The organism is Pseudomonas sp. UTLPPB19802 (assembly GCF_059730225.1).
The window spans coordinates 3,180,001-3,237,671 of the sequence record NZ_AP048545.1 but is presented as its reverse complement, the minus strand read 5'-3'; the positions used below and the strand labels follow the sequence as shown (position 1 = coordinate 3,237,671).

The window sequence follows — 57,671 nt, the reverse complement described above, 5'->3', positions numbered from 1 at the left end:
GCGCCCCTGGGCGACTGGGCGCCACAACTGCAACGGATGATCGACCTGCGCAACACCCTCGGCCTGCGCTCGCCGATCCACTCCCTGGCCCGTATCCTCAATCCGCTGGGCGCGCGCTGTGGCCTGCAGAGTATCTTCCACCCCGGCTACCAGGCCGTGCATCGCGAGGCCAGCCGCCTGCTGGGCGATACCGCCATCGTGATCAAGGGCGATGGCGGCGAGATCGAGGTCAATCCCGACAGCGCCAGCCACCTGTACGGCACGGCCAACGGCGAAAACTGGGATGAGGAATGGCCGGCACTGTCCGAGCAGCGCCATGTGAAGCCGGCATCGCTGGAGCCCGACCATCTCAAGGCCATCTGGCGTGGTGAGGTCGAGGACAGCTATCCGCAATTGGCCCTGCTGTCCACCATCGCCCTGGCCCTGCGTGGCCTGGGCATGCCACGCGAGCAGGCATTCGAACAAGCGCGGGTTTACTGGGCCGCACGCGATAGATCGATTTAGTAGATCATTTCACCCGAGGATTTGCGCTATTTATTCGAACGATTCTCTTTAGACTGGGCTCCAACGCATCACTGCCAAGGAGTTTTTTCAAATGGGTCTCTTGATCGAAGGCCGCTGGCACGACCAGTGGTATGAAAGCAGCAAAGACGGCGCCTTCCAGCGCGAGCAGGCGCAGCGCCGTAACTGGGTGACCGCCAATGGCGAAGCGGGCCCCAGCGGCGAAGGCGGCTTCGTCGCCGAGGCCGGCCGCTACCACCTGTATGTTTCCCTGGCCTGCCCCTGGGCCCACCGCACGCTGATCCTGCGCAAGCTCAAGGGCCTGGAAAGCCTGATCGACGTCTCGGTGGTCAGTTGGCTGATGGTCGAGAACGGCTGGACCTTCGACAAGAGCCACGGCTCCACGGGCGATCATCTCGATGGCCTGGAGTTCATGCACCAGCGCTATACCGCCGACACCGCCGACTACACCGGCCGTGTGACCGTGCCGGTGCTGTGGGACAAGAAGCTGAAGCGTATCGTCAGCAACGAATCGGCGGAAATCATCCGCATGTTCAACAGTGCGTTCAACGGCCTGACCGGCAACCAGCTGGACTTCTACCCCGAAGCCTTGCGCCCGGTGATCGACGAGTGGAACGAGCGGATCTATCCGGCCGTGAACAACGGCGTCTACCGGGCCGGCTTCGCCACTTCCCAGTCGGCGTATGAAACGGCGTTCGACGGGCTGTTCGCCGAACTGGACCACCTGGAGCAGCACCTGTCGCAGCATCGCTACCTGGCCGGTGAATACCTGACCGAAGCGGATGTGCGACTGTTCACCACGATGATTCGCTTCGACGCGGTGTACCACGGCCACTTCAAGTGCAACCTGCGGCGGATTGCCGATTATCCAAACCTGTCGAATTGGCTGCGGGAAATGTATCAGTGGCCGGGCGTGGCCGAGACGGTGGACTTTACCCATATCAAGGGGCATTACTACGCCAGCCATCGGACTATCAACCCGACAGGGGTTGTGCCGAAAGGGCCAGAACAGGATTTCAGCGGCAGCCATGACCGCGAGCGGTTGGCAGGACGTGGGGTGCTGGGCAAGTAAGTGGTGAACGGGCTTGCCTGCGCTGGGGCGCGCAGCGGTCCTAAAATCCAGGACCGCACTCCAGCCAAGGGAATGCGGTCACCGGGTTTACGGCTGCTGCGCAGCCGAACGCAGGCAAGCCTGCTCGCCACAAGCGCCTGATCAATACTGAGACTGGGCGCCTTCGAACCAGGCCAGTTTCTCGCGAAGCTGGACCACTTCCCCGACGATCACCAGCGTCGGCGCATGAACCTCATGCTCCGCCACCAGTTGCGGCAGGTTGGCCAGGGTGCCGGTAAACACCCGCTGGTTCACCGTGGTGCCCTGCTGGATCAGCGCCGCTGGCGTGTCCGCCGAACGGCCATGCTTGATCATCTGCTCACAGATCACCGGCAAGCCGACCAGGCCCATGTAGAACACCACGGTCTGTGCCGGCGCCACCAGGTCGACCCACGGCAGGTCGGTGCTGCCATCCTTCAGGTGCCCGGTAACGAAACGCACCGATTGCGCGTAGTCACGGTGAGTCAGCGGAATCCCGGCATAGGCCGAGCAGCCACTGGCCGCGGTGATACCCGGAACCACCTGGAACGGAATGCCCTGGGCCGCCAGTTCCTCGATTTCCTCGCCACCACGACCGAAAATGAACGGATCGCCGCCCTTCAGGCGCAGCACCCGCTTGCCCTGCTTGGCCAGTTCCACCAGTTGCTGGTTGATCTGGTCCTGGGGCACGGCGTGATCGGCACGGCGCTTGCCAACGTAGATGCGGTCGGCATCGCGACGGCAGAGTTCGAGAATCGCCGGTGCCACCAGGCGGTCGTAGAGCACCACGTCCGCCTGCTGCATCAGGCGCAGGGCCCGGAAGGTCAGCAGGTCGGGATCACCCGGCCCCGCCCCCACCAGGTAAACCTCACCCGGTGCATGCGGCGGCGCGCCGTTGATCTTCTCCACCAGCAGCCGCTCGGCCTCGGCGCCCTGGCCGGCCAGTTGCCGATCGGCGATCGGCCCCTGGAACACTTCTTCCCAGAACGCACGACGCTGCTGCACCGCCGGAAACAGCGCCTTGACCTGATGCCGGAAGCGCGCCGCCAGCCCGGCCAGTTGGCCATAGGTCGACGGAATCCAGGTTTCCATCTTGGCCCGGATCAACCGCGCCAGCACCGGTGCATCACCGCCACTGGAGACCGCGATCACCAGCGGCGAGCGGTCGACGATGGCCGGGAAAATCACGCTGCACAAGGCTGGCGCATCGACCACGTTGACTGGCACGCAACGCTGGCGGGCATCGGCAGACACCTGGGCATTGAGTGCTTCGTCATCGGTCGCGGCAATGATCAGCACACAACCGTCCAGGTCGGACTCGACATAACCACGCAACAGCATTTCGCCGCCGCTGCCGTCGATCAGTTCGCGCAGCTGGCTTTCAATCTCGGGAGCAACCACCCGCAACACCGCACCGGCATCAGCCAGCAGGCGAGACTTGCGCAAGGCAATCTCGCCGCCGCCAACCACCAGGACACGGCTGCCGCGCAGCTTGTGAAACAGCGGCAGAAATTCCATTTAGCCGATGACCTCGATGCCGCCCATGTAAGGCTTGAGCACCTCTGGCACGCGAATCGAACCGTCGGCCTGCTGGTAGTTCTCCAGCACCGCCACCAAGGTACGGCCCACTGCCAGGCCGGAGCCGTTCAGGGTGTGTACCAGTTCCGGCTTGCCGGTTTCCGCGCTACGGAAACGCGCCTGCATGCGACGGGCCTGGAAGTCGCCACAGTTGGAGCACGAGGAAATCTCGCGGTACTTGTCCTGGCTCGGCACCCACACTTCGAGGTCGTAGGTCTTCACGGCGCTGAAGCCCATGTCACCGGTGCACAGCGCCAGTACGCGATACGGCAGTTGCAGCAGTTGCAGGACCTTCTCGGCGTTGGCAGTCAGGCCCTCCAGCGCTTCCATCGACTTCGACGGCTCGACCACCTGGACCATTTCGACCTTGTCGAACTGGTGCTGGCGAATCATGCCGCGGGTATCGCGACCCGATGCACCGGCTTCACTGCGGAAGCACGGTGTATGGGCGACGAACTTCAGCGGCAGTTGCTTCGGATCGAGGATCTCGCCAGAGACGATGTTGGTCAGCGACACTTCCGCGGTCGGGATCAGGTACAGGTCGGCCTCGCCCTCGCGCGTGATCTTGAACAGGTCTTCCTCGAACTTCGGCAACTGGCTGGTGCCCATCAGTGCCGGAGCCTGTACCAGGTAAGGCGTGTAGGCTTCTTCGTAGCCGTGCTCGCTGGTGTGCAGGTTGATCATGAACTGCGCCAGGGCGCGGTGCAGGCGTGCGATCGGGCCGCGCAGCAGGGCGAAACGGGCGCCGGACAGCTTGGCGGCGGTTTCGAAATCCAGCCAGCCGAACTTCTCGCCCAGGGCAACGTGGTCCTGGATCGGGAAGTCGAAGGCGGTCGGCGTGCCCCAGCGGCGCACTTCGACGTTGCCGTCTTCGTCGGCACCGACCGGCACCGATTCGTGGGGCAGGTTCGGGATACCCAGCAGGATCTGGTCCAGCTCGGACTGGATGGCGTCCAGCGCAGCCTTGCCTTCAGTCAGCTCGGTGCCCATGTTTTCGACGCTGGCCATCAGCGGCGCGATGTCTTCACCGCGCTGTTTGGCCTGGCCGATACTCTTGGAAACCGCATTGCGCTCGGCCTGCAATTGTTCGGTGCGGGTCTGCACCACCTTGCGCTGGCTTTCCAGATCTTCGATGCGGGCAACATCGAGGCTGAAGCCACGGGAGGCCAGACGATCCGCTACGTCCTGGAGGTTGCTACGTAACAGTTTGGAATCGAGCATGTCGGTTTCTCGTTATTCAGAGTTTTGTCAAGGACAGGCCAGCCCAGGTTGCGAGCAGCCCGCCGAATACGCTCAGGGCCGCATAGCCCAGGGCCACAAGCCCCTGCCCGCTTTCCAGCAGGCGAATCGTATCCAGTGAAAAGGATGAAAATGTGGTCAGGCCGCCAACGAACCCCACGATCAGGCCGGCGCGGATTTCCACCGGGACCTCGGGACGCAGCAAAAACAGGCCGTAGAGCACGCCAATCACCAGGCAGCCCACGATATTAACGGCCAACGTCGCGGTATAGAAGTGCTTCGGCCAATTGGCGTTGATCAGGTTGCCCGTGGCAAAGCGCACCAGGGTGCCGATGATGCCGGCGACGGATACGGCGAGTACGGTACGGATCACGGTTTTCTCCGCTGCCGCGGGCTCTGGCGATCCAGCGCGGCGAGGTGGCTGAGTTTCTCGCCGATCTTCAGTTCCAGGCCGCGTGGCACCGGCTGGTAGAAGGATTGCGGCTCCAGTTGTTCGGGGAAGTAGTCTTCGCCGGCGGCGTAGGCATCGGGCTCGTCGTGGGCATACCGGTATTCCTCGCCGTAACCCAACTGCTTCATCAGCTTGGTCGGCGCATTGCGCAGGTGCAGCGGGACTTCCAGCGAACCGTGTTCGGCGGCGCTGATCATCGCGGCCTTGAAGCCCATGTATACCGCGTTGCTCTTCGGCGCACAGGCCAGGTAGGTGATCGCCTGGGCCACCGCCAGCTCGCCCTCGGGGCTGCCCAGGCGCTCCTGCACGTCCCAGGCCGCCAGGCACAGGCTCAGGGCCCGCGGGTCGGCGTTGCCGATATCCTCGCTGGCCATGCGCACCACCCGCCGCGCCAGGTACAACGGATCGCAACCGCCGTCGAGCATGCGCGCGAACCAGTACAGCGCGGCATCCGGATTGGAACCACGAATCGATTTGTGCAGCGCGGAGATCTGGTCGTAGAACGCTTCGCCGCCCTTGTCGAAACGCCGACGGGTGTCACCGAGCAGGCTCTGCAGCAGGTCGACGCCGATTTCGCCGCCGTCCTCGGCCAGGTCCGAGGCGTTCTCCAGCAGGTTGAGCAGGCGCCGGCCATCACCGTCCGCCGCTGCCAGCAGCATCTGGAAGCCCTCGTCGCCCAGGCTCAACTGGCGCTTGCCCAAGCCGCGCTCCTCGTTCAGGGCGCGCTGTACCAGTTTGCGCAGCGCCGTCTCGTCGAGGCTCTTGAGCACGTAGACCCGCGCCCGCGACAGCAGTGCGTTGTTCAATTCGAACGAAGGGTTCTCGGTGGTCGCGCCGATGAAGATCAGCGTGCCGTCTTCCACGTAGGGCAGGAACGCATCCTGCTGGGACTTGTTGAAGCGATGGACTTCGTCGACGAACAGGATGGTCCGGCGGCCGTATTGCCCAGCGTGCTGCTTGGCGATCTCCACCGCCTGGCGGATCTCCTTGACCCCGGCCAGCACGGCCGACACGGTTTCGAAGTGGGCATCCGAGACCTCTGCCAGCAAGCGCGCCAGGGTGGTCTTGCCCACCCCTGGCGGCCCCCAGAAGATCATCGAATGCAGCGCGCCCTGCTCCAGGGCTTCGCGCAACGGCTTGCCCCGGGCCAGCAAATGTTCCTGGCCAACGTACTCATCCAGGTTGGTCGCCCGCAGACGGGCAGCCAGGGGCTGGGCGATCGGGGCACGGCTAAACAGATCCATGGGCTGCGTTTGAAACCTCTTTATTCCTGGATGACGTCAGCACCCTTGGGGATGTCGAACTTGAAGCGCGCGGCGTCGATCGGCTCGTTGGCCTTGACCGCGGTAAACAGCAGATTGGTACGCTGGCCAACGCTGTCGATCAACTGCATGTCGTTGACCAGGCCGTTGCGGAACGACAGGCGCAGGCTGTCGAACAGGGTGTCCTTGGTTTTCGGCTTGAGCACGAAGTCGATCACGCCGCCGGCTTCCTTGGCGCTGATGTCGAAGCTTTCGCTGATCTTCGACACGTCACCGGACAACAGCAGGGCCGGAGTCTGGGTCAGGCGCAGATCGAGCTTCTTGATGGTCACCTGTTCAAGATCCGGGTCCCACAGGGTGACCTTCTGGCCATCGGAGACCATGGTCTGCTCCTGCGGAGCATCGGTGTGCCAGTAGAACAGGCCCGGACGCTTGAGGGACATCTCGCCAGCAGTTTCCTGCAACTGGGTACCGCTGCCATCCAGGGTCAGCTGCGAGAAGCGCGCGGTCAGGGTCTGGGATTTTTCGAGCAACTGCGTCAGGCGCGCCACATCCTTCTGATCGGCGTGGGCCGACAAGGTGGTCAGGGCCAGAACCGGCAACAACAGCATGCGAATAACACGCATGGGAGTCCTCATGGAATTCGTTTGAAGGAGATGCCGCATGATCTCATGCGGCACAGGATCAGTCGCGCATCGGTCCGGGCGCAATCACTTCACGCGAACCGTTGGTGTTCATGGCGGTTACCACGCCGGCCATTTCCATCGCCTCGATCATCCGGGCAGCCCGGTTGTAGCCGATCTTCAGCTTGCGCTGGACCGCGGAAATCGAGGCCCGGCGGCTTTCCAGGACGAACTGGACCGCTTCGTCATAGAGCGCATCGGTCTCGGCGTCATCTTCACCACCGCCACCGCCGCCATTCTCGAAGCCACTGCCGGCCTCTTCGACACCGTTGAGGATGTCGTCGTTGTACTCCGGCGCGCCGCGCAGCTTCCAGGCCTCGACCACCCGATGCACCTCGTCGTCGGAAACGAAGGCGCCGTGGACACGAATCGGCAGGCTGGTGCCCGGCGGCATGTAGAGCATGTCACCGTGGCCCAGCAACTGCTCGGCGCCGCCCTGGTCGATGATGGTCCGCGAGTCGATCTTGCTCGACACCTGGAACGCCATGCGGGTCGGGATGTTGGCCTTGATCAGGCCGGTGATCACGTCCACCGACGGCCGCTGGGTCGCCAGGATCAGGTGGATACCGGCAGCCCGAGCCTTCTGGGCGATACGGGCGATCAGTTCCTCGACCTTCTTGCCGACGATCATCATCATGTCGGCGAATTCGTCGACCACCACCACGATGGTCGGCAGCTTGGTCAGCAACGGCGCTTCGTCGTGGATGCTTTCGCGGTTGTACAACGGGTCCGGAATCGGCTCGCCGCGGTCCTGGGCTTCCTTGATCTTGGCGTTGAAACCCGACAGGTTGCGCACGCCCATCTTCGCCATCAGCTTGTAGCGTCGCTCCATCTCGGCGACGCTCCAGCGCAGGGCGTTGGCGGCATCCTTCATGTCGGTGACCACCGGGCACAGCAGGTGCGGAATGCCTTCGTAAATCGACAGTTCGAGCATCTTCGGGTCGATCATGATCAGCTTGGCATCATCCGGACCGGACTTGAACAGGATCGACAGGATCATGGCGTTGACCCCCACCGACTTACCGGAACCGGTGGTACCGGCCACCAGCAGGTGCGGCATCTTCGCCAGGTCGGTGATGACCGGCCGGCCACCGATGTCATGCCCCAGGGCCAGGGTGACCGGCGACTTGAAGTTGTCGTACTCGGGCGTCGACAGCACTTCGGAGAAACGCACGATCTGGCGGTCTTCGTTGGGAATCTCGATACCGACAGTGGTCTTGCCAGGGATGACTTCCACCACCCGCACGCTGGTCACTGCCAGCGAACGCGCCAGGTCCTTGGCCAGGTTGGCGATACGGCTGACCTTCACGCCGGCTGCCGGCTGGATTTCGTAACGGGTAATGACCGGCCCCGGATGGATCGAATCCACCGACACCTCGACCCCGAACTCCTTGAGCTTGATTTCCAGGAGATGGCCGACGGCCGCCAGGGACTCCGGAGAGTGATTGAGCTGCTTTTTCTCCGCGGCATCGAGGATGGAGATGGGCGGCAAGGTACCTTCGATCGCACTGTCGACGAACAGCGGCGCCTGCTTCTCTTTCTCCACCCGCTTGCTCGGCTGCGGCGGCTTGACCGGCGCCGGCATGATGACCGGCGGCACCTGTTTCTCGCGCTCGGACATGTGCTTGCTCAGGGCCTGCTCACGCTCGATCAGGCGCTCCTTGACCTTGGCCTGCTCGCGTTTGTCGGGCACCGCCGGGGCAACCACTTCGTGGACTCGGTCATCGACCTCACGCAGTTGCGCCACCAGTTGCTTGCGCTCGGTGCGCGCCGCCCACCAGCGGTTCAGCGCGCCCTGGAACAGCTCGAACAGGTCGAGGGTGATCTTGCCGGTGACATCCATCACCTTGAACCACGACAGGTCGGTGAATACCGTGAGCCCGAACAGGAACAGAGCAATGAACAGCAGTGTGCTGCCCTGGATATTCAAGGCGTTGCGCGCCAGGTCACCGAGGCTTTCGCCTAGCGCACCGCCAGCGCCGGCGGGCAGGCCGGTCGGCGAATGAAAGTGGATATGCGCCAGCGCGGCGCCGGACAACACCAGGAACACCAGGCCGATCAGGCGCCAGGAAAACAGCCAGCCGCTCCACTGCCAGGGTTCATGGCGCTGGCGGAAGATCTGATAGGTCTTGATCGCCAACAGCAATGGAAATACATAGGCGAAGTAGCCCAACACCATGAACAGGATATCGGCGCTGTAGGAACCGGCGGGCCCGCCGAAGTTCTGCACGTCATCGATCTTGCTGTTATGACTCCAGCCCGGATCATCCTTGCCATAAGTCAGCAAGGCCATCATCAGGAACAGGCACAAAGCGCCGATGGCAATCAGCGCGCCCTCCTTGAGGCGATAATGCAGTTGCTGGCGCCAGAGCGGCACGACTGCTTTAGGCGGTGTTGCGGTGGATTTCTTCAAAACGCGTCTTTTCCTGCGCCCGAGGCGCGCCCAGCTGTTGATTGACGACAAAATACTGCCCATTCAGGGCAAGTGAACAGTTATCCGGCAAAACCGCGGCTATTTTGAATATCAGCCTCTTGTTCTCGGTAGTTGCCAACCCGGAAACCATCATCGTTACATGATGAACATTGTACGGGTTTGCGCGCTTGAAGCCACGCCGTTACCGCTTGGGTGTAGCATAACCGGCAGCACTGCTCATACTGTTCAATTTGAGCATGCATTCTCTTGTGTGACAAAGGCTTATGAGGTGTTCACACGAACATTCGTACCCGATCTGAAACACGTTGAACGTTTCGAGAGCGAGATCGTCTACGACCACATTCACAGCGCGGAGTTGCAACAGCGGCCATTGATTGATAACCAATACCGCCCTCCCCTCTTCTCTTCAAGCCAAGAATTGCCATGCTGACCTGGTTACAACGCGACAACCTGAGCTTCCCCCCGCTGGCCAAGGCCATGCGCGAACCCAACGGCCTGCTGGCAGCCGGTGGTGACCTCAGCGCCGAGCGCCTGGTCCAGGCCTACCGTCACGGCTGCTTCCCGTGGTTTTCCGAAGGCCAGCCGATCCTCTGGTGGTCGCCGGACCCGCGCACCGTGCTGTTCCCCGAAGAACTGCATGTTTCCCGCAGCCTGGCCAAGGTGCTGCGCCAGCAACGCTACCAGGTGACCTTCGATCGCGACTTCGCCGCCGTGATCCACGCCTGCGCGGCACCTCGCGCCTATGCCGACGGCACCTGGATCACCGAGGCCATGCAGTCCGCCTACCTGCGACTGCACGAGCGCGGCTTTGCCCATTCGGTCGAAGTCTGGGACCAGGGCGAACTGGTCGGCGGCCTCTATGGCCTGGCGATGGGCCAGTTGTTTTTCGGTGAATCCATGTTCAGCCGCGCCGACAATGCCTCGAAAGTCGGTTTCGCCACTCTGGTCGACCACCTCAAGCACGCGGGTTTCGTCCTGATCGATTGCCAGATGCCCACCGTTCACCTGCACAGCCTCGGCGCCCGGGCCATCCCCCGCAGCGAATTCGCCCGATACCTGGAGGAACACCTGGACCAACCCAACAGCGCTTCGTGGCAAGCCACGCCGTAGAGATGGCAAGCCGGAAAATCACACGATGATCAAGTAACCTTCATACAGCGCCTAGGCGTGTTTTCCCAGGCTGGCTTACACTTGATTCAATGCAATTCAAAGATTATCCCGAGGGTTGATCATGACCGAGCTGGCGCGTTTGAAGTTTTATGCCACTCAACCCCACTCTTGCAGCTATCTGCCCGAGGAGCAGGCGACCACGCTGTTCCTCGATCCTAGCCAGCCCATGGACGTGCATGTCTACGCAGACCTGTCGGAAATGGGTTTTCGTCGTAGTGGCGATCATCTCTACCGGCCTCATTGCCAGAACTGCAACGCCTGCGTGCCGGCGCGCATCCCTGCGGCGCAGTTCATGCCCAATCGCCAGCAGAAACGCATTCTCAAGCGCAACATGGACCTTGAGGTACGGGCGACCAAACCGCACTTCAGCGAAGAGTATTTCGAGCTGTACCGGCGCTACATCGAACTGCGCCACGCCGATGGCGACATGTACCCGCCCAGCCGGGACCAGTTCTCGACCTTCCTGGTGCGCGACCTGCCGTTCTCGCGCTTCTACGAATTTCGCCTGCAGGGCCGACTGGTGGCCGTGGCGGTAACCGACCTGCTGCCAAACGGCCTCTCGGCGGTGTACACTTTCTACGAGCCGGAGGAAGAACGGCGCAGCCTGGGACGTTATGCCATTCTCTGGCAGATCGGCGAAACCCTGCGCCTGGGCCTGGACGCCGTCTATCTGGGATACTGGATCAAGAACTGCAAGAAGATGAACTACAAGACCCAGTACCGACCAATCGAACTGCTGATCAATCAACGCTGGGTCACGCTCAACTGAGCCCTTCCTCGACCCGCAACACCTCTATTCCAGCGACAAAGCGCGCTGGAATCAGATAGTTATTTTCGCCGCAAGGCACTAACCACTTGGCGTGAAGGTGCTTTTTCGGGCACAATGCACGCCGCTTTTGCCTGGCGCAGTTGCACCGGGCCATTCACTGGACACCGAGGGCTTTACTGCATGTCGAAAGAAGACAGCTTCGAAATGGAAGGCACTGTCGTCGACACCCTGCCAAACACCATGTTTCGCGTGGAATTGGAAAATGGGCACGTCGTAACCGCGCACATCTCCGGCAAGATGCGCAAGAACTACATCCGTATTCTTACCGGTGACAAAGTGCGCGTCGAGCTGACGCCCTACGACTTGAGCAAAGGGCGCATCACCTACCGCGCTCGCTAATCAGGTCGATACAAGACGCCCGGCACTGCCGGGCGTTTTTGTTTGTGTGGATCGGGATAGTGGCCAACCCTTGAAACCAATGTCGATGCCACTGGCGTCTTCGCGGGCAAGCCCGGCTCCTACAGTCATCGTCGTGCCCGCACTCGCGTACGGCACATTCCTGTAGGAGCCGGACTTGTCCGCGAAGAGGCCGACACAAGCAACACCCGACAAACACCCAACACAAACGAAAATGCCCGGCATCGCCGGGCATTTTTGTATCACTGCCTTACCTCAAGCCATTTCAGCCGTGGTCTCGAAATCGAAGGTCAGCTCGCCATCCTTGATGTCGATGTGTACCACACCGCCGTGCTCGGACAACTCGCCAAACAGGATCTCCTCGGCCAGCGGACGCTTGATCTTGTCCTGGATCAGGCGCGCCATTGGACGTGCACCCATGGCCGAATCGTAACCGCCCTCGGCCAGCCAACTGCGGGCCGCATCGGTGACTTCCAGCTGTACGCGCTTGTCTTCCAGCTGCGCCTGCAGTTCGGTGAGGAACTTGTCCACCACGCTCTTGATCACCTCGTGACTGAGGCGACCGAACTGGATGATGGTGTCCAGGCGGTTGCGGAACTCCGGCGTGAAGCTCTTCTTGATCACTTCCATGGCATCGGAAGAGTGGTCCTGATGCGTGAAGCCAATCGACGCCCGCGCTGCGGTTTCGGCACCGGCGTTGGTGGTCATGATCAGGATCACGTTGCGGAAGTCGGCCTTGCGCCCGTTGTTGTCGGTCAGGGTACCGTGGTCCATGACCTGCAGCAGCAGGTTGAAGACTTCCGGGTGAGCCTTCTCGATTTCATCGAGCAGCAGGACGCAGTGCGGCTGCTTGGTGATGGCCTCGGTCAGCAGGCCGCCCTGGTCGAAACCGACATAACCCGGAGGCGCACCGATCAGGCGCGACACGGTATGGCGCTCCATGTATTCGGACATGTCGAAACGCACCAGCTCGATACCCATCGCCTTGGCCAACTGCCGTGCCGCTTCGGTCTTGCCGACACCGGTGGGACCAGCGAACAGGAACGAACCGACCGGCTTGTCCGGCGACTTCAGCCCGGCGCGGGACAGCTTGATGGCAGTCGACAGCGAGTCGATGGCCGCATCCTGGCCGAACACGGTGAGCTTGAGGTCACGCTCGAGGTTACGCAGCAGCTCCTTGTCGGAACTGGTGACGTGTTTCGGCGGAATTCGCGCGATTTTCGCAACGATGTCCTCGACCTGCGGCACGTCGATACGCTTGACGCGCTTGTCGGCCGGCTGCAGGCGCTGGAAGGCACCCGCCTCGTCAATGACATCGATGGCCTTGTCCGGCATATGCCGGTCATTGATGTAGCGCGAGGCCAATTCGGCCGCCGCACGCAACGCTTCATCGCTGTATTCGATGTTGTGATGCTGCTCGAAACGCCCCTTCAGGCCGCGCAGGATACCAATGGTGTCCTCGACCGACGGCTCGGTCACGTCGACCTTCTGGAAGCGCCGGGCCAAGGCCCGATCCTTCTCGAAAATACCGCGGAATTCCTGGAAGGTGGTCGAGCCGATGCAACGGATATCACCCGACGACAGCAGCGGCTTGAGCAGGTTGGAGGCATCCATGACACCACCGGACGCGGCACCGGCGCCAATGATGGTGTGGATCTCGTCGATGAACAGGATCGCCTGCGGACGCTTCTTCAGCTCGCCGAGCAGCGCCTTGAAGCGCTTCTCGAAGTCGCCACGGTACTTGGTACCGGCCAACAGGGCACCCAGGTCGAGGGAGTAGACCACGCTGCTGGCCAGCAGGTCCGGCACCTGGTTGTCGACGATGCGCTTGGCCAGGCCTTCGGCGATGGCGGTCTTGCCGACACCCGCCTCACCCACCAGCAACGGGTTGTTCTTGCGCCGACGCGCGAGGATCTGGGCCACGCGCTCGACTTCCTGCTCGCGCCCGACCAGCGGATCGATACGCCCCTGGCGGGCCAGCTCGTTGAGGTTGCTGGCATACGCGTCCAGCGGGTTGCCTGAAGATGAAGACTCACCACCCTCTTCGTCCTGCATTTCCTGCTCGCCCTCGGAATGATCGCCATGCCCCGGCACCTTGGAGATGCCATGGGCGATGTAGTTGACGACATCGATACGCGCAACGCTTTGCTGCTTGAGCAGGAACACCGCCTGGCTCTCCTGCTCGCTGAAGATCGCGACGAGCACGTTGGCCCCGGTCACTTCACGCTTGCCGGAGCTCTGCACATGGAACACCGCGCGCTGCAGGACGCGCTGGAAACCCAGGGTCGGCTGCGTTTCACGGTCTTCGTCATGCACGGGGATCAGGGGTGTGGTGGAGTCGATGAACTCCTGCAGATCATGCTTGAGTTTGTCGAGGTTCGCACCGCAAGCCCGTAGAACGGTAGCGGCGGCCTCGTTATCCAAAAGGGCCAGCAGGAGATGCTCGACGGTCATGAATTCATGACGCTTCGAACGGGCCTCCTTGAAGGCAAGATTGAGGGTGACTTCGAGCTCGCGGTTTAACATAGTTCACCTCATACCCAACTGGTCGGCGTTAACCGTCCTTCTCGATTTCACAGAGTAGCGGATGCTGGCTTTCCCTGGCGTACTGGTTGACCTGCATGGCCTTGGTCTCGGCGATGTCGCGGGTAAACACTCCACATACTGCCCGTCCTTCAGTGTGAACCGCCAGCATGACCTTGGTGGCCAGCTCCCGATTCAAGTTAAAAAACACCTCGAGCACTTCGACGACGAAATCCATCGGTGTGTAGTCATCGTTGAACAAAACCACCTTGTACATCGGTGGCGCCTGCAGCGCTGGCTTCGCCTCCTGCATGGCAACGCCCGAATCGTCGTCGTGGAACTCCGGGCGGTCCTGATTGAATGTTAGTCGAATCTGGCTGATTGCATGCATGGAAAGAAAGGTTCGTCAGTTGAGCAGTTACAGTGATGGGGACGATTCGGCACATTTCAATACTGACCAGGAGGTCACCTTGACTATCGGCGAATCGGTGTTACAACCAATAGAGACCAGATTGGGTAATAAAGGTCCATATCGTCAACCATTTTTCTGGTTCACGCAGTGCAGGATGAACTGGATGATACTCCAGTGATGGGGTCGTTCGCAGAGGGATATGAGCATGCCGAGCGGTAAGGTCAAGTGGTTCAACAACGCCAAGGGCTATGGTTTCGTCCTGGAAGAAGGCAAGGATGAAGACTTGTTTGCCCACTTTTCAGCCATCCAGATGGACGGCTACAAAACTCTCAAGGCTGGCCAGGCAGTAAGCTTCGAGATCATCCAGGGCCCCAAAGGTCTGCATGCGGTCAATATACAGAGCGCTGCCGTAGTGACCCCAACCGACGAAAAAGCATTGGCTTCCAAGACCAAGGTGCGCAACGTCAGCGCCTGATTCGAATCCTTGGAATGTCCAGGCAAGAAAACGCCCGGTTCAATCACTTGAGCCGGGCGTTTTTTATTGCCGATCCCTCTACATGTGCGCGATCAATGCATCACCGAAGCCGGACGACGACACCAGCTTGGCACCGTCCATGAGGCGCTCGAAGTCGTAGGTCACGGTCTTGGCACCGATGGCGCCATTGGTGCCCTTGATGATCAGGTCGGCCGCCTCGGTCCAGCCCAGGTGGCGCAGCATCATTTCCGCGGACAGGATCAGCGAGCCAGGGTTGACCTGGTCCTTGCCGGCGTACTTCGGCGCGGTACCGTGGGTCGCCTCGAACATCGCCACGGTGTCGGACAGGTTGGCGCCCGGCGCGATACCGATGCCGCCCACCTCGGCCGCCAGGGCGTCGGACAGGTAGTCACCATTCAGGTTGAGGGTGGCGATCACGTCGTACTCGGCCGGGCGCAGCAGGATCTGCTGGAGCATGGCATCGGCAATGGCGTCCTTGACTACCACGTTGCGGCCGGTCCTGGGGTTCTTGAACTGCATCCAGGGGCCGCCATCGAGCAGGGTCGCGCCGAATTCCTCGGCCGCCACTTCATAGGCCCACTCTTTGAAGGCACCCTCGGTGAACTTCATGATGTTGCCCTTGTGGACGATGGTCAGCGACTTGCGATCGTTGTCGACCACGTATTGCAGGGCCTTGCGCGCCAGGCGCTTGGTGCCCTCCTTCGACACCGGCTTGACGCCGATACCGCAATCCTGGTCGAAACGGATCTTGGTCACACCCATTTCTTCCTTGAGGAATTTGATGACCTTGTTCGCCTCCGGCGAGCCGGCCTTCCACTCGATCCCGGCATAGATGTCCTCGGAGTTCTCGCGAAAGATCGTCATGTCGACATCGCCTGGTTTTTTCACCGGGCTCGGCACGCCTTCGAACCAGCGCACCGGACGCAGGCAGACATATAGGTCGAGCTGTTGGCGCAGGGCCACGTTGAGGGAGCGGATACCACCACCCACCGGCGTGGTCAGCGGGCCCTTGATGGACACCACGTAGTCCTTGACCGCATCCAGGGTTTCCTGGGGCAGCCAGGTGTCCTGGTCGTAGACTTGAGTAGCCTTTTCGCCGGCATAGACTTCCATCCATGAGATCTTGCGCTTGCCGCCGTAAGCCTTTTCGACAGCAGCATCGACGACCTTGATCATCACCGGGCTGATATCGACGCCAATCCCGTCACCCTCGATGAAAGGGATGATCGGGTGATCAGGAACATTGAGAGAGTGGTCTGCATTGACGGTGATTTTGTCACCGACGGCTGGAACCTGAATCTTCTTGTATCCCATGTTGTACTCCATCTATGGATTGAACATCTGGCTGCGTTCGAGCGTACCCCAGTTAAATGTAGACGGAAACCTCGCCCCCACCCATTTACCCTGAAAAGCGCTTACTTCGCGGCGTACAAGCTTGAAATCAAAGGTAAAAGCGCCAATCTCCAGCACGACATGCGGCGTATCGCCACCCTTTCGGGTGCGACCTTTAGACCAATGGACGAAAAGAGTTCGGCATGAACCCTCGGCGTTTTGCCAGCAACCTATGTATACTCGCGCCGCTGACCACAGGGTCACGCTGGCCGATGCCTCTGTTACAGGATATGTAGCCAGGCACTGGCGCCCAAAGCCGGGCCGCTACCGTAGCCCGACCGCTTGACGCTCGACTGATGCACCCAACATCACCGCGAAGAAACTTCGATTTTCGGCTCATGGACGATTTTGAACGAACGCGCTTATCCGGCGCACCTCGAGTTAGTTTCTGCGCATGCTTTAGCAAAGAAGAGAGTTAATCCGAATATGCCCACCCGCTCGAAGATCATCTACACCTTCACCGACGAAGCTCCTGCCCTCGCCACCTATTCACTGTTGCCTATCGTAGAGGCCTTCACCGCTTCGGCTGATATCGCCGTGGAAACCCGCGACATCTCCCTGGCCGGACGCATTCTCGCCAGCTTCCCCGAGCAGCTGGGCGCCAAAGCAGTGCCGGACCACCTCGCCGAGCTGGGCGAACTGGCCATCACCCCTGAAGCCAACATCATCAAGCTGCCGAACATCAGCGCCTCGGTACCGCAACTGCAGGCCGCGATCAAGGAACTGCAGGCCCAGGGCTTCAACGTTCCGGACTACCCGGAAACCGTGACCAACGACGCCGAGAAAGACGCTCGCGCCCACTACGACAAGGTCAAGGGCAGCGCCGTGAACCCGGTTCTGCGCGAAGGCAACTCCGACCGCCGCGCGCCGCTGTCGGTCAAGAACTACGCTCGCAAGCACCCGCACAAGATGGGCGCCTGGGCCGCCGACTCCAAGTCCCACGTTGCCCACATGAGCAACGGCGACTTCTACGGCAGCGAGAAGGCTGCACTGATCGAGGCTGCTGGCACCGTCAAGATCGAACTGATCGCCCAGGACGGCAGCACCAGCGTCCTGAAAGAGAAAACCAACGTCCAGGCTGGCGAAATCCTCGACTGCGCCGTATTGAGCAAGAACGCCCTGCGCAGCTTCATCGCCGCTGAAATCGAAGCCGCCAAGAACGAAGGCGTACTGCTGTCGGTTCACCTGAAAGCGACCATGATGAAGGTCTCCGACCCGATCATGTTCGGCCAGATCGTTGCCGAGTACTACAAGGACGCCCTGGCCAAGAATGCCGAAGTTCTGGAACAGATCGGCTTCAACCTGAACAACGGTATCGGCGACCTGTACACCCGTATCAAGACCCTGCCAGCCGAGCAGCAGGCACAGATCGAAGCGGACATCCAGGCGGTCTACGCCGTTCGCCCAGCCCTGGCCATGGTCAACTCCGACAAGGGCATCACCAACCTGCACGTGCCGAGCGACGTCATCGTCGACGCCTCGATGCCAGCCATGATCCGCGACTCCGGCAAGATGTGGGGCACCGACGGTCAACTGCACGACACCAAGGCCGTGATCCCGGATCGCTGCTACGCCACCATCTACCAGGCGGTCATCGAAGACTGCAAGGCCAACGGCGCCTTCGACCCAACCACCATGGGCAGCGTGCCGAACGTCGGCCTGATGGCGAAGAAAGCCGAAGAATACGGTTCCCACGACAAGACCTTCCAGATCCAGGCCAATGGCGTGGTTCGCGTGACCGACAGCACCGGTCGCACCCTGCTGGAACAGAACGTCGAAGCCGGCGACATCTTCCGCATGTGCCAGACCAAGGACGCGCCGATCCAGGATTGGGTCAAACTGGCCGTCAACCGCGCTCGCGCCAGCAGCACGCCAGCGATCTTCTGGCTCGACCCACTGCGCGCCCACGACGGCGTGGTGATCGAGAAGGTCCAGGCCTACCTGAAGGACCACGACACCAATGGCCTGGACATCCAGATCATGTCGCCGGTCGACGCGATGAAGACCACCCTGGCCCGCACCCGCGCCGGCAAGGACACCATCTCGGTGACCGGTAACGTGCTGCGCGACTACCTGACCGACCTGTTCCCGATCATGGAACTGGGCACCAGCGCCAAGATGCTGTCGATCGTCCCGCTGATGAATGGCGGCGGCCTGTTCGAAACCGGCGCGGGTGGTTCGGCGCCGAAGCACGTTCAGCAACTGCTGGAAGAAAACTTCCTGCGCTGGGACTCCCTGGGTGAGTTCCTGGCCCTGGCCGCTTCCCTGGAGCACCTGGGCGTGAACTACAACAACCCGAAAGCACTGGTACTGTCCAAGACCCTGGACCAGGCTACCGGCCAGTTCCTCGACAACAACAAGTCGCCATCGCGCAAAGTCGGCAACATCGACAACCGCGGCAGCCACTTCTACCTGGCGCTGTACTGGGCTCAAGCCCTGGCCGCCCAGACCGAGGACGCTGCACTGCAGGCCCAGTTTGCTCCACTGGCAAAAACCCTGACCGAGAACGAGGCAAAAATCGTTGCCGAGCTCAACGCCGTACAGGGCAAGCCGGTCGACATCGGCGGCTACTACCACGCCAGCGCCGAGCTGATCAGCCAGGCCATGCGTCCGAGCACGACCCTGAACGCGGCTATCGCTGCGCTGGTGTAAGCTCTCCGGCAGTACCACAAGCCCCGGCCCCGTGCCGGGGTTTGTGTTTGCACAAAGGCAAAATAAACCGCCCCCTGCAGGAGCCGGGCTTGTCGGGGCGGCGTTTCCACATTCGAGGAGAAGCTCACTCTATGGAATGGCAACCCCACATCACCGTCGCCACCGTCATCGAGGACCAGGGCCGCTTCCTGTTCGTCGAGGAATTGCAGGACGGCCAGGCCGTGTTCAACCAGCCGGCCGGCCACCTCGACCCAAACGAAAGCCTGATCGAGGCCGCCCTGCGCGAAACCCTGGAAGAAACCGGCTGGGACGTCGAACTCAGTGGCGTGATCGGCATCTACCTGTACACCGCCCCGAGCAACGGCGTGACCTACCAGCGCGTATGCTTCGCTGGCAAACCGCTACGCCATCGACCCGACTACCAGTTGGACCACGGTATTATCAGCCCGCGCTGGCTGACCCGCGACGAATTGCTGGCCCTGCGCCCGCAATGGCGTAGCGAGCTGATCATCCGCTGTGTCGACGATTATCTCGCCGGCCCCCTGCACAGTCTCGAACTGATCCGCCCTTCCCTTTAGCCTTGCGGGCGCGGGCCTGTTAGAATCGCGTCCTTTTTCGAAGACACTCATTGAATCCCTATGCGTGATCCAGCTGCCACCGCCCCAGAAAACCTGCGCGTCATCGTCGGCATGTCCGGCGGCGTGGACTCTTCCGTTTCCGCAGTCCTGCTCATGGAGCAGGGTTACCAGGTGGAAGGCCTGTTCATGAAGAACTGGGAGGAAGACGACGGTACGGAGTACTGCACCGCCATGGACGACCTGGCGGACGCCCAGGCCGTGTGCGACAAGATCGGTATCAAGCTGCACACCGCCAACTTCGCCGCCGAATACTGGGACAACGTGTTCGAACACTTCCTGGCCGAGTACAAGGCCGGACGCACGCCGAACCCGGACATCCTCTGCAACCGCGAAATCAAGTTCAAGGCGTTCCTCGACTACGCCCTGAGCCTGGGTGCCGACCTGATCGCCACCGGCCACTACGTGCGCCGCCGCGATATCGATGGCCGCACCGAGCTGCTCAAGGGCCTGGACCCGAACAAGGACCAGAGCTATTTCCTGCACGCCGTTGGCGGCGAGCAGATCGCCAAGACCCTGTTCCCGGTCGGCGAACTGGAAAAGCCGGAAGTCCGTGCCATCGCCGAGAAACACGGCCTGGCCACCGCGAAGAAAAAGGATTCCACCGGTATCTGCTTCATCGGCGAACGGCGCTTCAGCGACTTCCTCAAGCAATACCTGCCAGCCCAGCCCGGCGAGATCAAGACCACCGACGGCGAAGTCATCGGTCGCCACCACGGCTTGATGTACCACACCATCGGCCAGCGCCAGGGCCTCGGGATCGGCGGCCTGAAGGACGCCGGCGACGAGCCGTGGTACGTGCTGCGCAAGGACCTGGAGCACAACGAGCTGATCGTCGGCCAGGGCAACGAACACCCCTGGCTGTTCTCCAGCGCCCTGCTCGCCTCGGAAATCTACTGGGTCAACCCGATCGACCTGAGCAGCCCGCGCCAACTGACGGCGAAAGTCCGCTACCGCCAGGGCGACCAGCACTGCACCCTGGAAAAGACCGCCAATGGTTACCGCGCGGTGTTCGACGAGCCTCAGCGCGCCGTTACCCCGGGCCAGTCCGTGGTGTTCTACGACGGCGAAATCTGCCTGGGCGGCGGTGTCATCGAGGTAGCCGAGCCCGCAATGGGCGGAGCGCGCCCATGAGCCCGACCCAGGAGCAATTGACCGCCCTGGGCGGCGTGTTTCTCGCCGCGGTACTGGTGGACCGGATCGCCAAGACCGGCCAGTCCAGCGAAGCCGGGGTCAGCTGCATGCTCGGCAGCCTGCTGATCCGCGACCCCAAGGACACCCTGGAAGTCTATGGCGGTGACGACATCAACCTGCGCGACGGCTATCGCGCCCTGATCGGTGCCCTCGAGCGCGACCCCAGCGTGCTGCAACGCGAGCCGCTGCGCTACGCGTTATCGATGCTCGGCCTGGAACGCCAATTGGCCAAGCGCGAGGACATGCTGGAAACCATCGGCAAACGCCTGCCGCAGATCCAGTCGCAAGTCGAACATTTCGGTCCGGCCCACGAAAACGTGGTGGCGGCCTGCGGTGCGCTGTACCAGGACACCCTCAGCACCCTGCGCCAGCGCATCCAGGTGCATGGCGACATGCGCAACCTGCAGCAGCCGAGCAATGCCTCGAAAATTCGCGCCCTGCTGCTGGCGGGCATCCGTTCGGCGCGCCTGTGGCGCCAACTGGGTGGCCATCGCTGGCAGCTGGTGATCAGCCGCCGCAAGCTGCTCAAGGAACTCTATCCGTTGATGCGTAGCGCCTGAGGCCATCAACGGAGCTTTAAAAAGCGCGATACGCCGGTCAGTTCGCAACGGACCGGCGGATTTTTTCATGTATGATACGCGCCCCATTTCGTTGCCTGACTGTCCGAGAACACCCCATGCAGCTCTCTTCGCTCACTGCGGTTTCCCCTGTTGACGGCCGCTACGCCGGCAAAACCCAGGCCCTGCGCCCTATTTTCAGTGAGTACGGCCTGATCCGTGCCCGCGCCCTGGTGGAAGTCCGCTGGCTCCAGCGCCTGGCCGCCCACCCGGCGATCACCGAAGTCCCGGCGTTTTCCGCCGAAGCCAACGCCGTGCTCAACACCCTGGCCGAAGATTTCGCCCTGGAGCACGCCGAGCGCGTCAAAGAGATCGAGCGCACCACCAACCACGACGTCAAGGCCATCGAATACCTGCTCAAGGAGCAGGCCGCCAAGCTGCCTGAACTGGCTGCCGTCAGCGAATTCATTCACTTCGCCTGCACCAGCGAGGACATCAACAACCTGTCCCACGCCCTGATGCTGCGCGAAGGCCGCGACGACGTGCTGCTGCCGCTGATGCGACAGATCGCCGAATCGATCCGCGAGCTGGCCCACCGCTTCGCCGCCGTGCCGATGTTGTCGCGCACCCACGGCCAGCCGGCTTCGCCGACTACCCTGGGCAAGGAACTGGCAAACGTCGTCTACCGCCTGGAGCGCCAGATCGCCCAAGTGGCCGCCGTGCCGCTGCTGGGCAAGATCAACGGTGCCGTGGGCAACTACAACGCCCACCTGTCGGCCTACTCGCAAGTGGACTGGGAAGCCAACGCCCGCGCCTTCATCGAAGACGAGCTGGGCCTGGTGTTCAACCCCTACACCACCCAGATCGAACCGCACGACTACATTGCCGAGCTGTTCGACGCGATCGCCCGCTTCAACACCATCCTGATCGACTTCGACCGTGATGTCTGGGGCTACATCTCCCTGGGCTACTTCAAGCAGAAGACCGTCGCTGGCGAAATCGGCTCCTCGACCATGCCGCACAAGGTCAACCCGATCGACTTCGAGAACTCCGAAGGCAACCTGGGCATCGCCAACGCGCTGTTCCAGCACCTGGCGAGCAAGCTGCCGATCTCCCGCTGGCAGCGTGACCTGACCGACTCCACCGTACTGCGCAACCTCGGTGTCGGCTTCGCCCACAGCGTGATCGCCTACGAAGCCAGCCTCAAGGGCATCGGCAAGCTGGAGATCAACGAACAGAAAATCGCTGCCGACCTGGACGCCTGCTGGGAAGTCCTGGCCGAGCCGATCCAGACCGTCATGCGTCGCTACAACATCGAGAACCCGTACGAAAAACTGAAAGAACTGACCCGCGGCAAGGGCATCAGCCCTGAAGCACTGCAGACTTTCATCGACGGCCTCGACATGCCTGCCGACGCCAAGGCCGAGCTGAAACAGCTGACCCCGGCCAACTACATCGGCAACGCCGTGGCCCAGGCCCAGCGTATCTGATCGTACGGCACCCGCTCTGAGCGCCCGGCTGAGCCGGGCGTTTTTATTCCAGTCTGAAAAATACGTTTTTTCAATAGGTTACACATGAATCCTGATACTCCTCTGCAACTTCTGGGTGGAATCACCGCCCGGGAATTCCTGCGCGACTACTGGCAAAAGAAACCCCTGCTGATCCGCCAGGCGATCCCGGACTTCGAAAGCCCGATCGATGCCGACGAACTGGCCGGCCTCGCCCTGGAAGAAGAAGTCGAATCGCGCGTGATCATCGAGCACGGCGAGCGTCCGTGGGAGCTGCGTCGCGGCCCGTTCTCCGAAGATTCCTTCAGCCAACTGCCGGAGCGTGAGTGGACCCTGCTGGTGCAGGCGGTCGACCAGTTCGTGCCGGAAGTCGCCGAGCTGCTGGAAAACTTCCGCTTCCTGCCAAGCTGGCGGATCGACGACGTGATGATCAGCTTCGCCGCCCCAGGTGGCAGCGTGGGTCCGCACTTCGACAACTACGACGTATTCCTGCTGCAAGGCAAGGGCAAGCGTCACTGGAAGATCGGCCAGATGTGCGACTCTGACAGCGCCCTGCTGGAGCACGCCGACCTGCGCATTCTTGCCGACTTCGAGGAAACCGACGGCTGGGTACTGGAACCGGGCGACATGCTCTACCTGCCGCCACGCCTGGCCCACTGCGGCGTCGCCATCGACGACTGCATGACCTACTCGGTCGGCTTCCGTGCGCCAAGCGCCGCTGAAGTACTGACTCACTTCACCGACTTCCTCAGCCAGTTCCTGCCGGACGAGGATCGCTACACCGACGCCGACGCCCAACCGGCCGCCGACCCGCACCAGATCCAGCACGACGCCCTCGACCGCCTCAAGAGCCTGCTCGCCGAGCACATGAGCGACGAACGCCTACTGCTGACCTGGTTCGGCCAGTTCATGACCGAGCCACGCTACCCTGAGCTGGTGGTCGGCCCGGAGCTGGAAGAAGAAGACCTGCTCGCCGGCCTGCAGCACGGTGCCATACTGATCCGTAACCCGAGCGCACGCCTGGCCTGGTCGGAAGTCGATGACGACCTGCTGCTGTTCGCCAGCGGCCAGAGCCGCTACCTGCCGGGCAAGCTGCGCGAGTTGCTGAAAATGATCTGCGCGGCCGAAGCCCTGCACATCGACAACCTCGGCCCGTGGCTCGACGACGAGGACGGACGCGGCCTGCTGTGCGAGCTAGTCAAACAAGGAAGCGTAGGATTTGCCGATGAATAGAATTCACGTACGTGTCGCGGACTGGCAAAAGGATAACGCCGAGATTCGGCGCATTCGTGAGTCGGTGTTCATTGCCGAACAAGCTGTACCCCCGGAGCTGGAGTGGGACGCGGAAGACGCTGGTGCCGTGCATTTTCTGGCACACGAAGGCGACTTTCCGATCGGCACCGCCCGCCTGCTGCCCGACGGGCAGATCGGTCGGGTTTCGGTGCTGCGTGACTGGCGCGGCCTGAAGGTCGGCGACGCCCTGCTGCAGGCAGCGATCGACGAAGCCGAGAAGCGCGGCCTCAAGCAGCAGATGCTCAGTGCCCAGGTGCAGGCCACGGCGTTCTACGAACGGCATGGCTTCAGCATCGTCAGCGAGGAATTTCTCGAAGCGGGAATTCCCCACGTCGACATGGTGCGCGGCGCGGCCTGAGATGGGCCTGCAGGTTTCTGTGGCGAGCGGGCTTGCCCGCGTTGGACTGCGCAGCAGCCCTAAAGCCTGAGTACCTGGCACGTCAGCTGGACCGAGGCGGATGGTTTGGGGGCTGCCTTGCAGCCCAACGCGGGCAAACCCGCTCGCCACAAAGGGTCCGCCCACCAGACAGGCACGGCCTGCCCCACCGGCAAAACGCCCCGATGACGGGGCGTTTTGCTGTCTGCCATTCAATTTGCCTCCCCCACCGCCGAGAAACTGTCAAACTCAATGCATCACACTCGATGTATCGCCCAGTCATACGCGGAGATAACGGACATGTCCCTACGCACCCTCTTCACCGGCCTGCTGCTGGCCTGCGCCTTCAGCGTCCAAGCGGCTACCGAAATCATTCCCCTGAACTACCGCACCAGCAGCGATCTGCTGCCGGTCGCACAGAACTTTCTCGGCCCGGATGGTAAGGTCAGCGCCTACCAGAACCAACTGATCGTCAATGCCGAACCGCGCAAGATCGGCGAACTGCGTGAGTTCATCGGGCAACTGGACAAACCGGCCCGACGCTTGCTGATCAGCGTCGACACCAGTGAAAACAACGACCAGGGCGCCCAGGGTTACTCGATCAACGGCCAGGGCCAGACCCGCATCATCAGCCGCAGCACCGACAGCCGCGATGGCGGCATCCAGCAGGTGCAGGCCAGCGAAGGTACGCCAGCGCTGATCCAGGTTGGCCAGAGCGTGCCGATGACCAGCAGCACCGGCCAGCTCGACGCCTACGGCCGCCCACAAACCCAGACCCAATATCGCAACGTCACCCAGGGCTTCTACGTCACCGCCAGCGTCACCGGAAACACCGTTCACCTGGCTATCAGTACCAACCGTGACCGGATGAGCCAGGAACGTCAGGATGTAGTGAACGTCCAAAGTACCGACACAACCGTCAGCGGACCGCTCGGCGAATGGATCACCCTGGCCGGCGTCAATGGCCAGAGCCAGGCCGACCGCCAGGCGCTAACCCGCAGCTACTCTACCTCTAGCCGTAATGACATGACCTTGCGGGTGAAAGTCGACAGCTTGGACTAAAGCACCAAAAACTGACTGACTAGTCGTATCAGACCAAATATGTAGTGCCTTGAAAAAAGCACTACAAAACGTTTGACGTGCCCAGAAACCGAAGGCATGATGGCCTCGCTCCCGCTAATCAGGGGCCCTGGCAAGGGCCTTCGGATCGCCGCTCTAACCCACCCACCTGAGCCGATTCGTGTCTGTACCGCCCACAAGGCGTGTTTGACGAGATTGCGACTGGAACGAAGTTGTCCCGAGGGACGGAAGCGTAATCAGGTAGAACGGCAATAACCCCGAAGCCAGCATCAGGCCCACGACGCCTCGCTGCGCCCCAGGGATCGCCCTCGCCTCGCTCGTCTCCCCCTTGAGCCTATCGTTCACCCGTCGCATTTCCCGCCAGACCCGACTCGACCGCCTAAGCTTCTGGTCAGCGCGCAGCCTCTGCCCAGGCCCTTCCAGGCCAGGTATGCAGTGGAGCAAGGAACTTTCCACAAGAGATCCCTCCAGGATCGACTTTTGACAGAAGACGCGACGAGGTTTATGTCCATGGCACTGACACGCGAACAGCAAATTGCAGCCCTTGAAAAAGACTGGGCTGAGAACCCGCGCTGGAAAGGCGTGACTCGCACCTACACCGCTGCTGACGTAGTTCGTCTGCGTGGCTCGATCCAGCCTGAGCACACCCTGGCCCGCCTGGGTGCAGAGAAGCTCTGGAAGCTGGTCACCCAGGGTGCCAAGCCGTCCTTCCGTCCGGATAAAGATTTCGTCAACTGCATGGGCGCCCTGACCGGTGGCCAGGCTGTGCAACAGGTAAAAGCCGGTATCCAGGCGATCTACCTATCGGGTTGGCAAGTGGCCGCGGACAACAACTCCGCCGAATCCATGTACCCCGACCAGTCGCTGTACCCTGTCGACTCCGTGCCGACCGTGGTCAAGCGCATCAACAACTCGTTCCGCCGCGCCGACCAGATCCAGTGGAAGGCGGGCAAGAACCCGGGCGACGAAGGCTACATCGACTACTTCGCGCCGATCGTGGCTGACGCCGAAGCCGGTTTCGGCGGCGTGCTGAACGCCTACGAGCTGATGAAGAACATGATCGAAGCAGGCGCCGCCGGCGTGCACTTCGAAGACCAACTGGCCTCGGTGAAGAAATGCGGCCACATGGGTGGCAAGGTACTGGTGCCGACCCAGGAAGCCGTCCAGAAGCTGGTCGCTGCGCGCCTGGCAGCTGACGTCGCCGGCGTACCGACCATCATCCTGGCCCGTACCGACGCCAACGCCGCTGACCTGCTGACTTCCGACTGCGACCCGTACGACCAGCCGTTCGTCACCGGCACCCGTACCCCGGAAGGTTTCTACAAGGTTCGCGCCGGCCTCGACCAGGCCATCGCCCGCGGCCTGGCCTACGCGCCGTATGCCGACCTGATCTGGTGCGAAACCGCCAAGCCGGACCTGGACGAAGCACGCCGCTTCGCCGAAGCGATCAAGAAGGAATACCCGGACCAACTGCTGTCGTACAACTGCTCGCCTTCCTTCAACTGGAAGAAGAACCTGGACGACGCGACCATCGCCAAGTTCCAGCGCGAGCTGTCGGCGATGGGCTACAAGCACCAGTTCATCACCCTGGCCGGTATCCACAACATGTGGCACGGCATGTTCAACCTGGCGCACGACTACGCCCGCAACGACATGACCGCCTACGTGAAGCTGCAGGAGCAGGAGTTCGCCGACGCCGCCAAGGGCTACACCTTCGTGGCGCACCAGCAGGAAGTGGGCACCGGCTACTTCGACGACATGACCACCGTGATCCAGGGCGGCGCCTCCTCGGTGACCGCGCTGACCGGTTCGACCGAAGAAGAGCAGTTCCACTGAGTCACCCGAGCAAGCGGCCATTCCAGACCGTGTAAGACCTAACTGGAATGCCTGACAGACTGATGCCCCGACTGGTTCGGGGCATTTTTTTTGCCTGTAATGACTGCGTAATGCTGACGGGCCCCTTCGCGGGCAAGCCCGGCTCCTACAGGGGGGGGGCGCCGGCGGGAACTGCGTGCGACACGAACGGGCCATGGCAAAAGCACAGTATCCCCTTGTGGCGAGCAGGCTTGCCTGCGCTCGGCTGCACAGCAGCCGCAAAACCTGACAACCCGATGCACCTGGCACACCGCAGTGGTCAGGCTTGGGAGCGCTTTACGCTCCAGCGCGGGCAAGCCCGCTCGCCACAAGGCCACCTCACAACACGCTCAACTGTGACAATCCTCAAATCCAGCCCGCGAAGGGGCCGGAATGACCAACACAACGCCCAAACATTGACCTGGCGCACGCTTCGCTCACGACAAATCGATTAAAACGTCCGCCCTTCCCGCAACTTTCAACTAGTCTTCATATTGCAACTAGAAACAGCCGCGCTCATGCGAGCTGTTACAGCCAAATACAAACAATATTGATTATCATTTAGAAATAGCTTTATTCGTTACAGCCTGGATAAAACATAATTAACAAAAACCCGGCCAATGCCCGCAGTACAGGCCCTGCAGGCCCTCAAGAGGTCACTATGTCCTTATTCCAATAAATAATTTCGCCATAGAAAATTTACTTGCCTGGTGTTTACCCATAAAATCACCCGGATTGATGGCGCTGCGACATATCGTCACTGCCTTGTTACTTTTTTCAAGCTCAGAGAACCTGGCTCTCTGTTAAGGATTACCCGCATGACCGAAGCGACCGGACTCATGGCCCACAACTGGGGCTTTGCCATTTTCCTGCTCGGCGTCGTCGGCCTCTGTGCCTTCATGCTCGGTCTTTCCAGCCTCCTCGGGTCAAAAGCCTGGGGGCGCAGCAAGAACGAACCGTTCGAATCCGGCATGCTGCCCACCGGTAGCGCCCGACTGCGGCTCTCCGCCAAATTCTATCTGGTCGCGATGCTGTTCGTGATCTTCGATATCGAAGCCCTCTTTCTCTTTGCATGGTCTGTGTCCGTCCGCGAAAGCGGCTGGACCGGATTCGTCGAAGCTCTCGTTTTCATAGCAATTCTGTTGGCAGGTCTTGTCTACCTTTACCGGGTGGGGGCGCTTGATTGGGCTCCGGAAGCTCGTCACAAGAGGCAAGCGAAGCTGAAACAATGAGGCTTTGGCAATGCAATACAATCTCACCAGAATCGACCCGGACGCTCCTAACGAGCAATATCCGATTGGCCAGCGGGAAACCGTTGCCGATCCGTTAGAGGATCAAGTCCACAAGAACATTTTCATGGGCAAGCTGGAAGACGTGCTGAGTGGCGCGGTGAACTGGGGGCGCAAGAACTCCCTGTGGCCGTACAACTTCGGCTTGTCCTGCTGCTACGTGGAGATGACCACCGCCTTCACGGCGCCTCACGACATCGCACGCTTCGGCGCCGAAGTTATCCGGGCATCACCACGCCAGGCGGACTTCATGGTTATTGCCGGCACCTGCTTCGTCAAGATGGCGCCGATCATCCAGCGCCTGTACGAGCAGATGCTCGAACCGAAGTGGGTGATTTCCATGGGCTCGTGTGCCAACTCCGGTGGCATGTACGACATCTACTCCGTCGTTCAGGGGGTGGACAAGTTCCTGCCCGTGGACGTCTACGTGCCCGGCTGCCCGCCCCGCCCCGAGGCTTTCCTGCAAGGCTTGATGCTCTTGCAAGAGTCGATTGGCCAGGAGCGTCGCCCACTTTCCTGGGTCGTCGGTGATCAGGGCATTTACCGTGCCGAGATGCCGTCGCAAAAGGAACAGCGCCGCGAACAGCGTATCCAGGTGACCAACCTGCGCAGCCCCGACGAAGTCTGATCCAGTTCTGCTTCTTATAAAGAAACGTGTACCTGGCTTCATTCTTTAGTTGACCGAAAGCGATAAAAAACCATGACTACAGGCAGTGCTCTGTACATCCCGCCCTACAAGGCTGACGACCAGGATGTGGTCGTCGAACTGAATAACCGTTTTGGCGCCGAGGCCTTCACCGCCCAGGCCACCCGTACCGGCATGCCGGTACTGTGGGTGAGCCGCGCCCAACTCGTCGAAGTCCTGACCTTCCTGCGCAACCTGCCCAAGCCGTACGTCATGCTCTATGACCTGCACGGCGTGGACGAGCGTCTGCGTACCAAGCGCCAGGGCTTGCCGGCTGCCGATTTCAGCGTCTTCTATCACCTGCTCTCGATCGAGCGTAATAGTGACGTGATGATCAAGGTGGCCTTGTCCGAAAGCGACCTCAGCTTGCCAAGCGTCACCAGCATCTGGCCGAACGCCAACTGGAACGAACGCGAAGTCTGGGACATGTTCGGCATCGACTTCAAAGGCCACCCGCACCTGTCGCGCATCATGATGCCGCCGACCTGGGAAGGCCACCCGCTGCGCAAGGACTACCCTGCCCGCGCCACCGAGTTCGATCCCTACAGCCTGACCCTGGCCAAGCAGCAACTGGAAGAGGAAGCCGCGCGCTTCAATCCGGAAGACTGGGGCATGAAGCGCTCCGGTGCCAACGAGGACTACATGTTCCTCAACCTCGGCCCGAACCACCCGTCGGCCCACGGTGCCTTCCGTATCGTCCTGCAGCTGGACGGTGAAGAGATCGTCGACTGCGTACCGGACATCGGCTACCACCACCGTGGTGCCGAGAAGATGGCCGAGCGCCAGTCCTGGCACAGTTTCATCCCCTACACCGACCGTATCGACTACCTCGGCGGGGTGATGAACAACCTGCCGTACGTGCTTTCGGTGGAAAAACTGGCCGGCATCAAGGTGCCGGACCGGGTCGACACCATCCGCATCATGATGGCCGAGTTCTTCCGGATCACCAGCCACCTGCTGTTCCTGGGTACCTACATCCAGGACGTTGGCGCCATGACCCCGGTGTTCTTCACCTTCACCGACCGCCAGCGTGCCTACAAGGTGATCGAGGCCATCACCGGCTTCCGCCTGCACCCGGCCTGGTACCGCATCGGTGGTGTCGCTCACGACCTGCCACGCGGCTGGGACAAGCTGGTCAAGGAATTCGTCGACTGGCTGCCAAAGCGCCTGGACGAATACACCAAGGCCGCCCTGCAGAACAGTATTCTCAAGGGTCGTACCATCGGCGTCGCCGCCTACAACACCAAGGAAGCCCTGGAATGGGGCGTCACCGGTGCCGGCCTGCGTTCCACCGGTTGCGATTTCGACCTGCGCAAGGCCCGTCCGTACTCCGGCTACCAGAACTTCGAGTTCGAAGTGCCGCTGGCGGCCAACGGCGATGCCTATGACCGCTGCATGGTTCGCGTCGAAGAGATGCGCCAGAGCATCAGGATCATCGACCAGTGCCTGCGCAACATGCCGGAAGGCCCGTACAAGGCGGATCACCCGCTGACCACGCCGCCGCCCAAAGAGCGCACGCTGCAGCACATCGAAACCCTGATCACGCACTTCCTGCAGGTTTCGTGGGGCCCGGTCATGCCGGCCAACGAATCCTTCCAGATGATCGAAGCGACCAAGGGCATCAACAGTTATTACCTGACGAGCGATGGCGGCACCATGAGCTACCGCACCCGGATTCGTACGCCAAGCTACCCGCACCTGCAGCAGATCCCTTCGGTGATCCGCGGCAGCATGGTCGCGGACCTGATCGCGTACCTGGGTAGTATCGACTTCGTTATGGCCGACGTGGACCGCTAAGCATGAACAGCACGCTCATCCAGACAGACCGTTTCGTCCTCAGCGAAACCGAGCGCTCGGCCATCGAGCACGAGTTGCACCACTACGAGGACCCGCGCGCGGCGTCCATCGAAGCCCTGAAGATCGTCCAGAAGGAACGTGGCTGGGTGCCTGACGGCGCGCTCTACGCCATCGGCGAGATCCTCGGCATTCCGGCCAGCGACGTCGAAGGCGTGGCCACCTTCTACAGCCAGATCTTCCGCCAGCCGGTCGGTCGCCACATCATTCGCGTCTGCGACAGCATGGTCTGCTACATCGGTGGCCACGAATCGGTGGTCAGCGAAATCCAGAGCAAGCTGGGCATCGGCCTCGGCCAGACCACGGCCGACGGCCGCTTCACCCTGCTGCCGGTGTGCTGCCTGGGCAACTGCGACAAGGCCCCGGCCCTGATGATCGATGACGACACCTTCGGCGACGTGACCGCCGCCGGCGTCGACAAACTGCTGGAGGGCTACGTATGACCCTGACTTCCTTCGGCCCTGCCAACCGCATCGCGCGCACAGCAGAAACCCACCCGCTGACCTGGCGCCTGCGTGACGACGCCGAGCCCGTGTGGCTCGACGAGTACCAGGCGAAGAACGGCTACGCCGCCGCGCGCAAGGCCTTTGCCGACATGGCTGGCGACGATATCGTCCAGACCGTGAAGGACTCCGGCCTCAAGGGCCGTGGCGGTGCGGGCTTCCCCACCGGGGTCAAGTGGGGCCTGATGCCCAAAGACGAATCCATGAACATCCGCTACCTGCTGTGCAACGCGGATGAAATGGAGCCCAACACCTGGAAGGACCGCATGCTGATGGAGCAACTGCCCCATCAACTGATCGAAGGCATGCTGATCAGCGCCCGTGCGCTGAAGACCTACCGTGGCTATATCTTCCTGCGCGGCGAGTACGTCACCGCTGCCAAGCACCTCAACCGTGCCGTGGAAGAAGCCAAGGCCGCGGGCCTTTTGGGCAAGAACATCCTCGGCAGCGGCTTCGACTTCGAGCTGTTCGTCCACACCGGTGCCGGGCGCTACATCTGCGGTGAAGAAACCGCACTGATCAACTCCCTCGAAGGCCGCCGCGCCAACCCGCGCTCCAAGCCGCCCTTCCCCGCCGCCGTTGGCGTCTGGGGCAAGCCGACCTGCGTGAACAACGTCGAGACCCTGTGCAACGTGCCAGCGATCATCGGCAACGGCGTCGACTGGTACAAGTCCCTCGCCCGCGAAGGCAGCGAGGACCACGGCACCAAGCTGATGGGCTTCTCCGGCAAGGTGAAGAACCCCGGCCTGTGGGAACTGCCGTTCGGCGTCACCGCCCGCGAATTGTTCGAAGACTACGCTGGCGGCATGCGCGACGGCTTCAAGCTCAAGTGCTGGCAGCCTGGCGGCGCCGGTACCGGTTTCCTGCTGCCCGAACACCTGGACGCCCAGATGTACGCCGGCGGCATCGCCAAGGTCGGCACCCGGATGGGTACCGGCCTGGCCATGGCAGTCGACGACAGCGTCAACATGGTTTCGCTGCTGCGCAACATGGAAGAGTTCTTCGCCCGTGAGTCGTGCGGTTTCTGCACCCCTTGCCGCGATGGCCTGCCGTGGAGCGTCAAGCTGCTGCGCGCCCTGGAGAAAGGCCAGGGCCAGGCCGGCGACATCGAGACCCTGCTGGGTCTGGTCGGTTTCCTCGGCCCAGGCAAGACCTTCTGTGCTCACGCACCGGGCGCCGTGGAGCCATTGGGCAGCGCAATCAAATATTTCCGTCCGGAGTTCGAGGCCGGCATCGCCCCCGCAGGTGCTGCCGTCCCGCCTTTGGCACGGCCGATCGTAGTCGGCGCATAACAAGTATCGAAGGGGGGCGGTCCGTGCCGCCCTCTTCCTCGTCTGAAGCCGCACCTCGATGCGCCAGGCGAGTACAGGATTCCATTAGCCACGCCCGCAGACGCGGGCCAACGAAGAACTTTGAACCATGGCCACTATCCACGTAGACGGCAAGGCGCTCGAAGTCAACGGGGCAGACAACCTGTTACAGGCATGTCTGTCGCTAGGCCTCGACATTCCTTATTTCTGCTGGCACCCCGCTCTTGGTAGCGTCGGTGCCTGTCGCCAGTGCGCGGTCAAGCAGTACAACGACGAGAACGACACCCGTGGTCGTATCGTCATGTCCTGCATGACCCCCGCTACCGACAACACCTGGATCTCCATCGACGACGACGAATCCAAGGCGTTCCGCGCCAGCGTCGTCGAATGGCTGATGACCAACCACCCGCACGACTGCCCGGTCTGCGAGGAAGGCGGTCACTGCCACCTGCAAGACATGACCGTGATGACCGGCCACAACGAGCGCCGGTATCGCTTCACCAAGCGCACCCACCAGAACCAGGACCTCGGCCCGTTCATTTCCCACGAGATGAACCGCTGCATCGCCTGCTACCGTTGCGTACGCTTCTACAAGGACTACGCCGGCGGTACCGACCTGGGCGTGTTCGGTGCCCATGACAACGTGTACTTCGGTCGCGTCGAAGACGGCACCCTGGAAAGCGAGTTCTCCGGCAACCTCACCGAGGTCTGCCCGACCGGTGTGTTCACCGACAAGACCCACTCCGAACGCTACAACCGCAAGTGGGACATGCAGTTCGCCCCGAGCATCTGCCATGGCTGCTCCAGCGGTTGCAACATCAGCCCCGGCGAGCGTTATGGCGAACTGCGTCGCATCGAGAACCGCTTCAACGGTTCGGTGAACCAGTACTTCCTGTGCGACCGTGGCCGCTTCGGTTATGGCTACGTCAACCGCGCCGACCGTCCACGCCAGCCACTGCTGGCCGACGGCAGCAAGTTGAGCCTGGACAACGCCCTGGACAAGGCCGCCGACCTGCTGCGCGGTCGCAACATCGTCGGTATCGGTTCGCCCCGCGCCAGCCTGGAAAGCAACTACGCGCTGCTGGAACTGGTCGGTGCCGAGCACTTCTACTCGGGTATCGAAGCCGCCGAGCTGGAGCGTATCCGCCTGGTGCTGCAGGTTCTGAAGGACAGCCCGCTGCCCGTGCCGAACCTGCGCGACATCGAAGACCACGACGCGGTGTTCGTTCTCGGCGAAGACCTGACCCAGACCGCCGCCCGCCTGGCACTGGCCCTGCGCCAGTCGGTCAAGGGCAAGGCCGAAGAGATGGCCGACGCGATGCGCGTCCAGCCATGGCTCAACGCCGCGGTGAAAAACATCGGCCAGAACGCGCTGAACCCGCTGTTCATCGCCAGCCTGGCTGAAACCAAGCTCGACGACGTCGCCGAAGAATGCGTACACGCCGCTCCCGATGACCTGGCTCGTATCGGCTTCGCCGTGGCCCACGCCCTGGACGCCAGCGCGCCAGCAGTGGAAGGCCTGGACAGCGAAGCCCGCGAACTGGCCCAGCGTATTGCCGACGCCCTGCTCGCGGCCAAGCGCCCACTGGTCATCGCCGGCACCTCCCTGGGTTCCAATGCATTGATCGAGGCCGCGGCGAACATCGCCAAGGCCCTGAAACTGCGCGAGAAGGAAGGCTCCATCAGCCTGGTCGTGCCTGAGGCCAACAGCCTCGGCCTGGCCATGTTCGGTGGCGAGTCCGTCGATGCCGCCCTGGACGCGGTGATCGCTGGCCGTGCCGACGCCATCGTCGTGCTGGAAAACGATCTGTTCACCCGCACCGATGCCGCCAAGGTCGACGCCGCACTGAGCGCCGCCAAGGTGGTGATCGTCGCCGACCACCAGAAGACCGCCACCACCGACCGCGCCCACCTGGTGCTGCCGGCAGCGAGCTTTGCCGAAGGCGACGGCACCCTGGTCAGCCAGGAAGGTCGCGCCCAGCGTTTCTTCCAGGTCTTCGACCCGCAATACATGGACGCCAGCATCCTGGTTCACGAAGGCTGGCGCTGGCTGCATGCCCTGCGCGCCACCCTGCTGAACAAGCCGGTGGACTGGACCCAGCTGGACCACGTCACGGCGGCCTGCGCTGCCAACGCGCCGCAACTGGCCGGCATCGTCGACGCCGCGCCATCCGCCGCGTTCCGCATCAAGGGCCTGAAACTGGCGCGCGAACCGCTGCGCTACTCCGGTCGTACCGCCATGCGCGCCAACATCAGCGTGCACGAGCCACGGACCCCGCAGGACCAGGACACCGCGTTCGCCTTCTCCATGGAAGGCTACTCGGGCTCCGCCGAACCGCGCCAGCAGGTGCCGTTCGCCTGGTCGCCGGGCTGGAACTCGCCACAGGCCTGGAACAAGTTCCAGGACGAAGTCGGTGGGCATATCCGTGCCGGTGACCCGGGCGTGCGCCTGATCGAAAGCCGCGGTGACAACCTGGGCTGGTTCGCCAGTGTTCCAGCGGCATTCTCGCCATCGCGCGGCACCTGGCAGGCAGTACCGTTCTATCATCTGTTCGGCAGCGAGGAAAATTCCTCGAAAGCCGCACCGGTGCAGGAACGTATCCCGGCCGCCTATGTCGCGCTGGCCAAGTCCGAAGCGGACCGCCTGGGCGTCAACGACGGTGCACTGCTGAGCCTCAACGTGGCCGGCACTACCCTGCGCCTGCCGCTGCGTATCAATGAAGAACTGGGCGCTGGCCTGGTGGCCCTGCCGGCTGGCCTTGCCGGTATCCCGCCGGCGATTTTCGGCAAATCCGTTGACGGTCTGCAGGAGGCAGCTCAATGACCTGGTTCACACCTGAAGTGATTGACGTGATCCTCACGGTCATCAAGGCCATCGTGGTCCTGCTGGCCGTGGTGGTCTGCGGCGCACTGCTGAGCTTCGTCGAACGTCGCCTGCTGGGCTGGTGGCAGGACCGCTACGGTCCGAACCGCGTTGGCCCGTTCGGCATGTTCCAGATCGCTGCCGACATGCTGAAGATGTTCTTCAAGGAAGACTGGACGCCACCGTTCGCCGACAAGGTGATCTTCACCCTGGCACCGGTCGTGGCCATGAGCGCCCTGCTGATCGCCTTCGCGATCATCCCGATCACCCCGACCTGGGGTGTCGCGGACCTGAACATCGGCCTGCTGTTCTTCTTCGCCATGGCCGGCCTGTCGGTGTACGCGGTGCTGTTCGCCGGTTGGTCGAGCAGCAACAAGTACGCCCTGCTCGGCAGCCTGCGGGCTTCGGCCCAGACCGTGTCGTACGAAGTGTTCATGGGCCTGTCGCTGATGGGCATCGTGGTCCAGGTCGGCTCGTTCAACATGCGCGACATCGTCGAGTACCAGGCCCAGCACCTGTGGTTCGTCATCCCGCAGATCTTCGGTTTTCTGACCTTCTTCATCGCTGGCGTGGCCGTGACTCACCGTCACCCCTTCGACCAGCCGGAAGCGGAACAGGAACTGGCCGACGGTTACCACATTGAATATGCCGGCATGAAATGGGGCATGTTCTTCGTGGGTGAATACATCGGCATCATTCTGATCTCGGCGCTGCTGGTCACCCTGTTCTTCGGTGGCTGGCACGGTCCGTTCGGCATCCTGCCGCAACTGTCGTTCGTCTGGTTCGCCCTGAAGACCGCGTTCTTCATCATGATGTTCATCCTGCTGCGCGCCTCGATCCCGCGCCCACGGTATGACCAGGTGATGGACTTCAGCTGGAAATTCTGCCTGCCACTGACCCTGATCAATATGCTGGTGACCGCTGCGGTCGTGTTGTTGAACACGCCTGCCGGCGCGGTTCAGTGAGGATTTGACCCATGTTCAAATATATTGGCGACATCGTTAAGGGTACCGGTACCCAACTGCGAAGCCTGGTGATGGTTTTCGGCCATGGCTTTCGCAAGCGTGACACCCTGCAATACCCGGAAGAAGCGGTCTATCTGCCGCCGCGCTATCGCGGCCGTATCGTCCTGACCCGCGACCCCGATGGTGAAGAGCGCTGCGTGGCGTGCAACCTGTGCGCCGTGGCGTGCCCGGTCGGTTGCATCTCGCTGCAGAAGGCCGAGACCGACGACGGTCGTTGGTACCCGGAGTTCTTCCGCATCAACTTCTCGCGCTGCATTTTCTGCGGCCTCTGCGAGGAAGCCTGCCCGACCACCGCGATCCAGCTGACACCGGATTTCGAAATGGCCGAGTTCAAGCGTCAGGACCTGGTGTACGAGAAAGAAGATCTGCTGATCTCCGGCCCCGGCAAGAACCCTGACTACAACTTCTATCGTGTTGCAGGTATGGCTGTTGCCGGGAAGCCGAAAGGTGCCGCCCAGAACGAAGCCGAGCCGATCAACGTGAAGAGCTTGCTGCCTTAAGGAAGAACGATGGAATTCGCTTTCTATTTCGCATCGGGTATCGCGGTTGTGTCCACGCTTCGCGTGATCACCAACACCAACCCCGTGCACGCCCTGCTCTACCTGATCATTTCGCTGATCGCCGTGGCGATGACCTTCTTCAGCCTCGGCGCACCGTTCGCCGGCGCCCTGGAAGTGATCGCCTATGCTGGCGCCATCATGGTGCTGTTCGTCTTCGTGGTGATGATGCTCAACCTCGGTCCGGCTTCGGTGCTGCAGGAACGCGACTGGCTCAAGCCCGGGATCTGGATCGGGCCGGTGATTCTCGCCGCCCTGCTGCTGGCCGAACTGGTGTACGTGCTGTTCAGCCACAGCAGCGGCGTGGCCATCGGTCAAACCACCGTAGGCGCCAAGGCCGTGGGCATCAGCCTGTTCGGTCCGTACCTGCTGGTCGTCGAACTGGCCTCGATGCTGCTGCTCGCTGCAGCCATCACGGCTTTCCACCTGGGCCGCAACGAGGCGAAGGAGTAATACGATGCCTGCTATCCCTCTGGAACATGGCCTGGCCGTCGCCGGCATCCTGTTCTGCCTCGGCCTGGTCGGCCTGATGGTCCGCCGCAACATTCTCTTCGTGCTGATGAGCCTGGAAGTGATGATGAACGCCGCCGCACTGGCATTCATCGTCGCGGGCGCACGCTGGGCGCAGCCGGATGGACAGATCATGTTCATCCTGGTGATCAGCCTGGCAGCCGCCGAGGCCAGTATCGGTCTGGCGATCCTGCTGCAACTGTATCGCCGCTTCCACACGCTCGATATCGACGCTGCCAGTGAGATGCGCGGATGAACATGATCTTTCTGACTTTCGTATTTCCCCTGATCGGTTTCCTGCTGCTGTCGTTCTCCCGTGGACGCTTCTCGGAAAACCTTTCGGCCCTGATCGGCGTCGGCTCCATCGGCCTGTCGGCGATCGTTGCCGCCTACGTGATCTGGCAGTTCAACGTCGCCCCGCCGGAAGGCGGCCACTACACCCTGGTGCTGTGGCAGTGGATGTCGGTGGACGGCTTCGCCCCCAACTTCGCCCTGTACATCGACGGCCTGTCGGTGACCATGCTCGGCGTGGTGGTCGGGGTGGGTTTCCTGATCCACCTGTTCGCCTCCTGGTACATGCGTGGTGAGGACGGCTACTCGCGTTTCTTCTCCTACACCAACCTGTTCATCGCCAGCATGCTGTTCCTGGTGCTCGGCGATAACCTGCTGTTCCTGTACTTCGGCTGGGAAGGCGTGGGCCTGTGTTCCTACCTGTTGATCGGTTTCTACTACAGCAACCGCAACAACGGTAACGCGGCACTGAAAGCCTTCATCGTCACCCGGATCGGCGACGTGTTCATGGCCATCGGCCTGTTCATCCTGTTCCAACAGCTGGGCACGCTGAACATACAGGAACTGCTGGTCAAGGCACCCGAGCACTTCAAGGTCGGCGACTTCTGGATCGTCCTGGCAACCCTGCTGCTGCTGGGCGGTGCGGTCGGTAAATCGGCCCAGTTGCCACTGCAGACCTGGCTGGCCGACGCGATGGCCGGTCCTACCCCGGTTTCGGCACTGATCCACGCCGCGACCATGGTGACCGCCGGTGTCTACCTGATCGCCCGTACCCACGGCCTGTTCGCCCTGGCACCGGATATCCTGCATCTCGTTGGTATCGTCGGTGGCGTGACCCTGGTCCTGGCCGGCTTTGCCGCCCTGGTGCAGACCGACATCAAGCGGATCCTCGCCTACTCGACCATGAGCCAGATCGGCTACATGTTCCTGGCCCTGGGCGTCGGTGCCTGGGAAGGCGCGATCTTCCACCTGATGACCCACGCCTTCTTCAAGGCCCTGCTGTTCCTTGCCTCCGGTGCGGTGATCGTTGCCTGCCACCACGAGCAGAACATCTTCAAGATGGGCGGCCTGTGGAAGAAACTGCCGTTGGCCTACGCCAGCTTCATCGTCGGTGGTGCCGCCCTGGCCGCCCTGCCGATCGTCACCGCCGGTTTCTACTCCAAGGACGAAATCCTCTGGGAAGCGTTCGCCAGTGGTAACCATGGCCTGCTCTACGCTGGCCTGGTCGGTGCGTTCATGACCTCGCTGTACACCTTCCGCCTGATCTTCATCGCCTTCCACGGCGAAGCCAAGACCGAAGCCCATGCCGGCCACGGGATTTCCCATTGGCTGCCGCTGGGCGTGCTGATCGTGCTGTCGACCTTCGTCGGTGCCTGGATTCATCCACCACTGGCCGGCGTGCTGCCGGAAAGCGCCGGCCATGCTGGCGGCGAAGCCAAGCACAGCCTGGAAATCGCCTCGGGCGCCATTGCCCTGGCCGGTATCCTGCTGGCCGCCCTGCTGTTCCTCGGCAAGCGCCGCTTCGTCAGCGCAGTCGCCAACAGCGGCATCGGACGCATCCTCTCGGCCTGGTGGTTCGCTGCCTGGGGCTTCGACTGGATCTACGACAAACTGTTCGTCAAGCCTTACCTGGCGATCAGCCATGTGCTGCGCAAAGACCCGCTCGACCAGACCATCGGCCTGATCCCGCGCCTGGCCAAGGGTGGTCACACCGCCCTGAGCCGTAGCGAGACCGGTCAACTGCGTTGGTATGCCGCGTCGATCGCCGCTGGTGCAGTCGTGGTGCTCGGCGCCATCGTACTGGTAGCGGTCTGACTATGAACCTTGCGACATTGCGAAAGGAATTGAGCCCGTCATGATTCTGCCTTGGCTAATCCTGATCCCCTTCATCGGCGGCCTGCTGTGCTGGCTGGGTGAGCGCACCAGCGCCACCCTCCCCCGCTGGATTGCGCTGCTGACCATGTCCCTCGAACTCGCCCTCGGCCTCTGGCTGTGGGCCCACGGGGACTACCACCTGGCACCGGCGCCTGGCGCCGATCCGACCTGGGCCATCGAGTTCAAGCACGTCTGGATCCAGCGCTTCGGCATCAACGTGCACCTGGCCCTCGACGGCCTGTCGCTGCTGATGATCCTGCTGACCGGCCTGCTGGGTATCCTCTCGGTACTCTGCTCGTGGAAAGAGATCCAGCGCCACGTGGGCTTCTTCCACCTGAACCTGATGTGGATCCTGGGCGGTGTCGTCGGCGTGTTCCTCGCCCTCGACCTGTTCATGTTCTTCTTCTTCTGGGAAATGATGTTGGTGCCGATGTATTTCCTCATCGCGCTCTGGGGTCACAGCTCCTCCGATGGCAAGAAGACCCGGATCTACGCGGCAACCAAGTTCTTCATCTTCACCCAGGCTTCCGGCCTGATCATGCTGGTGGCGATCCTCGGCCTGGTCCTGGTGAACTTCAACAACACCGGCGTGATCACCTTCAACTACGCCGACCTGCTGAAGACCAAGATGTCCCACGGCGTCGAGTACCTGCTGATGCTCGGCTTCTTCATCGCCTTCGCGGTGAAGCTGCCGGTGGTACCGTTCCACTCCTGGCTGCCGGATGCCCACGCCCAGGCGCCCACCGCAGGTTCCGTCGACCTCGCCGGTATCCTGCTGAAGACCGCGGCCTACGGCCTGCTGCGTTTCGCCCTGCCGCTGTTCCCGAATGCCTCGGCCGAATTCGCGCCGATCGCCATGACCCTGGGTCTGATCGGGATCTTCTACGGTGCCTTCCTGGCCTTCGCCCAGACCGACATCAAGCGCCTGATCGCCTTCTCCAGCGTCTCGCACATGGGCTTCGTGCTGATCGGCATCTACTCCGGCAGCCAGCAGGCCCTGCAAGGCGCGGTGATCCAGATGCTGGCCCATGGCGTGTCGGCAGCGGCACTGTTTATCCTCAGCGGCCAACTGTACGAGCGCACCCACACCCGCGACATGCGTGAAATGGGCGGCCTGTGGTCGAAGATCGCCTACCTGCCGGCCATCAGCCTGTTCTTCGCCGCCGCCTCCCTGGGGCTGCCGGGCACCGGCAACTTCGTCGGCGAGTTCCTGATCCTGATCGGTACCTTCGTCAGCGCGCCATGGATCACCGCCATCGCCACGTCCGGCCTGGTGTTCGGTTCGGTCTACTCGCTGATCATGATCCACCGCGCCTACTTCGGCCCGGCCAAGTCGGATGAAGTGCTGCACGGCATGGACGGTCGTGAACTGACCATGGTGCTCGGCCTTGCGGTACTGCTGATCTACCTCGGCGTGTACCCGCAACCGTTCCTCGACACCTCTGCCGCCACCATGCATGGCGTGCAGCAGTGGCTCGGCACCGCCTTCACTCAACTCGCTTCGGCCCGGTAAGAGCGCTATGGAATTCACGATTCAACACTTTATCGCGCTGGCGCCGCTGTTGATCACCAGCCTCACCATTATCGTGGTGATGCTGGCGATCGCCTGGCGTCGTAACCACTCACAGACCTTCCTGCTGTCCTGTGCCGGTCTCAACCTGGCGCTGCTGTCGATCCTGCCAGCCCTGAAAGTCGCCCCGCTGGCGGTGACGTCGCTGATCCAGGTCGACGACTTCGCCTGCCTGTACATGGCGCTGATCCTGGTCGCCACCCTGGCCTGCGTCACCCTCGCCCACGCCTACCTGGGTGAAGGCGGTCCGGGCTACCCGGGCAACCGTGAAGAACTGTACCTGCTGATCCTGATGGCTGCCGCCGGCGGCCTGGTGCTGGTCAGCGCGCAACACCTGGCCAGCCTGTTCATCGGCCTGGAACTGCTGTCGGTACCGGTCTACGGCCTGGTGGCCTATGCGTTCTTCAACAAGCGTTCGCTGGAAGCCGGTATCAAGTACATGGTGCTGTCGGCTGCCGGTTCCGCGTTCCTGCTGTTCGGCATGGCCCTGCTGTACGCCGAAGCCGGTACCCTGAGCTTCAGCGGGATCGGCCAGGCACTGGCGGCCACCGGCCTGCCAAGCCCGATTGCCCAGCTCGGCCTGGGCATGATGCTGGTCGGCCTGGGCTTCAAGCTGTCGCTGGTACCGTTCCACCTCTGGACCCCGGACGTCTACGAAGGTGCCCCGGCACCGGTAGCGGCCTTCCTGGCCACAGCCAGCAAGGTGGCCGTGTTCGCAGTGATGATCCGCCTGTTCCAGATCTCGCCGGTGGCCAGCAGTGGCGTACTGAGCAACGTCCTGGCGGTCATCGCCGTGGCGTCGATCCTGGTCGGTAACCTGTTGGCGCTGACCCAGAGCAACCTCAAGCGTCTGCTCGGTTACTCGTCCATCGCCCACTTCGGCTACCTGCTGATCGCCCTGGTGGCGAGCAAGGGCCTGGCGCTGGAAGCCATGGGCGTGTACCTGGTCACCTACGTGGTCACCAGCCTCGGTGCCTTCGGCGTGATCACCCTGATGTCCTCGCCGTACAACGGTCGCGACATGGATGCCCTGTACGAGTACCGCGGCCTGTTCTGGCGCCGTCCGTACCTGACCGCCGTGCTGACCGTGATGATGCTGTCCCTGGCCGGTATCCCGCTGACCGCCGGCTTCATCGGCAAGTTCTACATCATCGCGACCGGTGTCGAGTCCCAGCACTGGTGGCTGATCGGCTCCCTGGTGATCGGTAGCGCCATCGGCGTGTTCTACTACCTGCGCGTGATGGTCACCCTGTACCTGATCGAGCCGAACCTGCGTCGTCACGATGCCCAACTGCACTGGGAACAACGTGCTGGTGGCGTGATGCTGCTGGCGATCGCGATCCTGGCCTTCTTCCTCGGCGTATACCCACAACCGCTGCTGGAGCTGGTGCAACACGCCGTACTGGCCAGCTAAGCAAACGGCCAGCCACACCCGACACCCCGCCCGAGGCAACTCTGGCGGGGTGTTTTGTTTTAAGGGGCCTGCCGAATCCGTTGCGAACCATTCTCGACTTCTATAGGCTGGCCCGCCCTGTTCCGCCGAGCCCCTATCGATGCGCACCGCCCTCCCCTCTTCCCTGCTGCCCCTCGCACTGTTGTGCGCCACACCGTTGCAAGCTGCCCCCGCTTCCGTGGAGTTGGGCGAAGTGCAAGTACGCAGCGAAGAGGTCAGCGAGATCGATGAGGCCCGCGAGCAGTTGCAACAGGTGCCCGGCGCCAGCAACCTGGTCGACCTAGGCAAGGTCGAGAATGGCCGAGTCGCCAGCAACCAGGATGTGCTCGCCTACCAGCCAGGGGTGTATGCCCAGTCGGCCAGCAACGACGGCACCAAGGTGTCGATTCGCGGCTCGGGCATCAACCGCGCACCGGGTGCCCACGGCTCGGGTGTCTACACGATGTTCGACGGCCTGCCCCTGACCGGCCCCGGCGGCACGCCCTACGAACTGTTCGAGCCATTGTGGCTGAGCCGTGCCGAGGTGCTGCGCGGGGCCAACGGTTTCGACAAGGGCTCGCTGGCCCTGGGTGGCGCCATCGACTACATCACCCATACCGGCCGAGATGCCGCGCCCCTGCAGGTACGCTACGAAACCGGCAGCCATGGCTATCGCAAGCGCCAGATCAGTTCCGGCCAGGTGCTGGGCGACCTGGATTACTACGTGTCGCTGACCGACTCGGACTACGACGGTTACCAGGACCATACCAAGGGCAGCAGCAAGGGCATCGCGGCAAATGTCGGCTATCGCTTCAGCCCGGAACTGGAAACGCGCCTGTACTTGCGCTATCGCGAGACCGACAACGAGCTGGCCGGACGGGTGACCCAGGAACAGATCAAGCACCATCCGCGTTCAGCCAATCCGGTTTACATCAGCCGCGACTACAACCGTCCGCAACCGGGCAGTACCTGGCTGGGCAGCAAGACGACGATGTACCTGGACGACGATTCGAAGCTCGAGGTGGGGCTGGTCTATCACGACTACCCGATGGACCTGCGCGAAGGCCCCAACCGCCTCAAGGTGGCCTACACCGATGTCAGCGGCACCTTGAACTATATCCGTCGCGACACGCTGTTCGGCCTGGAGAGCAAGACCACTGTAGGCTGGCGCAGCACCAAACACCTGCCCAACAGCGGTGCCTCGGAATATGTGCGAATCCCCGTCGGCAACACCGCAGGCTATCCGACCGGGACCAAGACCCGTGATTTCAGCTACCAGGGTTCGGATAACGTGCTGCATGCCAGCAATGACCTGGAACTGATGCCCGACCTCTGGCTGACCACCGGCCTTGCGATGATCTACACCCGCCGAGAAAGCGATGTGAGTTATCCGGCCAGTGGCGGCAAGGTCAGCCAGCATGATTGGGACTACGCGCCGCGCGTGGGCCTGCGTTACCAGTTCAGTCCGCAGTTGCAGGTGTATGGCAACCTCAGCCGCTCGGTGGAGCCGCCCCATCCGTGGTCGTTGATCTGGAGTTCGGGAACTCGCTTCGGCCTCGGCAATGGGGCTTCAACCGGTCTGCAAAGCACCCCGATCAAGCTGCAGAACCAGACCGCCACCACCCTGGAACTGGGCAGCCGCGGCGAGTCCTGGCTCGGCAAGTGGGACCTGGCCTGGTACTACTCGGCGGTACGCCATGAGCTGCTGACCGTGGAGATGCAGGCCGCCACGCAGACCACAGGCCCGATCACCGGCGAAGTGAATGCCAGCCCCACCGTGCACCAGGGCATCGAAGCCGGCCTGGACAGCCTGCTGTGGGAGCGACCGGCACTGGGCAAGGTCAGCCTGCGCCAGGCCTACACCTTCAGCGACTTCCATTACCGCGACGACCGGGCCTTTGGGGACAACCGCCTGCCCGGCATTGCGCAGCATTACTACCAGGCGGAGATCCGCTACGACCATCCGACCGGCGTCTACGTCGGTCTCAATACCCAGGTGGCCTCGCGCATGGCCGTGGACTACGCCAACTCCCGCTACGCCTCATCCTATGCCCTGTTTGGCGCAACCCTCGGCTACGCCTCGCCCAAGCAGGACTGGCAGACCTGGCTCGACCTGCGCAACCTGACCAACCAACACTACGCCGCGCTGGTGGTGCCTGGCTATGACGACAAGGGGGCTGATGCCGCCCGTTCGGTGCCGGGCGAAGGCATGGGGGTGTACGCCGGGGTCTCGTACAGTTTCAGGTGATGTGTTCGAAGTGAGGGCCCTTTCGCGGGCAAGCGCGGCGTCTACAGGAGGAGCCGCGCGCCGACAGCACGCTCAGGAGGGCAATCTCACGCGTTTCTTGCTCTCGGTGAAAATGCCCCAACTGGACAGGAACAGCGCGGCGATCAACGGCCCGATGACGAAACCGTTCAGCCCGAATACCGACAACCCGCCCAAGGTGCTGACCAGGATCAGGTAATCGGGCATGCGCGTGTCCTTGCCCACCAGGATCGGCCGCAGCAGGTTGTCCACCAGGCCGATCACGAACACGCCGAACAACGCCAGCACCACGCCTTGCCAGATCGCCCCGCTCAACAGGAAGTAAACGGCCACCGGCGCCCAGACAATCCCCGCGCCCACCGCCGGCAGCAGTGAGAGAAACGCCATCACCACCGCCCAGAGCAACGCACTGGGAATATCCAGCAGCCAGAAGATCAGCCCGCCGAGGCCGCCCTGGGTCACGGCCACCACCAGGTTGCCCTTCACCGTGGCGCGCACCACGCGGTTGAACTTCAGTTGCAGACGACGCTTCTGCGGTTCGGCCAACGGCACTGCCGTGCGAATCCGCCGTACCAGGTCCGGGCCGTCGCGCAGGAAGAAAAACAACAGGTAGAGCATGATGAAAAAGCTCACCACGAACTCGAAGGTGCCCTGCCCCACGCTGACCGCCTGACTGGCCAGAAACTGGCTACCTTGGGTCACGCCTGCGACCACCTTGGCCTGCAGACCTTCAAGATCACCCATGCCGAAACGATCGAGCAACTGCTGGAAGGAGCCCGGCAGCAACTGCTTGAAGTGCTCCACATGGCCGGCGATATCCAGGCGGCCGCTTTCGATGCTCTTGTACAGCGCAGTCCCCTCCTGCACCAGCAGGACGCCGATGACGATCACCGGCAACACGGCAATCAGCAGGCAGGCGCCCAGGGTGCACAGCGAGGCCAGGTTGCGCCGCGCCTTCAGTCGCAGCAGCAGGCGGCGCTGCAAGGGCGCGAAAACGATGCCGAGAATCACGGCCCAGAACACCGCGCCGTAGAACGGCTGGAGAATCCACAGGAAGGCAATGGTCACCAGCACCAGCAGGGCCAGCAGGAATTTGTTGTGCAGGGAAGCTTCGCTCATGTCCGGTCCATGTCGGGAAAACGCAGGGGCAGGTGCTCCCTCAGCGGGTTAGTCAGGCGAACGCGCCGATTCGTTCACAAAGTGTGGACCCAGATCAATAAAACCCGGCACCGGAAGACTTAATCTCGCGACTTTTTTGCCGACGGTCCGCCCATGTCCTTTCCCGCTCCCGAACTGCTGGCTCCGGCCGGCACCCTCAAGAACATGCGTTATGCCTTCGCCTACGGCGCCGATGCCGTGTATGCCGGCCAGCCGCGCTATAGCCTGCGGGTGCGCAACAACGAGTTCGACCACGCCAACCTGGCCCTCGGCATCCGTGAAGCCCAGGCCCAGGGCAAGCGTTTCTACGTGGTGGTGAACATCGCTCCGCACAACGCCAAGCTCAAGACCTTCCTCAAGGACCTGGCACCGGTGATCGAGATGGCGCCGGACGCGCTGATCATGTCCGATCCGGGCTTGATCATGCTGGTGCGCCAGCACTTCCCGCAGATGCCGATCCACCTGTCGGTGCAGGCCAACACGGTGAACTGGGCCAGCGTGCAGTTCTGGCAGCAGATGGGGCTGACGCGGATCATCCTGTCGCGGGAACTGTCCCTGGAGGAAATCGAGGAAATCCGCCAGCAGGTGCCGGACATGGAGCTGGAAGTGTTCGTCCATGGCGCGCTGTGCATGGCCTATTCCGGGCGCTGCCTGCTGTCGGGCTACATGAATCGGCGTGACGCCAACCAGGGCACCTGCACCAACGCCTGCCGCTGGAAATACAGTGCACAGCCGGCCGAGGAAAACCTCACCGGCGAGATCGTCCAGGCCTTCGAACCCGAGCCGACCCTCGGCCTGGGGGCACCGACCGACCAGGTGTTCCTGCTGCAGGAAGCCAATCGCCCGGAAGAATCGATGCCGGCCTTCGAGGACGAGCATGGCACCTACATCATGAATGCCAAGGACCTGCGTGCGGTGCAGCATGTCGAGCGACTCGCGCGCATGGGCGTGCACTCGCTGAAGATCGAAGGCCGGACCAAGTCACACTTCTACTGCGCGCGGACCACCCAGGTCTATCGCCAGGCCATCGACGACGCGGTGGCAGGCCGCGAGTTCGACCGCGGCCTGATGACCAACCTCGAATCCCTCGCCCAGCGCGGCTACACCGAAGGCTTCCTGCGCCGGCACGTGCATGACGAATACCAGAACTACCAGAACGGCAGCTCGGTGTCCGAACGCCAGCAGTTCGTGGGTGAACTGACCGGCGTACGCCGCGAGCGGCTGGCGGAGGTCAAGGTGAAGAACCGCTTTGCGCTGGGCGACCATCTGGAGCTGATGACGCCCAAGGGCAACTTTCATTTCGACCTGGGGGAGTTGCGTAACAGCAACGGTGAGTCGATCGAGGTCGCACCGGGGGATGGGCACACGGTGTACCTGCCGATTCCGGACCAGGTGGAACTGGAGTTCGGCTTGTTGATGCGCGACATCAGCGACCGTCAGTAACCCCTGTGGTGAGCGAGCTTGCCCGCGCTCGGCGGCGAAGCCGTCGTAGAAAGGACTGCACAGCCACCCTTTATAGCCCGTATCGACGGCCTCCCGGGACACCCCGCAGCCCGCCGCTCACCGGGATTACTCAGATCCTGAACTGCCCCACCAGCCTGCCCAGACGCTGCCCCAGGTCCGCCAGGCTGCGGGAGGTCTGCGCGCCCTGTTGGGTCTGGTCCGCCACGTTATCCACCGCCACCGCGATCTGGTGCACGCTGCGGTTGATCTCTTCAGCCACTGCCGTCTGCTCCTCGGCGGCACTGGCGATCTGTGCGTTCATCGCGTTGATGGTACCGATCAATTGCGCGATGGTATCGAGCGACGAGCCTGCTTCGTTGGCCTTCACCGAAGTACCGTCACCCGCCTCGCTGGAACGCCGCATCGCTTCCACCGCCGCCTGTGTCCCGGACTGCAGGCGGTCGATCATGCCCTGGATCTCCTGGGTGCTCTGCTGGGTCCGGCTGGCCAACGCCCGCACCTCGTCAGCCACCACCGCGAAGCCACGCCCGGCCTCGCCGGCACGTGCCGCCTCGATGGCTGCGTTGAGGGCCAGCAGGTTGGTCTGCTCGGCAATCGAGCGGATCACCCCGAGCACGCTGACAATCGACGACACGTCCTGCTGCAAGCTGTCCAGCGACACACCGCTGCTACGGATATCCCTCACCAGCGCGTGAATCTGCTCGATGCTGCCATCGACCACGCGCTTGGCCGCCTGGCCTTCGGCGTCGGTCTGCTGGGCGGCGACCGCGGCGCCCTGGGCACTGCGCGCCACCTCCTGGGCCGCCGAGGACATCTGGTTGATCGCCGTGGCAACCTGGTCGGTCTCGTGACGCTGGCGTTCCATGGCCTCTTCCGAACGGTTCGCCTGGTCCGAAACCTGGCTGACCAGCCCGGTCAGTTGGCCGGTCATCTCGGTGATCTGCCGTACCAGGCCGTGGATCTTCTCGACGAAGCGGTTGAACGAGCCCGCCAGTTGCCCCAGTTCGTCCTGGCTGGTGATTGCCAGGCGATGGGTCAGGTCGCCCTCGCCTGCGGCGATATCGTCCAGGTTGGCTTTCATCAGCAGCAGCGGCCGCAGGATGGTGTTGGCCACCAGCATCCCCACTACTGCAATCACCACCAGCACCAGCAGGGCAACACCGACAATGCTCAGCACCACGCCTTCCATCCGCTCGTTGACCTTGGCCCGGACCACCTCGACCTGTGCGTCGATGCCGTCGAGGTTGACCGAAGAGCCAATGGCCATGTCCCACTTGGCCAGGTATTCGGTGTAGCCCAGCTTCGGCACCAGCACCGATTCGTTGCCCGGCAGCGGCGAACTGTATTCCAGGTAATGGGTACCGTCCTTGGCCACATCGACCAGGCCGCGGTTCACATAGACGCCGTTGGGATCACGGGTGTCCTTGAAGCTCTTGCCCAAGCCCTCGGGGCTGTCGCTCTTGAAGAGCCGGACGACCTGCGAGTCGTAGCCGAAGAAGTAACCGTCCTTGCCGTACTTGATGCTCGACAGCAACTTGATGACCTGGTCGCGCGAGGCCTGGTCACCCGGCGCGGCCGCGTCGTAGAGCGGCTTGATCGCGGTCATCGCCACGGCGACATAGCTTTGCAGGGTGGACCGTGCATTGGCGATCAGCCGCTGGCGGGTTTCCTCGACTTCATGGCGGGCCTGGTTCTGCAGGATGAACACGGTGGTGAGGCTGATCACGACCGCGAACAGCAGAACCGGCAAAACGGCGAGGGACAGGACTTTGGCCTTGAGGCTCAGGCGCATGGGATGCTCTCTTGTTATTAGGCAGGTATCGGGTTAACGGCCCGGAACGCGGAAAGTTGAGCAACCGGCACGGCCGTACAACCTAGGCAAACGCTGCAAGATTCTCGGCTTTTCCGGCAGGAAATCGACCGTCTAAGACGTATTGTCGATTTTCATCGACATCCATTCGATGGGATAAAGCGACCCTTTGTTGACGCAGGTCATTGTTTTTTATTTGAACATTCAAATAAAGAAAATCTCCGGCACGCCGTTAAACTTCCAAATCTCTGCATTTCAAGAATAAGGACGTCACTCAATGTCGCTCAGACAGCTTTCCATCCAATGGAAGATCACCCTGCTCGCCGGGCTCTGCCTGCTGGGGATCGTCACCCTGCTGGTCAGCCTTTCGCTGTACCGCATGGAACACAGCTCGGAGCTGGTCAAGGCGTCGAGCATGCAGATGCTCAACGAAGCGGCCCAGGCACGCATCGAGGCCCAGGGTGAAGTCCAGGCGCTGGTCATCCGCCGCCAATTCATGGATGCCTACCAGTACGGCAACGGCTTCGCCCGCCAGGTGCTGTTCCTGCGCGAACAGGCCCAGAAGCGCTTTCTCGACGCCTTCGACCTGCGTGAAGACCTGACCCGCCAGGTCAAGGCTGCGCTGCAGGCCAATCCCGACCTGCTGGGCCTATCCCTGGTATTCGAGGCCAATGCGCTGGACGGCAAGGACGAACTGTTTGCCGGCCAGAAGGAACTCGGCAGCAACGAAAAGGGCCGCTTTGCCCTCTACTGGTCGCAACCGACCCCAGGCACGCTGACCGCCATGCCGCTGCCGGAAAGCGACATGAGCGACACCAGCACCGGCCCCAGCGGCCAACCGAACAACACCTGGTTCACCTGCCCGCGCACGACCCTAAAGCCCTGCGTGATCGAACCCTACTTCTACGAGATCGACGGCCACACCGTGCTGATGACCAGCATCGTCTTTCCGTTGCAGTTCGAGGGCAAGGTGGTCGCTTCGCTGTCGGTGGACATCAACCTCGACAGCCTGCAAGCGGTCAGCCAACAGGCGAGCAAGAAGCTCTACGACGGCCAGACCAGCGTCAGCATCCTCAGCCCGGTCGGCCTGCTGGCCGGCTACAGCCCGGATGCCAGCAAGCTCAGCCAGCGCCTGGACCAGGTCGACAGCCGCGACGGCGCCAGGCTGATCCAGCAGTTGGCCAGCAGCACCCAGACCCAGGTCCTGCGGACCCACCAGCAACTGAAGATCCTCGCGCCCTTCCAGCCGATCCCTGGCGGCAAGCCCTGGGGCGTGTTGCTCGATGTGCCGGAGAAAGTACTGGTGGGGCCGGCCGAGGCGCTCAAGGCGGAACTTGACGAGCGTGGTGCCGCCGGTACCCTGATCGAGTCGGGCCTGGGCCTGCTGGCGGCGGTGATCGGCCTGCTGCTGGTCTGGTTGACCGCCCGCAGCGTGACCCGCCCGATTCTCGCCGTGGCCCACATGCTCGAAGACATCGCCAGTGGCGAAGGCGACCTGACCCGTCGCCTGCACTACGCCAAGCAGGACGAACTGGGGCAACTGGCAGGCTGGTTCAACCGCTTCCTCGACAAACTGCAACCGGTGATCGCCGATGTGAAGCGTTCGGTCCAGGATGCCCGCGGTACTGCCGACCAATCCTCCGCCATCGCCACCCAGACCAGCGCCGGCATGGAGCAGCAGTATCGCCAGGTCGATCAGGTGGCCACCGCTTCCCATGAAATGAGCGCCACCGCCCAGGATGTCGCCCGCAGCGCGGCACAGGCGGCCCAAGCCGCCCGTGATGCCGACCAGGCGACCCGCCAGGGATTGACCGTGATCGACCGCACCACCACCAGCATCGGTCACCTGGCCGCCGACATGAGCGATGCCATGGGCCAGGTCGAAGGGCTGGCGGCCAACAGCGAGAAGATCGGCTCTGTCCTCGAAGTGATTCGGGCGATTGCCGAGCAGACCAACCTGCTGGCGCTCAACGCGGCCATCGAGGCGGCTCGTGCCGGTGAAGCTGGCCGGGGTTTTGCGGTGGTTGCCGATGAAGTGCGTAACCTGGCACGGCGCACCCAGGAATCGGTCGAGGAGACCCGCCAGGTCATCGAGGAACTGCAGAGCGGCACCCGCGAAGTGGTCAGTTCCATGGGCAACAGCCATCGCCAGGCCCAGGGCAGCGTCGAGCAGGTCAGCCAGGCCGTGACGGCCCTGCAGCAGATCGGCAACGCGGTCACGGTGATCACCGACATGAACCTGCAAATCGCCAGCGCGGCGGAAGAGCAGAGCGCGGTGGCCGAAGAGATCAACAACAACGTGGCGACCATTCGCGATGTCACCGAGTCGCTGTCCGGGCAGGCCAACGAGTCGGCACGGGTCAGCCAGTCGCTCAACCAACTGGCCAACCAGCAACAGGGCCTGATGGATCAGTTCCGGGTATGAATACCTGCGCGCAGGGCGTCAGCTTCTGCGCGGCAGGTCGATCGTCACCAGCAGCCCACCCAAAGGGCTGCTCAACAGACGCATCTGTGCGCCCCAGGCGTCGACGATGTCGCGCACGATGCCCAGTCCCAGGCCATGTCCGGTGGTCTGCTCATCCAGCCGCGCACCGCGGCTGACGACCTCGTCCCGCTTCTGTTCGGGAATGCCCGGACCATCATCCTCGATACTCAGGCGATAGCCACCCGCCGTTTCGACGATACCCAGGCGTACCTCGGCATCGGCCCATTTGCAAGCGTTGTCCAGCAGGTTGCCGAGCAGTTCGAGCAGATCCTCGCGGTCCCAGGGCAGTTGCAGGCCGGGCGGCGCCACATGGCTCAGGGCCAGATGCTCGCCATGGATCATTCCCAAGGTCGCAAGCAAGCTCGGCAGCTCCGAATCGCAGTCGAACAACGCGCCCGGCAAGGCATCCCCGGCAAGGCGTGCCCGGTTCAGCTCACGGCTCAGGCGCTGCTCGATCTGCTCCAGTTGTTCCCGCAGCACCTTGCGCAGGCCGGGATGGTCATCCAGCCGGCTATCAGAGGCCAGGCTCAGCAGTACCGCCAGTGGGGTTTTCAGCGCATGGCCAAGGTTGCCCAGGGCGTTGCGTGAGCGCTTGAGGCTGTCTTCGGTATGGGCCAGCAGGTGATTGATCTGCGCCACCAGTGGTTCAAGCTCCAGTGGCACCTGGGCTTCCAGTTGCGAGCGCGTCCCCTGCTGCAACTGGGCAATCTGTTCGCGGGCGTTCTCCAGGGGACGCAGTGCCCGGCGGACGGTCAGCCGTTGCAACAACAGAATCACGATCAACGCCGCCAGGCCGATCCCCAGGCCGATGCGTTGCATCAGCTGGAAACTTTCCCGCACCGGCGTGTAGTCCTGGGCCACGCTGATGCTGATCGCCTGCCCCAGGCGCCGGTAATCCGAGCGCAAGACCAGCAACATCTGCGCCTCGGGCCCCAGTTGCAGGTTGGCGTGCAGTCCGGGTTGCTCCGGCACCGGCAATTCCTGGTCCCAGAGCGAGCGGGAGCGCCAGTGGCTGTCGCCGAAGTCGATTCGAAAATAATGCCCGGAAAACGGCCTCTGGTAGGCCGCCGAAAGGCGTCGCTCATCCAGCTGCAAGCCATCGGGGCCGCGCACCAGGGCGACCAGCAGGTTCTCGCTGTCGGCGTGCAGCCCATCCTCCAGGTAGCGTTGCAGGCCCAGTTCGAACAGCCAGAGACTGGTCTGCGCGACGACCAGGCCGACGACCAGCAGCACGCTGACCAGGCCCAGGCTCAAGCGGCGCTGAATCGACCTCACCCGCTGGTTCCGCCGAACAGATAACCCTGGCCACGCCGGGTCTCGATCACCGAGCGGCCCAGCTTGCGGCGCAGATGGTTGACGTGTACCTCCAGGACATTCGAATCCCGCTCGGTCTCGCCATTGTAGAGGTGTTCGGCCAGGTGCCCCTTGGATAGAATCTGCTCGGGATGCAGCATGAAGTAGCGCAGCAGGCGGAATTCGGCAGCGGTCAGTTGAATCGCCTCGCCGTCGCGGCTGACGCACTGGCGGCCCTCATCCAGATGCAGGCCGGCGGCATTCAGGGTCGGCTGGTTCGGCTGGCCATGGGCACGGCGCAACAGCGATTGAACGCGCAGTTGCAGTTCTTCGGGATGAAACGGCTTGGTCAGGTAATCGTCGGCACCGGCCTTGAGTCCCTCGATACGCTCGGCCCAGGAGTCGCGCGCGGTGAGGATCAGCACCGGCACCGTCAGCCCGCCGGCGCGCCATTGCCGCAGCACATCAAGACCGGGCAAGCCAGGCAGGCCAAGGTCGAGAATGATCAGGTCATAGGGCTCGACAGCGCCCTGGTACGCCGCATCGCGCCCATCCGCCAGCCAATCGACGGCATAGCCCTGGCGTGCCAGGCCAGCTTGCAGCTCATCAGCCAGGGGCACGTTGTCTTCTACCAGCAACAGGCGCATCAGTCGTCCTCCTCGTCTTTCAACAGATCGCCATTGCTGGCGTCGAGCTTGAGCTCGCGGACCACACCAGCCTGGGTCAACAACTCGACCTCATAGATATAGTGACCATGCTTGGTTTCCAGCTCGGCCTCGAGCAACTTCGCTCCGGGGTGATGCCCCATGGCCCGTTGCAGCAGGTTTTCCAGTGGCAGGATCGTGCCTTGCTGGCGCAGGCGCAGCGCCTCGTCCTGGTCCAGGTCCCTTGCCGAGGCCAGGGAGCAGAGAGTTGCCAGCATCAACAGACTGCTGACGCGCAAATTGAAGATCATTACCTGTCCTGATGGTCCTTGAGAACCTGAGCGCTACTGGCGTCCAATTCAATCTCCCACTCAAATCCCTGAGTATCACGCAGTTCTACCCGATGAATGTAGGAGCCTTCTTGCACTTGGGCACCCTTGATCCAGCCCATGGCAATTGGCCATTTTCTCGCTCAAGGTAACTGCCCCAACTTAAACGAAGCTGAATTTCCCCGGCAGTTGCCAGTCCATCTCCATGCCTTCCATTTTCCTCACGCTGGCAGCCACTCGCGACAACCTTCCTTATAATCCAGCTATCCAGAGAACGAGAGCTGTATGACTGCGATCCATATCAAGTATCCCGCGCTGACCCTCAAGGCCGGCAAGCGTGCCTACCAGCGCATCCGCGAAGGCGGACTGAACGCCGCCGACGTCGGTACCCTGCCCGGCGCGGCTGGTGGACCGAAAGCCCTGGGCATCCAGGGGCTGGACCTGGCACTGTTCGGTCACTGGTTGCCGGCCAGTCCGCGAGAGCGCTCATTGATAGGTGCATCGATTGGCGCCTGGCGGTTTGCCAGCGCCTGCCTGCCGGATGCCGCGCAGGGGATCGAACGGCTTGGGCAGCTCTACAACGAGCAGAGCTTTGCCAAGGGCGTGACCATGGCCGAGGTCAGTCGCAGTTGCGAGCGCATGCTGCATGACCTGCTCGAGGGGCAGGACGCGTCGATCCTCAGCAACGAACGCTACCGACTGAACGTCGTCATCGTCAAAAGCCATGGCTTGCTGGCGGACGATCATCGCGGCCGCCTCAGCCTGGGTCTGTCTTCGGTGATCGCCGACAATCTGCTGGGACGTGCGCGCCTGGCCCGTCATTTCGAGCGGGTGATCCTGCATGACCCGCGCCTCTGCCCTCCCCTGCTACCGCTGAAGGATTTTCCCTCGCGAGTGCTGCCGCTGGCAACGGAGAATCTGCGCCAGGGCTTGCTGGCTTCCGGCTCGATTCCGATGGTCATGGAAGGCGTGCGCGACATCGTCGGGGTGGGTGATGGTACCTATCGCGACGGTGGGCTGCTCGACTACCACCTGGACCTGCCCTACGGCGGCGACGATGTGGTGCTGTATCCGCACTTCACCGACAAGGTCATTCCCGGCTGGTTCGACAAGACCCTGCCCTGGCGGCGCGGTAATCCGGATCGCTTGCAGAACGTGTTGCTGCTGGCGCCGTCGCGGGAATACCTGGCTCGACTGCCCCATGGCAAGTTGCCAGATCGTAATGACTTCAAGCGCTACATGGGCGACGACAGGGGCCGCCAGGCCTACTGGCGCAAAGCGATGGCCGAGAGCCGGCGACTGGGCGACGAATTCCTCGAATTGGCCGATAACGGTCGACTTGGCGAGCGCCTGCTGGCGCTTTGAGTCGGTCATCCCGCGGCGGAGCTGTTAAACTGCCGTACTGCATGCATTCTTCAGAGCTGACAATACCGTGGAAATCTTCAAAGAGTTTACGTTCGAATCTGCCCACCGCCTGCCGCACGTGCCGGAAGGGCACAAGTGTGGCCGCCTGCATGGTCACTCCTTCAAGGTGGCGATCCACCTGAGCGGCGAGATCGACCAGCATACCGGCTGGATTCGCGACTTCTCCGAGATCAAGGCGATCTTCAAGCCGCTGTACGAGCGCCTGGACCACAACTACCTGAACGATATTCCCGGGCTGGAAAACCCTACCAGCGAGAACCTGGCGAAGTGGATCTGGCAGGAACTGAAGCCACTGTTGCCAGAGCTGTCGGCGATCCGGATTCACGAGACGTGCACCAGCGGATGCATCTATCGCGGGGAGTAAATCCCGAGCCTGAAAAAACCACCGATAGAGGTGGTTTTTTTATGTCTGGCGTTAGCCCTGTGGAGCTTGTGGTGAGGGGGTTGGGTCTTGTGTCGGTTGTGGCGGCCTCTTCGCGGGCAAGCCCTGCTCCTACAATACTTCGTCGTCCATACCGGTTGTGCTCGACACCCGTCTGTAGGAGCAGGGCTTGCCCGCGAAGAGGCCCTCAAGTCCTGCACCGGACTTGCCAACGCCACAAAAACAAAACCCCAACTGCTTTCGCAATTGGGGTTTTGGAATTTAATCTTGACGATGACCTACTCTCACATGGGGAAACCCCACACTACCATCGGCGATGCATCGTTTCACTTCTGAGTTCGGGATGGGATCAGGTGGTTCCAATGCTCTATGGTCGTCAAGAAATTCGGTAGCCAGCTCGTAGCCCTTGCGGGTCACGCTCCAGCAAATTCGGGTATGTGATTCAGGTATTTGTGCGTTGCAAACTTTCGGTTCACTTCGTCTTCATACACCGCAATCTGCTCATTCGACGCAAATTGCTTGGGTGTTATATGGTCAAGCCTCACGGGCAATTAGTATGGGTTAGCTCAACGCCTCACAGCGCTTACACACCCCACCTATCAACGTCGTAGTCTTCGACGGCCCTTCAGGGAACTCAAGGTTCCAGTGAGATCTCATCTTGAGGCAAGTTTCCCGCTTAGATGCTTTCAGCGGTTATCTTTTCCGAACATAGCTACCCGGCAATGCCACTGGCGTGACAACCGGAACACCAGAGGTTCGTCCACTCCGGTCCTCTCGTACTAGGAGCAGCCCCTCTCAAATCTCAAACGTCCACGGCAGATAGGGACCGAACTGTCTCACGACGTTCTAAACCCAGCTCGCGTACCACTTTAAATGGCGAACAGCCATACCCTTGGGACCGGCTTCAGCCCCAGGATGTGATGAGCCGACATCGAGGTGCCAAACACCGCCGTCGATATGAACTCTTGGGCGGTATCAGCCTGTTATCCCCGGAGTACCTTTTATCCGTTGAGCGATGGCCCTTCCATACAGAACCACCGGATCACTAAGACCTACTTTCGTAC

47 protein-coding genes, 2 rRNA genes and 1 pseudogene (2 of these 50 only partly in view) are annotated in these 57,671 nt (G+C 62.2%); 34 read left to right on the top strand and 16 right to left on the bottom strand.

Features of this window, described 5'->3' with window-relative positions; genetic code table 11:
* Nucleotides 1-504, top strand: the 3' portion of a protein-coding gene (locus tag AC6I6U_RS14540; protein WP_497882600.1) for a glycosyl transferase family protein. Its footprint begins 498 nt before the window's first position; the window shows 504 of its 1,002 coding nt (coding positions 499-1,002); the start codon falls outside the window, past its left edge; the stop codon is at nt 502-504.
* 91 nt (nt 505-595) lie between these two features.
* A complete protein-coding gene (locus AC6I6U_RS14535) occupies nt 596-1,594 on the top strand; it encodes a glutathione S-transferase family protein (protein WP_497882599.1) in 999 nt (332 codons plus the stop codon).
* A 141-nt stretch (nt 1,595-1,735) separates the two neighbouring features.
* On the opposite strand, the gene cysG is transcribed toward AC6I6U_RS14535, so the two are convergent.
* Genes cysG through AC6I6U_RS14505 form a run of 6 tightly spaced genes read right to left on the bottom strand, consistent with a single transcriptional unit; the run spans nt 1,736 to nt 9,301 of the window.
* Nucleotides 1,736-3,130 (bottom strand): siroheme synthase CysG, encoded by a 1,395-nt coding sequence (cysG, locus tag AC6I6U_RS14530; RefSeq protein ID WP_497882598.1) that lies wholly within the window; start codon nt 3,128-3,130, stop codon nt 1,736-1,738.
* A complete protein-coding gene (gene serS, locus AC6I6U_RS14525; protein ID WP_497882597.1) occupies nt 3,131-4,411 on the bottom strand; it encodes a serine--tRNA ligase in 1,281 nt (426 codons plus the stop codon).
* 16 nt (nt 4,412-4,427) lie between these two features.
* Nucleotides 4,428-4,802 carry a fluoride efflux transporter CrcB gene (crcB, locus tag AC6I6U_RS14520; RefSeq protein ID WP_497882596.1) on the bottom strand — a complete coding sequence of 125 codons (375 nt, stop codon included), beginning with the start codon at nt 4,800-4,802 and terminating at the stop codon, nt 4,428-4,430.
* Nucleotides 4,799-6,124, bottom strand: a complete 1,326-nt coding sequence (locus AC6I6U_RS14515) for a replication-associated recombination protein A (protein ID WP_497882595.1) — start codon at nt 6,122-6,124, stop codon at nt 4,799-4,801. Before AC6I6U_RS14515 ends, crcB begins: the two co-directional genes overlap by 4 nt.
* 20 nt (nt 6,125-6,144) lie before the next feature.
* Nucleotides 6,145-6,768: an outer membrane lipoprotein periplasmic chaperone LolA gene (gene lolA / locus AC6I6U_RS14510; protein WP_497882594.1), complete on the bottom strand. Its 624-nt coding sequence runs from the start codon at nt 6,766-6,768 to the stop codon at nt 6,145-6,147.
* Between the two features lie 58 nt (nt 6,769-6,826).
* Nucleotides 6,827-9,301 (bottom strand): DNA translocase FtsK, encoded by a 2,475-nt coding sequence (locus AC6I6U_RS14505; RefSeq protein WP_497882593.1) that lies wholly within the window; start codon nt 9,299-9,301, stop codon nt 6,827-6,829.
* Nucleotides 9,302-9,682: 381 nt separating this feature from the next.
* On the opposite strand from AC6I6U_RS14505, the gene aat reads away from it, so the two are divergent.
* The 3 genes from aat to infA all read left to right on the top strand — a co-directional run bounded on the left by aat (nt 9,683) and on the right by infA (nt 11,597).
* Nucleotides 9,683-10,369, top strand: coding sequence for a leucyl/phenylalanyl-tRNA--protein transferase (gene aat, locus AC6I6U_RS14500; protein WP_497882592.1), 687 nt, complete (start codon nt 9,683-9,685; stop codon nt 10,367-10,369).
* 121 nt (nt 10,370-10,490) lie between these two features.
* Nucleotides 10,491-11,198 (top strand): arginyltransferase, encoded by a 708-nt coding sequence (locus AC6I6U_RS14495; RefSeq protein ID WP_497882591.1) that lies wholly within the window; start codon nt 10,491-10,493, stop codon nt 11,196-11,198.
* A gap of 180 nt (nt 11,199-11,378) precedes the next feature.
* Nucleotides 11,379-11,597 (top strand): translation initiation factor IF-1, encoded by a 219-nt coding sequence (infA, locus tag AC6I6U_RS14490; protein ID WP_002553999.1) that lies wholly within the window; start codon nt 11,379-11,381, stop codon nt 11,595-11,597.
* Nucleotides 11,598-11,870: 273 nt separating this feature from the next.
* On the opposite strand, the gene clpA is transcribed toward infA, so the two are convergent.
* Nucleotides 11,871-14,141, bottom strand: a complete 2,271-nt coding sequence (gene clpA, locus AC6I6U_RS14485; RefSeq protein ID WP_497882590.1) for an ATP-dependent Clp protease ATP-binding subunit ClpA — start codon at nt 14,139-14,141, stop codon at nt 11,871-11,873.
* A 28-nt stretch (nt 14,142-14,169) separates the two neighbouring features.
* Nucleotides 14,170-14,529 (bottom strand): ATP-dependent Clp protease adapter ClpS, encoded by a 360-nt coding sequence (clpS, locus tag AC6I6U_RS14480; protein ID WP_497882589.1) that lies wholly within the window; start codon nt 14,527-14,529, stop codon nt 14,170-14,172.
* A 226-nt stretch (nt 14,530-14,755) separates the two neighbouring features.
* Here clpS and cspD point away from each other — a divergent pair, with 226 nt between their 5' ends.
* Nucleotides 14,756-15,025, top strand: a complete 270-nt coding sequence (gene cspD / locus AC6I6U_RS14475) for a cold shock domain-containing protein CspD (protein WP_497882588.1) — start codon at nt 14,756-14,758, stop codon at nt 15,023-15,025.
* A gap of 78 nt (nt 15,026-15,103) precedes the next feature.
* Here cspD and icd read toward each other — a convergent pair whose 3' ends face one another.
* Nucleotides 15,104-16,360 carry an NADP-dependent isocitrate dehydrogenase gene (gene icd, locus AC6I6U_RS14470; protein ID WP_497882587.1) on the bottom strand — a complete coding sequence of 419 codons (1,257 nt, stop codon included), beginning with the start codon at nt 16,358-16,360 and terminating at the stop codon, nt 15,104-15,106.
* Nucleotides 16,361-16,864: 504 nt separating this feature from the next.
* Between icd and AC6I6U_RS14465 the strand changes: the two genes are divergently transcribed.
* From AC6I6U_RS14465 to AC6I6U_RS14355, 23 genes are all read left to right on the top strand, one after another.
* On the top strand, nt 16,865-19,090 hold the full coding sequence (locus AC6I6U_RS14465; protein WP_497882586.1) for an NADP-dependent isocitrate dehydrogenase: 2,226 nt from the start codon (nt 16,865-16,867) through the stop codon (nt 19,088-19,090).
* A 131-nt stretch (nt 19,091-19,221) separates the two neighbouring features.
* On the top strand, nt 19,222-19,668 hold the full coding sequence (locus AC6I6U_RS14460) for an NUDIX hydrolase (protein WP_497882585.1): 447 nt from the start codon (nt 19,222-19,224) through the stop codon (nt 19,666-19,668).
* Between the two features lie 60 nt (nt 19,669-19,728).
* The gene (gene mnmA, locus AC6I6U_RS14455; protein ID WP_497882584.1) at nt 19,729-20,859 is read left to right on the top strand and encodes a tRNA 2-thiouridine(34) synthase MnmA; all 1,131 of its coding nucleotides are present in this window, start codon (nt 19,729-19,731) and stop codon (nt 20,857-20,859) included.
* The gene (gene hflD / locus AC6I6U_RS14450) at nt 20,856-21,479 is read left to right on the top strand and encodes a high frequency lysogenization protein HflD (protein ID WP_497882583.1); all 624 of its coding nucleotides are present in this window, start codon (nt 20,856-20,858) and stop codon (nt 21,477-21,479) included. The genes mnmA and hflD overlap by 4 nt, the downstream gene beginning before the upstream one ends.
* Nucleotides 21,480-21,595: 116 nt before the next feature.
* A complete protein-coding gene (gene purB, locus AC6I6U_RS14445) occupies nt 21,596-22,966 on the top strand; it encodes an adenylosuccinate lyase (protein ID WP_497882582.1) in 1,371 nt (456 codons plus the stop codon).
* An 84-nt stretch (nt 22,967-23,050) separates the two neighbouring features.
* Complete coding sequence (locus AC6I6U_RS14440) at nt 23,051-24,217, top strand: ribosomal protein uL16 3-hydroxylase (protein ID WP_497882581.1); 1,167 nt, start codon at nt 23,051-23,053, stop codon at nt 24,215-24,217.
* Nucleotides 24,210-24,635, top strand: a complete 426-nt coding sequence (locus tag AC6I6U_RS14435) for a GNAT family N-acetyltransferase (RefSeq protein WP_497882580.1) — start codon at nt 24,210-24,212, stop codon at nt 24,633-24,635. Before AC6I6U_RS14440 ends, AC6I6U_RS14435 begins: the two co-directional genes overlap by 8 nt.
* Nucleotides 24,636-24,953: 318 nt before the next feature.
* On the top strand, nt 24,954-25,715 hold the full coding sequence (locus AC6I6U_RS14430; RefSeq protein ID WP_497882579.1) for a secretin N-terminal domain-containing protein: 762 nt from the start codon (nt 24,954-24,956) through the stop codon (nt 25,713-25,715).
* Between the two features lie 528 nt (nt 25,716-26,243).
* The gene (gene aceA, locus AC6I6U_RS14425; RefSeq protein ID WP_497882578.1) at nt 26,244-27,569 is read left to right on the top strand and encodes an isocitrate lyase; all 1,326 of its coding nucleotides are present in this window, start codon (nt 26,244-26,246) and stop codon (nt 27,567-27,569) included.
* An 836-nt stretch (nt 27,570-28,405) separates the two neighbouring features.
* A complete protein-coding gene (locus tag AC6I6U_RS14420) occupies nt 28,406-28,819 on the top strand; it encodes an NADH-quinone oxidoreductase subunit A (protein WP_497882577.1) in 414 nt (137 codons plus the stop codon).
* A gap of 10 nt (nt 28,820-28,829) precedes the next feature.
* A complete protein-coding gene (locus tag AC6I6U_RS14415; protein WP_010444608.1) occupies nt 28,830-29,504 on the top strand; it encodes a NuoB/complex I 20 kDa subunit family protein in 675 nt (224 codons plus the stop codon).
* Between the two features lie 72 nt (nt 29,505-29,576).
* Entirely contained in the window at nt 29,577-31,358 is a 1,782-nt protein-coding gene (gene nuoC, locus AC6I6U_RS14410; RefSeq protein ID WP_497882576.1) for an NADH-quinone oxidoreductase subunit C/D, read from the top strand.
* Nucleotides 31,359-31,360: 2 nt separating this feature from the next.
* Nucleotides 31,361-31,858, top strand: a complete 498-nt coding sequence (nuoE, locus tag AC6I6U_RS14405; RefSeq protein WP_010444604.1) for an NADH-quinone oxidoreductase subunit NuoE — start codon at nt 31,361-31,363, stop codon at nt 31,856-31,858.
* Complete coding sequence (nuoF, locus tag AC6I6U_RS14400) at nt 31,855-33,210, top strand: NADH-quinone oxidoreductase subunit NuoF (RefSeq protein WP_497882575.1); 1,356 nt, start codon at nt 31,855-31,857, stop codon at nt 33,208-33,210. Before nuoE ends, nuoF begins: the two co-directional genes overlap by 4 nt.
* 127 nt (nt 33,211-33,337) lie before the next feature.
* Entirely contained in the window at nt 33,338-36,052 is a 2,715-nt protein-coding gene (gene nuoG / locus AC6I6U_RS14395; protein ID WP_497882574.1) for an NADH-quinone oxidoreductase subunit NuoG, read from the top strand.
* The gene (gene nuoH, locus AC6I6U_RS14390; protein WP_497882573.1) at nt 36,049-37,056 is read left to right on the top strand and encodes an NADH-quinone oxidoreductase subunit NuoH; all 1,008 of its coding nucleotides are present in this window, start codon (nt 36,049-36,051) and stop codon (nt 37,054-37,056) included. The genes nuoG and nuoH overlap by 4 nt, the downstream gene beginning before the upstream one ends.
* Nucleotides 37,057-37,067: 11 nt before the next feature.
* Nucleotides 37,068-37,616 carry an NADH-quinone oxidoreductase subunit NuoI gene (gene nuoI / locus AC6I6U_RS14385; RefSeq protein ID WP_032627864.1) on the top strand — a complete coding sequence of 183 codons (549 nt, stop codon included), beginning with the start codon at nt 37,068-37,070 and terminating at the stop codon, nt 37,614-37,616.
* 9 nt (nt 37,617-37,625) lie between these two features.
* Nucleotides 37,626-38,126, top strand: a complete 501-nt coding sequence (nuoJ, locus tag AC6I6U_RS14380; protein WP_497882572.1) for an NADH-quinone oxidoreductase subunit J — start codon at nt 37,626-37,628, stop codon at nt 38,124-38,126.
* 4 nt (nt 38,127-38,130) lie between these two features.
* A complete protein-coding gene (gene nuoK / locus AC6I6U_RS14375; RefSeq protein ID WP_017131317.1) occupies nt 38,131-38,439 on the top strand; it encodes an NADH-quinone oxidoreductase subunit NuoK in 309 nt (102 codons plus the stop codon).
* Nucleotides 38,436-40,289, top strand: a complete 1,854-nt coding sequence (gene nuoL, locus AC6I6U_RS14370; RefSeq protein WP_497882571.1) for an NADH-quinone oxidoreductase subunit L — start codon at nt 38,436-38,438, stop codon at nt 40,287-40,289. Before nuoK ends, nuoL begins: the two co-directional genes overlap by 4 nt.
* Nucleotides 40,290-40,329: 40 nt before the next feature.
* Nucleotides 40,330-41,862, top strand: a complete 1,533-nt coding sequence (nuoM, locus tag AC6I6U_RS14365) for an NADH-quinone oxidoreductase subunit M (RefSeq protein WP_497882570.1) — start codon at nt 40,330-40,332, stop codon at nt 41,860-41,862.
* 7 nt (nt 41,863-41,869) lie between these two features.
* Complete coding sequence (nuoN, locus tag AC6I6U_RS14360) at nt 41,870-43,333, top strand: NADH-quinone oxidoreductase subunit NuoN (protein ID WP_497882569.1); 1,464 nt, start codon at nt 41,870-41,872, stop codon at nt 43,331-43,333.
* A 139-nt stretch (nt 43,334-43,472) separates the two neighbouring features.
* Nucleotides 43,473-45,599 carry a TonB-dependent receptor family protein gene (locus AC6I6U_RS14355; RefSeq protein WP_497882568.1) on the top strand — a complete coding sequence of 709 codons (2,127 nt, stop codon included), beginning with the start codon at nt 43,473-43,475 and terminating at the stop codon, nt 45,597-45,599.
* Between the two features lie 72 nt (nt 45,600-45,671).
* Here AC6I6U_RS14355 and AC6I6U_RS14350 read toward each other — a convergent pair whose 3' ends face one another.
* Nucleotides 45,672-46,736 carry an AI-2E family transporter gene (locus tag AC6I6U_RS14350; protein WP_497882567.1) on the bottom strand — a complete coding sequence of 355 codons (1,065 nt, stop codon included), beginning with the start codon at nt 46,734-46,736 and terminating at the stop codon, nt 45,672-45,674.
* Between the two features lie 153 nt (nt 46,737-46,889).
* On the opposite strand from AC6I6U_RS14350, the gene trhP reads away from it, so the two are divergent.
* Nucleotides 46,890-48,218 (top strand): prephenate-dependent tRNA uridine(34) hydroxylase TrhP, encoded by a 1,329-nt coding sequence (trhP, locus tag AC6I6U_RS14345; RefSeq protein ID WP_497882566.1) that lies wholly within the window; start codon nt 46,890-46,892, stop codon nt 48,216-48,218.
* Between the two features lie 130 nt (nt 48,219-48,348).
* Here the strand turns inward: trhP and ctpM are convergent, their stop codons facing one another.
* On the bottom strand, nt 48,349-50,031 hold the full coding sequence (gene ctpM / locus AC6I6U_RS14340; protein ID WP_497882565.1) for a methyl-accepting chemotaxis protein CtpM: 1,683 nt from the start codon (nt 50,029-50,031) through the stop codon (nt 48,349-48,351).
* Between the two features lie 295 nt (nt 50,032-50,326).
* Here ctpM and AC6I6U_RS14335 point away from each other — a divergent pair.
* A pseudogene (locus AC6I6U_RS14335) lies at nt 50,327-51,616 on the top strand (PDC sensor domain-containing protein); the annotation flags it as partial.
* A gap of 102 nt (nt 51,617-51,718) precedes the next feature.
* Nucleotides 51,719-52,474: a methyl-accepting chemotaxis protein gene (locus AC6I6U_RS14330; protein ID WP_497883030.1), complete on the top strand. Its 756-nt coding sequence runs from the start codon at nt 51,719-51,721 to the stop codon at nt 52,472-52,474.
* An 18-nt stretch (nt 52,475-52,492) separates the two neighbouring features.
* On the opposite strand, the gene AC6I6U_RS14325 is transcribed toward AC6I6U_RS14330, so the two are convergent.
* Genes AC6I6U_RS14325 through AC6I6U_RS14315 form a run of 3 tightly spaced genes read right to left on the bottom strand, consistent with a single transcriptional unit; the run spans nt 52,493 to nt 54,782 of the window.
* Nucleotides 52,493-53,809, bottom strand: coding sequence for an ATP-binding protein (locus AC6I6U_RS14325; RefSeq protein WP_497882564.1), 1,317 nt, complete (start codon nt 53,807-53,809; stop codon nt 52,493-52,495).
* Entirely contained in the window at nt 53,806-54,474 is a 669-nt protein-coding gene (locus AC6I6U_RS14320) for a response regulator transcription factor (RefSeq protein WP_497882563.1), read from the bottom strand. Before AC6I6U_RS14320 ends, AC6I6U_RS14325 begins: the two co-directional genes overlap by 4 nt.
* Nucleotides 54,474-54,782, bottom strand: a complete 309-nt coding sequence (locus tag AC6I6U_RS14315) for a PepSY domain-containing protein (protein WP_497882562.1) — start codon at nt 54,780-54,782, stop codon at nt 54,474-54,476. Before AC6I6U_RS14315 ends, AC6I6U_RS14320 begins: the two co-directional genes overlap by 1 nt.
* 303 nt (nt 54,783-55,085) lie before the next feature.
* Between AC6I6U_RS14315 and AC6I6U_RS14310 the strand changes: the two genes are divergently transcribed.
* A complete protein-coding gene (locus AC6I6U_RS14310; protein ID WP_497882561.1) occupies nt 55,086-56,165 on the top strand; it encodes a patatin-like phospholipase family protein in 1,080 nt (359 codons plus the stop codon).
* 67 nt (nt 56,166-56,232) lie between these two features.
* On the top strand, nt 56,233-56,589 hold the full coding sequence (gene queD, locus AC6I6U_RS14305; protein ID WP_017903546.1) for a 6-carboxytetrahydropterin synthase QueD: 357 nt from the start codon (nt 56,233-56,235) through the stop codon (nt 56,587-56,589).
* Between the two features lie 283 nt (nt 56,590-56,872).
* Here queD and rrf read toward each other — a convergent pair.
* Together rrf and AC6I6U_RS14295 are read right to left on the bottom strand one after the other, a co-directional pair.
* Nucleotides 56,873-56,988 (bottom strand): 5S ribosomal RNA (gene rrf, locus AC6I6U_RS14300).
* A 149-nt stretch (nt 56,989-57,137) separates the two neighbouring features.
* A 23S ribosomal RNA gene (locus AC6I6U_RS14295) occupies nt 57,138-57,671 on the bottom strand (it continues 2,357 nt past the right edge of the window).

Bases quoted from the DNA above. Each gene is read 5' to 3' on its own strand.
- nuoC (WP_497882576.1), top strand. From the start codon at position 29,577: ATGACTACAGGCAGTGCTCTGTACATCCCGCCCTACAAGGCTGACGAC.
- AC6I6U_RS14350 (WP_497882567.1), bottom strand. From the start codon at position 46,736: ATGAGCGAAGCTTCCCTGCACAACAAATTCCTGCTGGCCCTGCTGGTG.
- nuoE (WP_010444604.1), top strand. From the start codon at position 31,361: ATGAACAGCACGCTCATCCAGACAGACCGTTTCGTCCTCAGCGAAACC.
- AC6I6U_RS14430 (WP_497882579.1), top strand. From the start codon at position 24,954: ATGTCCCTACGCACCCTCTTCACCGGCCTGCTGCTGGCCTGCGCCTTC.
- ctpM (WP_497882565.1), bottom strand. From the start codon at position 50,031: ATGCGCCTGAGCCTCAAGGCCAAAGTCCTGTCCCTCGCCGTTTTGCCG.
- nuoG (WP_497882574.1), top strand. From the start codon at position 33,338: ATGGCCACTATCCACGTAGACGGCAAGGCGCTCGAAGTCAACGGGGCA.
- mnmA (WP_497882584.1), top strand. From the start codon at position 19,729: ATGCGTGATCCAGCTGCCACCGCCCCAGAAAACCTGCGCGTCATCGTC.
- aceA (WP_497882578.1), top strand. From the start codon at position 26,244: ATGGCACTGACACGCGAACAGCAAATTGCAGCCCTTGAAAAAGACTGG.
- AC6I6U_RS14505 (WP_497882593.1), bottom strand. From the start codon at position 9,301: ATGGGCAGTATTTTGTCGTCAATCAACAGCTGGGCGCGCCTCGGGCGC.
- nuoN (WP_497882569.1), top strand. From the start codon at position 41,870: ATGGAATTCACGATTCAACACTTTATCGCGCTGGCGCCGCTGTTGATC.
- hflD (WP_497882583.1), top strand. From the start codon at position 20,856: ATGAGCCCGACCCAGGAGCAATTGACCGCCCTGGGCGGCGTGTTTCTC.
- trhP (WP_497882566.1), top strand. From the start codon at position 46,890: ATGTCCTTTCCCGCTCCCGAACTGCTGGCTCCGGCCGGCACCCTCAAG.
- cysG (WP_497882598.1), bottom strand. From the start codon at position 3,130: ATGGAATTTCTGCCGCTGTTTCACAAGCTGCGCGGCAGCCGTGTCCTG.
- nuoL (WP_497882571.1), top strand. From the start codon at position 38,436: ATGAACATGATCTTTCTGACTTTCGTATTTCCCCTGATCGGTTTCCTG.
- AC6I6U_RS14415 (WP_010444608.1), top strand. From the start codon at position 28,830: ATGCAATACAATCTCACCAGAATCGACCCGGACGCTCCTAACGAGCAA.
- AC6I6U_RS14440 (WP_497882581.1), top strand. From the start codon at position 23,051: ATGAATCCTGATACTCCTCTGCAACTTCTGGGTGGAATCACCGCCCGG.
- AC6I6U_RS14315 (WP_497882562.1), bottom strand. From the start codon at position 54,782: ATGATCTTCAATTTGCGCGTCAGCAGTCTGTTGATGCTGGCAACTCTC.
- nuoF (WP_497882575.1), top strand. From the start codon at position 31,855: ATGACCCTGACTTCCTTCGGCCCTGCCAACCGCATCGCGCGCACAGCA.
- AC6I6U_RS14420 (WP_497882577.1), top strand. From the start codon at position 28,406: ATGACCGAAGCGACCGGACTCATGGCCCACAACTGGGGCTTTGCCATT.
- lolA (WP_497882594.1), bottom strand. From the start codon at position 6,768: ATGCGTGTTATTCGCATGCTGTTGTTGCCGGTTCTGGCCCTGACCACC.
- nuoK (WP_017131317.1), top strand. From the start codon at position 38,131: ATGCCTGCTATCCCTCTGGAACATGGCCTGGCCGTCGCCGGCATCCTG.
- AC6I6U_RS14495 (WP_497882591.1), top strand. From the start codon at position 10,491: ATGACCGAGCTGGCGCGTTTGAAGTTTTATGCCACTCAACCCCACTCT.
- AC6I6U_RS14355 (WP_497882568.1), top strand. From the start codon at position 43,473: ATGCGCACCGCCCTCCCCTCTTCCCTGCTGCCCCTCGCACTGTTGTGC.
- clpA (WP_497882590.1), bottom strand. From the start codon at position 14,141: ATGTTAAACCGCGAGCTCGAAGTCACCCTCAATCTTGCCTTCAAGGAG.
- infA (WP_002553999.1), top strand. From the start codon at position 11,379: ATGTCGAAAGAAGACAGCTTCGAAATGGAAGGCACTGTCGTCGACACC.
- AC6I6U_RS14330 (WP_497883030.1), top strand. From the start codon at position 51,719: ATGGAGCAGCAGTATCGCCAGGTCGATCAGGTGGCCACCGCTTCCCAT.
- nuoH (WP_497882573.1), top strand. From the start codon at position 36,049: ATGACCTGGTTCACACCTGAAGTGATTGACGTGATCCTCACGGTCATC.
- nuoI (WP_032627864.1), top strand. From the start codon at position 37,068: ATGTTCAAATATATTGGCGACATCGTTAAGGGTACCGGTACCCAACTG.
- AC6I6U_RS14535 (WP_497882599.1), top strand. From the start codon at position 596: ATGGGTCTCTTGATCGAAGGCCGCTGGCACGACCAGTGGTATGAAAGC.
- AC6I6U_RS14320 (WP_497882563.1), bottom strand. From the start codon at position 54,474: ATGCGCCTGTTGCTGGTAGAAGACAACGTGCCCCTGGCTGATGAGCTG.
- cspD (WP_497882588.1), top strand. From the start codon at position 14,756: ATGCCGAGCGGTAAGGTCAAGTGGTTCAACAACGCCAAGGGCTATGGT.
- AC6I6U_RS14465 (WP_497882586.1), top strand. From the start codon at position 16,865: ATGCCCACCCGCTCGAAGATCATCTACACCTTCACCGACGAAGCTCCT.
- AC6I6U_RS14460 (WP_497882585.1), top strand. From the start codon at position 19,222: ATGGAATGGCAACCCCACATCACCGTCGCCACCGTCATCGAGGACCAG.
- aat (WP_497882592.1), top strand. From the start codon at position 9,683: ATGCTGACCTGGTTACAACGCGACAACCTGAGCTTCCCCCCGCTGGCC.
- icd (WP_497882587.1), bottom strand. From the start codon at position 16,360: ATGGGATACAAGAAGATTCAGGTTCCAGCCGTCGGTGACAAAATCACC.
- nuoM (WP_497882570.1), top strand. From the start codon at position 40,330: ATGATTCTGCCTTGGCTAATCCTGATCCCCTTCATCGGCGGCCTGCTG.
- AC6I6U_RS14310 (WP_497882561.1), top strand. From the start codon at position 55,086: ATGACTGCGATCCATATCAAGTATCCCGCGCTGACCCTCAAGGCCGGC.
- nuoJ (WP_497882572.1), top strand. From the start codon at position 37,626: ATGGAATTCGCTTTCTATTTCGCATCGGGTATCGCGGTTGTGTCCACG.
- serS (WP_497882597.1), bottom strand. From the start codon at position 4,411: ATGCTCGATTCCAAACTGTTACGTAGCAACCTCCAGGACGTAGCGGAT.
- purB (WP_497882582.1), top strand. From the start codon at position 21,596: ATGCAGCTCTCTTCGCTCACTGCGGTTTCCCCTGTTGACGGCCGCTAC.
- clpS (WP_497882589.1), bottom strand. From the start codon at position 14,529: ATGCATGCAATCAGCCAGATTCGACTAACATTCAATCAGGACCGCCCG.
- AC6I6U_RS14435 (WP_497882580.1), top strand. From the start codon at position 24,210: ATGAATAGAATTCACGTACGTGTCGCGGACTGGCAAAAGGATAACGCC.
- AC6I6U_RS14515 (WP_497882595.1), bottom strand. From the start codon at position 6,124: ATGGATCTGTTTAGCCGTGCCCCGATCGCCCAGCCCCTGGCTGCCCGT.